We start from the raw sequence: 55,889 nt of genomic DNA on the forward strand, positions 1-55,889 counted from the left end.
GATTGTCCGCCTGAAGTTCGTTTACCGGCGATGCACCGTCATCTGACAGCGGCTGACGCAGGAGCTCATGAAAGAGACGACGACCGCCAGTGAAGCACCGGCCGCAACCGGCAGCGACCACAAGGGACACCGCCAGCGGCTGCGGGAACGATTTCGTAAAACCGGCGAGCAAGGTCTCGCCGATTATGAACTCCTGGAATTCCTGTTATTTTCCGCCCTGCCCCGCCAGGATACAAAGCCGATCGCCAAAGCACTGCTTCAGCGCTTCGGCTCCTTTCCGGCAGCCCTTGCCGCCCCCCGGGAACGGCTCAAGGAAATTCCGGGGCTGTCCGACATCAGCATAGATGCGCTTCAGGCGGTGCATGCATCGGTCATCCGCTTTCACAAGGCCGGTCTGGAAAAACGGCAGGTGCTCGACAGCTGGCAGAAGGTCATGGACTACCTGCAGGTTTCCATGGGGCTGGCCCCGGTAGAGCAGTTCAGGATCCTGTTTCTCGACAAGAAAAATGCGCTTATCGCAGATGAAGTTCAGCAGACGGGCACGGTCGATCACACCCCGGTCTATCCGCGCGAAGTGATCCGGCGTGCCCTGGAGCTTTCGGCAACGGCCCTGATCCTTGTCCACAACCACCCGTCGGGCGATCCGACCCCATCACGCGCCGACATACAGATGACCAAGAAAATCGTCGATATTGCCGGCCCACTCGGGATCGAGGTGCATGACCATATCATCGTTGGTCTGCGTACAAACGTCAGCTTCCGCAGCTTACAGCTGATTTGAGCTGTTCGAGCAACCGATAGGCCAAGTCTTGGGGCCCGTACAGCTAAGCTCTTTAAGACTGTTTGCAAAACCGGATCGGACGTTTCGAGACTTTACCCTTAATTTACTTAGAATTTGCGGCATTCCTTAACCCAGATCGACAATACTCGGGCCAAAGAAATCGGGCTCGTATATGTACAATTCGTCTAAAAACTCCGGCGGACAGATAGCAAACGCGATCATTATTCCGATGGTCGTGATCGTCATGATATCCGTTGTCGGTATTTTCGGCCTGTTGCACTGGTCTGCCCGCCTGTCGGACGAAACCGCTGTCGAATCCCAGAACAAGCTCATTTCCGGCGCTTTGCAGCTGACCCAGAATTATATGGTCAAGCAGCAGAACGGCGTCGTGATCTGGGACGAAGCCTATCACCGGGTCAATCAGATCAACCCGGACGAAGGCTGGATCTACAACAACCTGATGCACTGGCTGTTCCAGAACCACGGTTTTTCCAAGTCGATCCTGATCAACCGCGATTACGGCGTGCAATATGTCTACGCGCAGAACCACACCAACAAGTGGATGACGCAGGAGTTGCTTCAGGAACTGAAGCCCGCCGTTGCCAAGGTGCGCGCCCGCTACATCATTTCCTTCCGCCGCACACCATCCGGGCTCTACAGTTTCATTCCGCAAAGCAGCGACGCGCGCCGGTCGATTGCCGAAACCGGCCTCGTCTCCCTGGCGGGCGAACCGTATCTCTTCAGTGCCGCCGCCATCATGCCGCAGATCCAGTCGATCTCCCGAGTCCGTTTCCCGCCGTCAGTGCTGGTAAGTCTGGTACCCTTGAGGGGTGAGAAGCTGACGGAAATCTCGGAAATGTCTCGCCTTGACGGGTTTGTTCTCGCCAACAACCAGACCCAGCGCGATGGCGTCGGCAGGTTTCAGCTGAAGTCCCCGCTTGGACAGGATGTCGGCCTGATCGCCTGGCAGACAACCGAGCCCGGCAGCCAGATGATACGCCGGATCAATCCGTTCCTGGCCTTGGCGGCGTTCATGATTGCCGCCGTGGTCATCGCCGTGACCATCTTCACCCGCCAGATGACCAAACGTCTTGCACGCAGCGAAGCCAAGGCAGTCCACTCCTCGCGTCATGACGCCCTGTCAGGCCTGCCGAACCGCGCGCGGTTCCATGCACTTTTGACGGACACACTGGACGAAAGCGTCGCCAAGGGAACGAACACCGCCGTCGTCTACATCGACCTCGACCATTTCAAGGACATCAACGATACGCTTGGCCATTCCGCCGGTGACAAGGTGATCACTGCGGTCGCCCAGAGACTGCAGCGCGTCATTCCCGAAACCGGGATCGTTGCGCGCATCAGCGGCGACGAATTTGCGATGGTCATCAGGAACTGCGAAGACGATGTCTGGCTGGAATACATCCTCGACCAGGTGCAGGACGAAATCGGCCGTCCGATCATGATCGGGCGCCGTGAACTTCACGCCAGCCTCTCGATGGGCGCTGCCATTGCCCCGCGCGACGGCAACGATCCGGACGAGCTGCTGCGCAAGGCCGATATCGCGCTTTATGATGCCAAGGCAAACGGCCGGAACCGCCGTTCCTTCTTCGAACCGAACATGGAACATCACGTCCAGTCCAAGGACCGGCTGTCCCGCGAACTTCGGCTGGCACTCAAGAACGACGAATTGACACTTGCCTACCAACCGCAGTCCGACACATCGGCCAAGCGGATTGTCAGCGTTGAAGCGCTGGCCCGCTGGACCAAGGAAGACGGCACAGTCATTTCCCCGGCGCAGTTCATTCCGGTGGCCGAGGAAACCGGCCTGATCAACGAACTGGGCATCTGGGTGCTCAACAAGGCCTGCGCCAAGGCGCACGAATGGCCCGGCATCACCGTTTCGGTCAACGTTTCGCCAAACCAGTTCAAGCATCCGCGGTTCGTCGAAAAGGTGATGGCGATCCTTGCCGCCAACAACCTGCCGCCACAGCGCCTGGAAATTGAAGTCACCGAAAGTGTTTTCGCGGGCCGCAACGATTCGGTGCTGAAGGCCCTGCGCAGGCTGAAGAACCTGGGCGTGAAGGTTGCGCTCGATGACTTCGGTTCAGGTTATTCCAGCCTCAGCTACCTGCGCCGCTTCCCTTTCGACACGCTCAAGATCGACCGGGATTTCGTTTCCGACATGAACGGCAACGCCGAAGCCGAGGCCATTCTGGTATCGATCATCCAGCTCGGCAAAGCGCTTGGCATGACCATCGTTGCCGAAGGCATCGAGACGCTGGAACAGATCCGTTTCCTGCAGGCACACGACTGCAACCGAATGCAGGGCTACTACATTTCCCGGCCGCTGACGGACACCGCCCTGACCGCGTTCCTGGACGAATTTCACCGCGTCGGTACGCCCGGTTACGGTACAGACCTGAGCTACCAGGTACGCGCGGCGGAAGCTTGACGACACTTCGTACGGGCAAATGCCTGCCCGTCAGCCCTTCGATTTGTTCAGGAACGACCTGGAAACGCCACCAGGCTCAAAGGCCCAGTGACGGACGGAGCCTGGCGGCAAACGAGTGAAAGCTCGCAAAGGGCGCTGTCTCGGCCAATGTCAGCCAGTTCTGCCCTGCCCCGTCAGCCAGCTTCAGGCCAGCGTGACCGAATTCCGTACGCACCATATCCTTGAACCAGGCAACATGCTGCGCTTTGCGCTGACGTTGCAAGGCCTCACCTGACGCGATGTGCGCATGGTGGCGCGTCCAGTGGTCAACCAGATCATCAACACCGCTGAGGGTTTGCGCGGAGACTTCGCACACAGGCACCTTCCACCCCGTAGTGCTGTCGGTATCGCTCAACGACAGGGCGCCCGCGACATCCGAGGCAGCCCGACGGGCAAGCACACCCATATCTGCCTTGGTGACAGCCACGATATCCGGCAGCTCCATGATGCCGGCCTTCATGAACTGCAGACTGTCACCCGATCCGGGCTGGATACACAGAACAACCGTGTCGACAGCCTGCTTCAGGTCACCTTCCGATTGTCCGATACCAACGGTTTCAACGATCACGCAGTCGCACACGCACCGGAGAACGGCAATTGCCGCAACTGCATGATCGGAGAGGCCCCCGAGGCGATCTCGCGCCGCCATGGAGCGGACGAAGACGCCATCGTCGGATGGATCGGTTTTCAGGCGGGTTCGGTCACCCAGAAGGGCGCCACCGGTCACCGCGGAAGACGGATCAATCGCAAGCACAGCCACAGTCTGCCCTGCCGACCGGCACGCCTTGATGAGCGCGTCGGTCAGACTTGATTTTCCGACGCCGGGCGGACCGGTGAGGCCCAACACTTTCGCGGTGGCTTCACCAGCGGCCGAGTCCAGAAAAGCTGCGGTTTCGGCATCCTCCGCATGGCTTTCTAGCCGGCTGAGAACCCGCGCGAGCTGCCTCTTACCACCCGCGCGCAAGACGTCCAGCTTGGGGTAGGCATCGCTCACACCGCACTCCCCTTGGCCTCGACCGGAGTTTTCCGCCCCATTCAGCTTCCGGACTTGAACTTCAAGGCCGCCTGAGCTGCTGCGAGGCGGGCAATCGGCACACGGAACGGTGAGCAGGAGACATAGTCCAGACCGACGCCTTCGCAGAAGGAGATCGAGGCCGGATCACCGCCATGCTCCCCGCAAATGCCAAGCTTGATGTCGGGACGGGTCGAGCGGCCGCGTTCAACGCCGATCTTGATAAGCTCACCCACGCCTTCCTGATCGAGAGAGACGAACGGATCCTGCTCCAGCAGGCCGCGCGTCTGATACGTCCCCAGGAAGGAAGCCGCATCATCGCGCGAGATACCGAAGGTGGTCTGCGTCAGATCGTTGGTACCGAAGGAGAAGAACTCGGCAGACTGTGCGATTTCCGCCGCTTTCAGGGCGGCGCGCGGCAGTTCCACCATGGTGCCGATCTGGTATGTCAGTTCCGCTCCGGTTTCGCTCATCACGGCTTTTGCCATGGCCTCGATGCTCTGGCGTACGAGGTCGAGTTCTCCCTTGAGGCCGACCAGCGGAACCATGATTTCCGGAACCACCGGTGCGCCGGTTACCTTGGCAGCCTCGACAGCCGCCTCGAAGATGGCCCGGGCCTGCATTTCGGCGATCTCCGGATAGGAAACCAGCAGACGGCAGCCGCGATGGCCGAGCATCGGGTTGAATTCTTCCAGTGCCATCGCCCTGTCGCGAAGCAACTCCGGATCGGCACCCATGGCTTTTGCGACGTCCGCCAGTTCCTCTTCCGATTTCGGCAGGAATTCGTGCAGTGGCGGATCCAGCAGACGGATCGTTACCGGCAGGCCGTGCATGATTTCGAAGAGATCGGTAAAGTCCTGCCGCTGCATCGGTAAGAGTTTTGCAAGTGCTGTCCGGCGTCCGGCTTCGGTCTCGGCCAGGATCATCTCGCGCACGGCAATGATACGCTCGCCTTCGAAGAACATGTGCTCGGTGCGGCAAAGGCCGATACCTTCAGCGCCGAACTCCCGCGCAACCTTGGCGTCTTGCGGCGTTTCCGCGTTGGTGCGCACGCGCATGCGGCGCACCTTGTCGGCCCAGCCCATCAGTGTGCCGAAATCGCCGGAGAGCGTCGGCTGCAGCATCTCGACCTCACCAACCAGAACCTGTCCGGTGGCTCCATCGATGGTGATGATGTCACCTTCCTTCAACTGCCGTCCGGCAGCATTGATCACACCGTTGCGATAGTCGATCCGCAGCATCCCAGCCCCGGCGACACAGGGCTTGCCCATGCCGCGCGCCACCACGGCCGCGTGGCTTGTCATGCCGCCCCGGCTGGTCAGAATACCCTCGGCCGCATGCATGCCATGGATGTCTTCCGGGCTGGTTTCCACGCGAACAAGAATGACCTTGCGCCCTTCCGCCTTGGCTTTTTCCGCCTCGTCGGAGGAAAAGACGATGGCACCGGATGCAGCGCCGGGAGAGGCCGGCAGGCCGGTCGTGATCACATCGCGCTTTGCTTTCGGATCAATTGTCGGGTGCAGGAGCTGGTCGAGCGCAGCAGGCTCCACGCGGCCAATGGCCTCTTCCTCACCCAGCAGCCCCTCGGCTACCATGTCGACCGCGATCTTCAGCGCCGCCTTGGCGGTGCGCTTGCCCGACCGGGTCTGCAGCATCCAAAGCTTGCCCTTCTCGATCGTGAACTCCAGGTCCTGCATGTCCCTGTAGTGGGCTTCCAGCTTGGCACAATAGGTCTGGAATTCAGCAAATGCCTCCGGCATCAGCGCTTCCAGCGACGGGCTGGAAGACCCCGCCCCGATGCGGGCCTTCTCGGTGATATCCTGCGGTGTCCGGATGCCGGCAACCACGTCCTCGCCCTGTGCATTGACCAGGAACTCGCCATAAAGGGCGTTTTCGCCAGTGGAAGGGTTCCGGGTAAAGGCGACGCCGGTCGCAGAGCTCTCACCCATGTTGCCGAACACCATGGCCTGAACGTTGACGGCTGTTCCCCAGGAGGACGGAAGATCGTGCAGGCGGCGATACGTAACGGCACGCGGCACCATCCAGGAACTGAAGACCGCACCGATCGCGCCCCAGAGCTGCTCCTGCGGATCCTGCGGGAACGGCTTTTCCAGTTCTTCTTCCACCAGCGCCTTGAACTTCTCGATGATGCCCAGCCAGGCATCCGCATCGATTTCGGTATCGAGCGTCAGTTCGTTGCGTTCCTTGTACTCTTCCAGAATTTCTTCAAATTCATGGTGGTCGAGGCCCAGCACCACGTCGGAATACATCTGGATGAAGCGGCGGTAGCTGTCGTAGGCGAAACGCCTGTCTCCCGCCTCTTGCGCGATCGCTTCGACTGTCTGGTCGTTAAGGCCGAGGTTCAGGACGGTATCCATCATGCCGGGCATGGAAACACGGGCGCCGGAGCGGACGGAAACCAGCAGCGGCCGTTCCGGGTCACCAAACTTGCGGTTGGTCGCCTCGCCGACCTTCTCGAGCGCTTCGGCAACCTGTGCCGTCAAAGCGTCCGGATAGGATTTTTCATGCTCGTAGTACCAGGTGCAGACTTCCGTGGTGATGGTGAAGCCCGGTGGCACGGGCAGACCCAGGCTGCTCATTTCGGCAAGGTTTGCGCCCTTCCCACCGAGAAGATTACGCATATTCGCTGCACCTTCTGCAGCACCATTGCCGAAACTGTAGACCCACTTGGTCATCTGATACTCTCCTCGCCTAGTTCGGTCTGCGGCGTCTAGCGCGCAGCCAACTCGCATTATCATTCCGGCAGCAATCGGGCCGCACCGGCACCAGATCTTTTTGCACCGCACATTCCTGCTACGGCAACTGCTTGTCTTCAAGCCCTTTTTCAGCGAAACCGGTTATGATTGGTCGTAAGTCTTAGCATTTCCGACGTTGAGCAAAATCAAAAGGATTTAAACCCGCAGAAAGTTATCCCGGGCGCCTTGCCGGTCAGCCTTAAAGACGCCATTGTCAAAGGTAATAAGCAGTAAACCCACCAGATTCAGGGACAGAAGTGCGAACAATGATGACAAATCCGACCGGTGCCGTTTCGATCAGGGATCGCAGTCCTCTCCGCCGGAAACTGCTTGCGCTGGTCAGCGTGCTCGCCCTTCTTCCCGCTACCGCACTTGCCGAAACGAGCACCGAACCGGAAACTCTTGGCACACCGTCCGATCTGCCGTTCACGCTGTCCGGCAGCTACCTTTCCGGCCGCCTCGCCGGTTTTCAGAAAGACTACGCCCAGGCAGCGGCGTTTTACGAAGAAACCCTTGCCGCCGACCCGAGCAATACGATGTTGCTCGAACGCACCTTCCTCCTGAAGTTGGCCAACGGCGATGTCGAACAGGCCGTTGTCTACTCCAAGGAGCTGGAAAGCGCCGGTCTGCAGAATTTCCTCGCGCAGCTGACGCTCGGTGCGCAGGAGATGCTGGATGGCCGCTATGAAAAAGCCAACGAAGAACTTGAGCGGGGCCGGAACGGCCCGCTCGCGCAGCTTTCCATCGGCATCTCCCGCGCCTGGACGCTTTATGGCAGCGGCAAGATCGACGAAGCCGTCGCGATGATTGACGGACTTGAGGGACCGGACTGGTTCGAAGTGTTCAAGTCCACCCACAAGGCACATCTTCTGTTTGCCGCCGGGCGTAACCAGGAAGCACTGGAAGCCGCCGAGAGCGCCTATGCCATCGACCAGGGTGCCTTGCGCGTCGTGGACGCCTACACCCGCCTTTTGGCCGCCAACGGACGCCAGAAGGAAGCACTTGATGCGCTCGATCAATACGATGCGCAATTCCGCGGTCACCCCAAGCTTGACCAGACCCGCGAGGCTATCAGCAGCGGTGAGATCATTCCGCCGCTCGTTACTGATCCGGCAGCCGGCATGGCGGAAATCCTCTATGGCCTTGGTGCCGTAATCGGCCGCGATGGCGGTGAAGAGCTTTCCACCTCCTATCTGCAGCTTGCGCTCTACCTCGATCCGAAGGCCGAATTTGCAGCCATTGCTCTCGGCAGTGTCTTTGAGCGGATGGAGCAGCCGGAACGGGCCATCGAAGCCCTGATGATGGTGCCCGATGACAGCGTGCTGAAGCGCGAAGCCGAAATCCAGGTTGGCATGAACTACAATGCCCTGGAGATGGTGGATGAAGCCCGAAGCCATCTTGAAGAGCTGATTAAACAGGATCCCTCGGATCTTGAAGCCGTGATCGCACTTGGCAACATTCTGCGTGCACACGAAATCTACGAGGACGCCGAGGCAACCTACACCAAGGGCATCGACACCATTTCCGAACTGCAAAGTCAGCATTGGCTGATGCTTTATTTCCGCGGTATCGCCCGGGAAAGACTGGGGAAATGGGAACTTGCTGAAGCCGACTTCCGCAAGGCGCTTGAACTCAACGAGGATCAGCCACTCGTGCTCAACTATCTCGGCTATTCCCTGGTCGACCAGGGTCTGAAGCTGGATGAAGCCCTGGGCATGATCAAGAAAGCCGTCGAACTGCGGCCAACAGACGGATACATCGTCGACAGCCTTGGCTGGGTTTATTTCCGTCTTGGTCGCTACGAAGAAGCGGTGAAGGAACTCGAGCGGGCTATCGAGCTTCGCCCGGCGGATCCGGTCATCAACGATCACCTGGGCGATGCCTACTGGATGGTTGGTCGTCGCAACGAGGCAAGGTTCCAGTGGAACCACGCCCGCGACCTGGGTCCGGACGCAGAGGAATTGCCGAAAATTCTGGAAAAGATTGCCGAAGGCCTGAAGGAGGTTCCGGGAACGGATGCCGCCAAAGCCGAGACCGGCAAAAACGGCGGCTAACCGGACACACCCATGGCCCTCGCCTCAAAGTCTTCCCCCCGGGTGGAGCTGGCCCGGGCCAAGGTGAATCTGGCACTGCATATTACAGGTCAGCAGCCGGACGGCTATCATTTGCTGGATTCGCTCGTGGTCTTCCCCCAGATCGGCGACAGACTGGCAATAGAAGCTGCCGGTGAGCTCGACCTGCAAGTCGAAGGCCCGTTTGCGCGAGACCTGACGGGCCCGGTCGAAGACAACCTTATCCTGAAGGCCGTGCGCAGCTTCGCCGAAAAGGCCGGTATTGATGTTCCACAGGTTCGTCTGACACTGACCAAACGCCTGCCTGTGGCTTCCGGCATCGGTGGCGGCTCCAGCGATGCCGCTACCACCTTGCGCCTTCTGGAGGACTTCACCGGCACCTATCTAGCCGAGGAAGATCTGCACGCACTGGCGCTGACGCTTGGGGCGGATGTACCGGTTTGCCTGTTTCCAGAACCCCAGATCATGCGCGGCATCGGCGGCGACCTGAGTGCCGGTCCGGACCTTCCGCCTTGCGGTATCGTGCTTGTAAACCCGAGGGTCGGCGTATCCACTCCGGAAGTCTTCAAGTCCATGGAACAGCGGGACAACGCTCCCATGGATCTCATGCCGGAAAAGTTTGAAACGCTGGCCTCGCTGGTCGCCTATCTGGCAAGCTGCCGCAACGATCTGCAGGACCCGGCCAAGGCTCTGTGTCCTGAAATCGGTCAGGTTCTTTCCGAGCTGGAAGCCGATACCCGCATCGACCTTGCAAGGATGTCCGGCTCCGGTGCGACCTGCTTCGGCCTGTGTGAGTTGAATGCCGCCATGGACGTCGAACGTGCATTGCGCAGCAGCCATCCCGACTGGTGGATCGCCTCCGGGCCGCTCTCCTGACAAAACGCAGAGTCGGCTTTTAAAGAACAAAGAAAAAGCCGCCATTTCAAAAATGGCGGCATTTCAATTTTATCAGAAAAACAAATACTTGTAAGCGTTAGCTCACACGCGAGATGCAGAACGCAACAGCATCACCAAGCGCATCGCTGTGCGCACCGGACGGCAACGTGTCCAGGGCAGCAAGAGCCTTGTTGCCGTAGTCCTTCGCCCGCTCGACCGTTTCAGACAAGGCGTCGTATTTCTTCAAAAGCTCGATGGCCTGTTCCAGATCACCATCCTGGATTTCCTCGCCTTCCAGACAACGTCGCCAGAAGTCGCGGTCTGCATCAGTGCCACGGGCAACTGCCAACACCACCGGCAGCGTGATCTTGCCTTCGCGGAAATCATCGCCGACATCCTTGCCGAGATCTGCGGAAGAGCCACCATAGTCGAGCGCGTCGTCAACTAGCTGGAACGCATAGCCGAGTTCCATGCCGTAGGTCCGCGCGGCCCGCTTCATTTCGACTGACTGCCCGGCAATCACGGGGCCGACTTCGGCAGCAGCGGCAAACAGAGCGGCGGTCTTAGCCTCGATCACCCGCAGATAGTCTGCTTCGGTCGTGGCGATGTTCTTTGCAGCGCCAAGCTGCAGCACTTCGCCTTCGGCAATGACTGCGGATGCCGTGGAAAGGATGCGCAGCGCTTCCAGCGAACCGACATCGACCATCATCTTGAAGGCCTGTCCGAGCAGATAGTCGCCGACAAGAACACTTGCCTGGTTCCCCCAGAGCTTGCGCGCTGCAAGCTTGCCCCGACGCATGTCGCTTTCGTCCACGACATCGTCATGCAACAGCGTGGCGGTATGCATGAACTCCACGCTGGCCGCCAGCGTGACATGACCATCGCCCTGGTAGCCGAACATCTCGGCACAGGCCAGCGTCAGCATCGGCCGGAGCCGCTTGCCGCCTGAGGAAATCAGGTGTTTGGCGATTTCCGGGATCAATTCAACATTCGATCCTGCCTTCGACAGGATCAGATCGTTGACCTCGCCCATGCCGCCGGACACCAGATCAACGAGCGACTGAATGCTCGGACGGCGCGGCTGATCGTCTGTATAAGTTGCAACAACGGCCACTAATGGCACTCCCTGAATATTTGTGCGGACAATATGTTGCGAACGCCTTCGGGGCAAGCCGCCAATCCATTGACAAACTGTTGAAATGCCGCAATCAGCTGGTTTTGCTGTAAACGGGTCGGATGAGGCTTTCTGTTCGACCGCAGGACATGGACCGCTAACGCCGGGAATCTTATGGAAGAACTAGTCAGAACAAACGATCCCGTCCTGATTTCCTTTCTGGAATCGATTCTTGAAGATGCCGGCATCAAACATTTTGTCGCAGACGGCAATATGAGCATTCTGGAAGGTTCGCTGGCCATGATCCCGCGCCGCATTCTTGTCGATTCAGACCAGATCCAGATGGCGCGCAAGCTGGCGCGAGACGCCGGTCTGGAACATGAACTGCGTCCGGAAAGCGGCCGGGCCTGACATGACTTCGCCGACGGACAGCACCGAATGCACATCTCAGGGAACGACCCATGACGCCTTTCTGGGCGGCAAGGTCTATGTGCATCAGCCCAAGCGTGGCCGGCACAGGGCGGGCCTTGACGCGGTCTATCTGGCCGCGGCCCTGCCGGATGGTACCCGGGGACATGTCATCGACCTTGGCGCGGGTGTCGGCACCGCCGGGTTTTGTGCCGCGGCGCGCTTGCCGGAAATTCAGGTAACGCTGGTTGATATAGACGAGACCGTGCTCGCACTCGCCCGTCGCGGCCTTGAAGACCCCGCCAATGGCGCGTTTTCCAGCCGTGTCTCCCTTCTGGAAGCTGATATTACGGCCAAGGGAAGTGCGCGCCACGCAGCCGGTCTCACCCCCGCAATGGCGGACCATGCCATCATGAACCCGCCCTACTATGAGGCGGACCGCTTCCGGGCATCGCCCAACAGTGCTCGTGCCGGCGCGCATATGCTCGATGACCGGGGACTGGAGCCATGGGCGAAAACCGCAACGGATATTGTCAAGGAAGGCGGCAGCCTGACCGTCATCTTTCGGGCAGACGGTCTGCAGGAACTGTTGAGCGTTCTCAAGGGCCGGTTCGGCGCAATCGAAGTCATTCCGCTTCGTCCAAGGCAGGAAGCGGCAGCAACACGTGTTCTGCTGCGCGCCGTTCGCGCCAGCAAGGCCCCCTTGCGGCTGATGCCGGGGTTCGTATTGCATGAGGGGGACGGATCCGATTTCACCCCTCAGTCAAAAGCCGTCATGCGTGATGGCGAAGGACTTGGCCTCAGCGCGCGCTGATTCCTGTCCCGCTCATCTCAGTGCACCACGATTTCTCCGTCCGCGTAGCGGAAATCAACCGGCGAGATCAGAGTCTGATGCGCGACGCGAACGGAATGGATGCGACCTTCTATCTCCCGTTCCCAGAACACGAGAAACCTGGTCAATTCGGGAAATTTCGGCGCCAGGTCTTCCGTTTGCCACAGGAAACTCTGCAGCAACTTCGGATGATCAGGCAGACGGTAGAGGATTTCCGCCGTCATCAGTCCATAGCCGAGAAGGCGTTTTTCAAAGTCAGAGCTGGTTTTCATGCCAATCCTTTCTTCTGTGCAAAGAAAGATTGTCACGGAAATCTGGTTAACCAAACCCGACTTTTGGATATTTACTGTTTAAAAACAGCAATTTAGCAGCACTCGACAGGCACTGCTAACAACAGGAGCCACGGGCTGCAAAAAGCATCATTTCACTTGGATGGTGGTCAGATACCCCAGAAAGGCGTCGATGTCATCCGGCTCCAGCGCGAATTCCGGCATGTTGTCATGTGCCGTCACGATGCCTTCCGCCAATGGTTCTTCCAGGCTTTCCAGCGGATACCGGCTGGAAAGATCACGAAAGGCGGGCGCACCGGCCTGTGCACTCTGGTCGTCCCGGCCGACTGCATGGCAGGTAGCACAATGGATTTCCGCCAGCTCCCGGCCGGTCGCAACGCTCACCGGATCCGTCGGATAAGCTCCGTCAGAAGCCAGGGCGGACGATGCTGCAAACAGGATGACGGCGACACCAAAAAACGGTTTGCTGCGCGACACTCTACTTCCCTCCCTTGAATCAGTTTCGCTTTTATAGAAGGTTCGAAAACAGAAACCCATTAGGGGGAACACGGTGGCCACGAAAAATGTGCCTTCAACACCAATGTTCTCGACGCCAGTATCTCTATATAACCGGGATCACCACCCGTTCACCGGAGGAAACATGAACCAGCTGCCGGCTTCCATTGACGACACTCTCGCCCTGATGGATCAGGCGGGCTACGTGGCCGACCGGTCGCTTGCCACCGTTCTGCATCTGGCCCTGAAGATGAAACGCCCCCTGTTTCTGGAAGGCGAAGCCGGTGTCGGCAAGACGGAAATTGCCAAGGTCCTGTCGTCGACTCTCGGAAGAGACCTGATCCGCCTGCAATGCTATGAAGGCCTCGACGTCGCCTCCGCTGTCTATGAGTGGAACTACCCCGCTCAGATGGTCGAAATCCGTGTCGCGGAAGCAGCCGGCGATACTGACCACTCCGAGCTTTCCAAATCGATTTTCGACGAACGCTTCCTGATCAAGCGCCCCGTGCTGCAGGCTCTCGAACCTTCGCTGGCAGGCGCGCCGGTGTTTTTGATCGACGAACTCGACCGGGCGGATGAAGCGTTCGAAGCCTTTCTTCTGGAAGTTCTGGCCGATAACCAGGTGACGATTCCCGAGCTCGGCACCGTGAAGGCAGCAGAGCCGCCCATCGTCATCATCACCACCAACCGCACGCGTGAAATTCACGATGCCCTGAAACGCCGCTGTCTCTACCACTGGGTCGACTATCCCGATGCCGAGCGCGAACTGGAGATTGTCCGCCGCAAGGTTCCCGGTGCCGCCCAGCGCCTTGCAAGCGAAGTGGTTGCCTTCGTGCAGAAGCTGCGTGCCGACGAGGATCTTTTCAAGCAACCCGGTGTCGCCGAAACGCTGGACTGGGCGACAGCTCTTTCCGAACTCAACGAAATGGCGCTCGATCCGGACATGGCATCCGACACGCTTGGCGTTCTGTTGAAATACCAGGACGACATCGAACGCGTCCGCGGCTCCAAAGTGCGCCAGATGATCGACGACATCCGCAAAGACGCTCCGCACCAGCAATCCATGCCGGCGGTTTGAGCAGGTGACAAGACCACAAGGGGCCCATCGCACTCATCCGGGAGGCTGCAATGACACCCTCTCCTGAGTTGCGATCGCGGATCACGGACAACATCGTCTATTTCGCGCGAACGCTGCGCAAGGCGGGCGTTCCCGTCGGCCCCGCCTCCGTGGTGGATGCGGTTGCGGCCGTGGAAGTCTCCGGCATCGAAAGCCGTGAGGACCTCTACTGGACACTGCATGCGGTCTTCGTGCGCAAACGTGAACAGAAGGTGCTGTTCGACGAGGCTTTCCGGATCTACTGGCAAAGCCGTGGATTGATCGAGAAGATGCTGGCGATCCTGTCGCCGGTCGCCCCGCCCAGAGGTGAGCCTGAAAAACCGAAGGCCGGCCAGACACGGGTCTCGCAGGCGTTTCAGGCAGCGCAAGAGCGGGTCGCAGAGGAAACCGTTCCCCAGATCGAAATCGATGCAAAGTTCACTGTCTCCGGCAAGGAATTGCTGCAGACCAAGGACTTCGCCCAGATGACGTCGGATGAAATTACCGAAGCCAAGCTGGCGCTCAGGGCCATGACAATGCCTTTGGACAAGATCAGGCTTCGTCGCCTCAAGCCGGCGTCCAGAGGAAAAGTCGATCCACGCCGAACCTTGCGCGCCTCCATGCGGGCCGGTGGTGACATAATTGACCTGAAGTTCCGCAAGCCGGCGGAAAAACGGCCGCCGCTTGTCGCCCTTTGCGATATCTCCGGAAGCATGAGCCAGTACTCCAGGCTTTTGCTGCATTTCCTGCATGGTCTGACCGTGGAACGGCGGGATGTACACACATTCCTGTTTGGCACGCGTTTGACGAACGTCACGAGACAATTGCGCATGAAGGATCCTGACGAGGCCCTGGAAGCTTGCTCGTCAGGTGTCGAGGACTGGTCGGGAGGCACCCGCATCGCCTCTGCACTGCATGATTTCAACCGGCATTGGTCTCGCCGCGTCCTGTCGGGACAGCCGACCGTACTGCTGATCACCGACGGCTTGGAGCGCGATACGGACGAGGATCTTGAGCGGGAAATGGACCGGCTGCACCGCTCTTGCCGTCGACTAATCTGGCTTAATCCCCTGCTGCGCTTCGAAGGCTTCGAAGCAAAGGCAAAGGGTATCCGCGCCATGCTGCCGAATGTGGACGAATTCCGAGCGGTTCATTCACTCGACGCGGTTGCCGATCTTGTCGCTGCGTTGTCGGGTTCAGGCGGTCGCGACAGCAGTGCCAATCCGAAGCGTTGGCTGAAATCGTAAGTTTGGTAGCCCATTGCGCAGACGTGTCCAATTGACACTCAAAAGTCTGGAAGACGGTGCCTGACTGGCCTGGTTTCATGCAGGCTGGAAGCAGGTGATTTTCTGCTTCAAAATGACGGCATGAACAAATAGACCCTGCCAGCTTCGTGTTGGGGCACTAGAAGTTGACAGGGTCATTTGAGAGGTCGTTTGCAGGCCTCGGACCCACCATATATTCAATTTCATGAAACTAAATGCGACATGCTGCCTCTGCGGCAGGGTGTGCGCTGCCGCATGAACTTGACCTCGAAAACGCGATTAAACTGCGCTACACTTTTGTGGTGTAAAACAGACGTTACTTCTTGAATTTGCTGCCGCGTTATGACCAGGAACAATAATCAGGATCTCGACAAAACAGTGTACCATCAAGTGATTGGCTGTTCGCTTCTGCTCGTCATCCTGTTTGGTCTGGGACACAACGTCTATCTTTCTTCCGGCGATCCCTTTTCCGGCCCAAAGCCGTCTACTCATCCAATCACGGCACTTGGTTTTCTCATTCTGGCCGGAGCTATCTTCTTTCGCCTGCAATGGGCGCGCTCGGTCTGGCTCAGGGGTACCCTGTGCTGCCTGATGATCCTGCTCTCGGGCCTTCGTATTGCCGAGGCCCTGTTTCCGGATCAGATCACTCTATTTGCCGACAGTTGGCTGTCCCATTCACTGGAATCGATCAATATGTACGGCCGGTTCTCGATTGAAACGGCTCTCTTCCTGTTTTGCTGCTTCAGTTTCGAGCTTTCCCAGGAACGGCATACTGTCGTCAGGCTGCTCCTGGTGTCTGTGTGCCTGGCCGTATTGTCCTTCGGCTTTGCGGAAACTGTCTATGCGTTCTTTCTGTGGGGGAACGAACTGTCGATGATCACGCAATTCGGCATGTGGCTGGTGTCGGTAGACCTCCTGGTCCAGATGCGCAATCAGGCTCCTTTCCAGAGCGTGATGCAACCAGGCAGATCAAATTTCTACCGTCAGTTCACCGCGCTTGCTCTTTACCTGCTGCCCATGATCATCGGCACGGTCGTGCTTCATAAAATGCAGATTTCCCCCTCCGAGCAGGCCCCGTTCGAACTGTTCTTCGCGGGAACAAGCTGCCTGCTGCTGGGTGTCGTCCTGATGCTGGGAACCTATCTGGACCGGAAGAAACCCCCGGAAAATGCCTGGTCGGCACCGTCATCCGGACGCAATGGCAAGCGGGACAGGTAAGACTGATCTCCTCGCCAGTTACCGGCTAGCCAGCGAATGCACCTGGCTGGTTCACGGCAATGCCACCACAGGCGTGCGAACCGTTACCCTTTGAAACAGGTCCTCGATGTCGTGATTGGCCATCCGGATGCAGCCATACGAAACCGCGCGCCCGATGGAGCCCGGCCGGTTGGTGCCGTGAATGGCGTAGTTTCCGTTGGACAGCGTCATGGCGGCAACGCCCATCGGGTTGTTGGGCGCGCCACCGCGAATGACCGTCGGCAAATGCGGAAAGTCTCGACGGACTTCGTCCGACGGAGCCCAGTCGGGCTTCACGTATTTAGCCGTTATGAATGCCTGTCCGGTCCAGGATTTTTGCCGTTTGCCGACTGCAACCTTGTAGCGGATCGCCCTGTTGGCGCCGAGCACAAGATAAAGCCGCTTTTCGGAATTCTTTATCACGATTGTTCCGGCGCGAAAGCGGGCATCCGAGAAGCCCACCACTTCGGCGGCATCGGCAGACTTTGGCGGAACACTGATTGCAACAAGCATCATCAAAGGAATGAAAACGCGGAACAAGGAGACCAGACACATTACAAACTCCATGCAGTTGCGCCGAGATTACCTTGCCCCTTCCCTTGAAAGAACCGGGACAGGCCTATTTTCTTACCAAAAGGTTAATCAGCACTCCAACGTGAAGAGACAATACGGCCAGCCAACTGGTATCTGGGGGTGAGCGAATACCGGTCGAACAATCGCATCTTTGCCTGTGACAGGCGTCACCGCGTCTGACGGAGCCTCATGAGATAGTGCGTCCATGGCTCGAAGAGAGAGCCTGAGTTTAAAACTTGCGGAACATGGCCGCACCAGTTGCATCGTTGATCTTGTTCAAGGACCTGTCGAATGACCCAAACATCTGCCACGACACGCGGCTTCAAACGCCCCTTTCGAAAAACCGTCGCAACCTTCGCCTGTCTTGTCGCACTCGCCGCGGCACCTTTGCCTTCATTCGCCGGATCCCTGACTGGCACCTACCTGCTGTCACCGGCTCAACTGGCGACCGGCTTTTCTGTCCGGGTCCTCGGACGCGGCCCTGTCACGGGTGAATTCAAGACCGTATCCGGCAAGATGACACTGGACCAAAACCGCCCGGAGAAGAGCCAGGTGGTCGTGAAGGTCGACCTGAGAAGTGTTCACACGAACAACGACAAGGTTACAGGTTTTCTGAAGAGTTCGGCCATGTTTGATGTCGCCAACCACCCGGTGGCCACATTCCAGAGCACCCGGGTTCATATTACCGGCCAGAACACGGCAGAAGTCGAGGGTGTCTTGAACCTTCGCGGTAAGCAGAAACGCACCAAGCTTTCGGTGAAGATTACCGACAGCAAGGCCAACGGTCAGGTCGGGTTCGAAGTGTCAGGCGGGTTTTTCCGCAGCCTCTACGGCATGGATGCCGGTTTGCCAATCTACGCCGACAAGGTCAATCTCGAGATCAGAGGCACCGGAAAACGTAGCTGACCTACACCATTTGCCTTGTATTCCTGAGAAGCACGCGTGCCTGCAAGGGCCGCGTGCTCTTGCATTATGGGGCAGATCTAGCGGGCTTCTGGCACACCATTGCGCCACTCATAGACTATGTAGTCCGGCAGATTGCTGTCACCGTTGCCGTCGAAGGTAACATCTCCGAGCACCGTGTCGAAGGTTCCTTCCTGAAGAGCAGTCGCCACGCCTTGCAACGCCGTACCACCAGCGACCTCGACAGCCTGTGCCCAGGCCTGAATTGCGGCATAGGTCGTCAATGTGAAGCGATCCGCGGAACCTCCCGCCGCTTCCAGATCAGCAACCAGTTCCTGCGCTTCGGGGCGATCCCGGGGAATCTCCGGATAGGTCAGCAAGGTTCCATTCCCCGCCTCACCTGTTACGGACCAATAGTCTTCCGTCATCAGTGCATCACCGGCCACCAGCACCGCGCCCAACCGCTGACGGTCCATCTCCAGCTTTATCAGCCCCGCTTCCGGGTGATAACCGCCCAGGTAAACAACATCGACAGCCTGAAGCTTCAGTTGCGATACGAGGCTGCGGAAATCGTCACCGCCTGCGTCAAACCCCAGCGCCATGCTCTCGCTGGTTCCCAGCTCGTTCACGACCGCCTTGACCGCGTCGGCAAGACCTTTGCCGTAGGCTGTCTTGTCATGCAGAATTGCAATTCGTTTGTCGCCGAATTCATTCACCAGCAACTTGCCGGCCACGTCCGCCTGCCGGTCATCCCTCGGGGCGAGACGAAAAATGCCTTCGCCTTGCCGCTCATCGGTGAATTTCGGCAAGGTCGTTGCCGGTGACATCTGAACGATCCCCGCACCGGCATAGACTTCAGCGGCGGCAATAGAGCTGCTGAAACAAAGATGGCCGGCAACAAAGACAACGTCTCTGCCGATCAACTGGTTGGCCACGGCCACAGCCTGGTCCGCATCACAACCATCGTCGACGGTTTCCAGCACCAGTGTCTCGCCATTGACCCCGCCGGCCGCATTGAGATCGGCAACCGCCCTTTCAGCGCCGATACGCATTTCTTCACCGAAAGCAGCAAACTGCCCTTTCATCGGCCCGGCAACAGCGATCCGGATGTCGGCGACAGCAGGTGTCGCAACGACGCTGTAAGCCAGGAGGCCAGCACTGGCCAGAAACTGCTGAAAGGTCATTCGTCTCCCCAAGATCCGGTGATCGCCCCCTACCCCTAGCGCGGCCCGGTCCGCAGCTCAATCCGCACTTGTGGCGTAGGTGGCAAATGCGGAACACCTGCCCCATATGAATTCATGAGCTTTCCGGCCCAAGACTTCGGTTGGATGGGTTTACGAGACCTTCCGACGCGCGTTCATAAGGTGTTGACCTTGAAATATCAGAAAAACCCGTCTGCCTCGTGTCGAGCACAGCATGGTCTAGGCATCCTTTCCGTGGCCGCCTAAACTCCCGTCCGCGTCCGACAGACGAATGATTCCCGCTGAGCCGCCCAGGAGCCGACTTGATGTCCCCAACCTCTTCAGAATCCGAAGACCAGGACAGGCTTCCTCTGGAGACCGCCATTTTTCGGGAAGCCATGAGCCGGATTGCTGCAGCCGTCCACGTGGTGACCACTGACGGCCCCGGCGGCCGAATGGGGGCAACCGTTTCGGCTGCCTGTTCGGTCAGCGACGAGCCCGCCAGCATTCTGATCTGCCTGAACAGGAAAACACGCATTCATGGCGCAGTTCTCGAAAACCGCTGCTTCTGCCTCAACACGCTCAGCGACGATCACGAGGAAATTTCCGACACCTTTGCCGGGCGAGACAAGCTGGACATGCCGCAACGGTTCGAGAAAGGCGACTGGACAAGTCTGGCCACTGGCTGCCCCGCCCTCGACAGCGCGCGTCTCAGCGTCGATTGCGAAGTCTATTCAGTCACCGAAATGGGTACGCATTCGATCATCGTCGGCACCGTAACCGACCTTCGGATGACCGATCCCGGCAAATCCCTTCTCTATGTCCGCCGCGGCTACAAAAGCCTCGACACCTGACACGCAGCCGATCACACTCCTTATCGTCCACCTTCAATCGAGGACCGTCTGCCCATGGCCGGTTTACGCAACCTGATCACCGATGTCCCGGGCCTCAAGGTCGGCAATGCTTCCGATCTTGAACTGAAATCCGGTGCGACCGTGCTCGTACCGGACGAACCCGCGGTCACCTCGGTGGCCATTCACGGCGGTGCACCTGGCACCCGTGAAATCGCGCTCTTGGAGCCGGAGCAGACCGTCGAGAAGATCGACGCCATCGTGCTGGCCGGTGGATCCGCCTTCGGTCTGGATGCCGGTGCAGGTGTCCAGGGACGCCTTGCCGAACTGGGTTACGGGTTCCAGGTCGGCCCGGTCCGCGTTCCGATCGTTCCCACCGCCATCCTGTTCGACCTCCTGAACGGCGGTGACAAGAGCTGGGGACAGGCAGCGCCTTACCGGGATCTCGGCCGGTCTGCACTTGATGCAATCGGCCATGATTTTTCCCTTGGTTCCATCGGTGCCGGCACCGGAGCCACCACCGCAAATCTGAAAGGCGGCCTCGGGTCTGCCTCCCATGTACTGGAAAACGGCATCACGGTCGGCGCCATTGTCGCGGTGAACGCGCTTGGGCGAGCAACCGTGGGGGACAGCGCGCACTTCTGGGCGGCGCCGTTTGAAATCGGTGATGAGTTCGGTGGCCTGGGAATGGCGCATCCGCTGCCGCCGGACAGCATCACGGTCCGCACCAAACTTGACGGCCTCAAGGCCGGTGCCAACACCACGATCGCAGCTGTTGCGACCGATGCCATCCTGACCAAGGGCGAAGCGAAACGCCTCGCGGTCATGGCGCACGACGGTTTGGCGCGAGCTCTCTGGCCCGCCCACACACCGCTTGATGGCGATCTCGTCTTCGCCCTCTCCACGGGCCAACGCCGAATGGAAAACGGACTGGAAGACATGGTTCAGCTCGGTGCGGCAGCCGCTTCGTGCCTGGCACGTGCCATCGCCCGCGGCGTCTATAACGCGTCCCCGGCAACCGACGATCCGGTCCCAACGTGGCGAGAGCGGTTCGGAAGCTAGTCACCAGATCCGACGCGCGCCGACATGCGTAAACTGGGCAGATTTTCCTGAAGGAGGTTCTGCCCATCATGACCCGCGTTCACCGTTTTCTGCTTCTCGCCATGTTCGCCACAGGTGTCGCTGCTTCTGTTCCGGCCGACGCCAAATCCCTGGTGCTGGAAGAATTCTTCCGCGGAAAAACGGTGGGCAAGGGCGTTTTTGAAAGCAAGATCGCCGGTGTCTACCGACCATTCACCGTCACGTTGACAGGAACCTGGAACAGCAAGACCTTTACGCTCCGGCTTCGCGAGGACTTCGTCTACGAAGACGGTGAACGTGATACCAAGATCTGGTTCTTCCAGAAGGTTGCCGAAGCCCGATACATCGGCCAGAGAGCCGACGTACTGGGTCCGGCAAACGTTCGTACAGATGAAAATGGAGACCTTCGTTTCTCCTACGTCGCGAGCCTGGAGACTGAGAACGGGCCATTGCTGCTTCGTTTTGACGACACGCTGACACAGGTCGACAGAAACACGGTCAGGAACACCGCCAAGGTCATGAAGGCCGGGATTACGGTCGGTACGGTTTCGCTGACATTTAAAAGGTAAAGCTTCCAAGGCTCAGGTACGACTTGGCGCTTGATCGGGAGTGATTTCAAGCCTTTACTCTGCGGATGAAATTGTCCGTGGGGGCTTCATGATACCGATCCGGCACTTCCTGCCACATCTCCTGAACCTGATGTTTTCAATGGCTCTTGTGGTAGCGGGCCTTGCAAGCCAGTCAACCTTGGCAAGCGCGATGGGCACGGGCCTTGCCGAAACGCTTGAGAACAAACTGCTTGAACCGTTCGACGGCGACTTCGACGCCTTGCTCAAGCGTGGCTACATTCGGGTCCTGATCCCGTTTTCAAAGACCGGTTACTTCATCGACAAGGGCGTTCAGCGCGGCAGTTCGGTTGATCTCATGACCGAGTTCGACAAATACCTGGACAAGATCCACGAGAAGAAGGCGAAGGATGCAAAGCTCGTACTTGTTCCGACCCCAAGAGATCACTTGTTTTCAGATCTTGCCGCGGGCAAGGGCGACATCGCGATCGGCAATCTGACCATTACCCGCGAACGGGAAGGCCTGGTCGCCTTTTCGTCCCCTTTGCTGAAAGATGTGCACGAAGTACCGGTCACCGCCGCAGGGGTTGCCGACCTTCCCTCACCTGAAGCCCTGTCAGGTCAGACCGTTCACGTCCGCGCTTCATCTTCCTATTATCAGAGCCTCAAGGCACTTAACGATACGCTCGTCCAAAAGGGCGCCAAGCCGGTCGACATTGTGACCGCTGACGAGCACATGGAAGACGAAGATCTTCTGGAAATGGTGTCAGCCGGCGCCATTTCCATGGTGATCGTGGACCAGCACAAGGCCGAGCTCTGGCTGGAAGTTCTGGACGGCCTGAAGATGCATCCCTCGGCAGCCGTGCGCACGGATGGAGAGATTGCTATAGCCGTTCGCAACAATGCGCCGGAGCTCCTGAAGGAAGTCGATGCCTTCGCCGCCACCGTGACAAAAGGCACCCTGCTCGGCAACATCATCCTCAAGCGATATCTGAAAGAGGCCGACTACCTCCGGGACATGCGCAGCGCGGACTACAAGAACGACCTCGCCAGTCTCCAAACCATTTTTCAAAAGTACGGCGACGAGTATGAAATCGACTGGCTGTTGATCGCCGCGCAAAGCTTTCAGGAATCGCGTTTCGACCAGAAAGCCCACAGCCGCGCTGGCGCCGTTGGACTGATGCAGATCAAGCCGGCTACGGCCAAGGGCGACCCGATCAACATCAGCGGAATTGATGCAGATCCGGACAAGAACGTTCAGGCAGGCGTCAAATATCTTCGGTACCTTGCCAACCAGTATTTTGCCGGTCTTCAGACACGGGATGCCAACCAGACCTTCTTTGCGCTTGCGGCCTACAACGCCGGCCCCAGCCGGTTTGCCAAGCTGCGCGAGAAAGCCAAGCAACAGGGCTTTGACCCGGACAAGTGGTTTGACAACGTCGAATGGATCGTGGCTTCCGAAATCGGCCGGGAACCTGTCGATTACGTCGGCAACATCTACCAGTATTACGTCGTGTTCTTCAACGAACAGCAGCGTCGGCAAACGGAAGCCGCCGAGAAGGCGGCAGCCGGAAACTAGGATCTTTCGCGGGCCACATGAGGACGTTCAACGAAGGCCGTTTGAACGTCCACCATGACCGATGCAAAACGCTTCAGGCAACCTTGCGACCAAGGGCAGCGGCCCGCGCCAGCATCTTCCGCTTTGCCTCGTCGCTCGAGCCGCGGATCGGCGAGAACATATGGTAGCCTTTGGGCTTGAGACCGCAGAAATCGAGGATCTGCTTCTCGGTCTGCTTTTTGGCACCGGCACCGTATATCCAGGTGAAGTACCAGCCCGGTGTGTCGGAAGTCACCAGAACCTGCGCGGTACGGCCCTTGAGCAGTTTCTCAGGCAGAGGTTTGCCTTTCACGTATTGAAAGGACATGCCCGGCAGCAGGATCCGGTCGAACAACCCCTTCAACCTGCCCGGCAGACCGCCCCACCACAATGGGTGCGTGAGCACGAAATGTTCACACCACAGGATATCCTGCCACAGTGCTTCGAGGTCAGGCTCCAGAGGCTTCGCATCCTTGAAGGATGACACTCCGAAATCCGCGTCGAAGTCCAGGTCGGCCAGATGCCTGACCCGCACTTCGTTTCCACCCTTTTGCGCATGATTTGCATATTCCGCCGCGAGGGCGCCGCAAAACGTGTCCTTGGCTGGGTGTCCTTCCAATACCAGTACTCTTGTCATGTCCAACCTTGTGAGCTTGCAGGCGTCAAACGCCAAAATTGACCGTGGTCATTTTTTGACATTCTGCATCACATCCGTCAAGATATTTTTTGACCACGGTCATTTTAACGGAAAATCATGACACGCAAACCACAACAGCGGAGCATTGCCACAAGGGCACGGGTACTGGCTGCCGCACGCGATCTCAGTCAAAAACACGGATTGGACCTGGTTACCGCGGAAGCGGTTGCTCAGGAGGCAGGTGTCGCAAAGGGGACCGTGTTCTCGCATTTCGGCGATATGGACGGCCTATTGTCCTACGTGCTGCTGGACCGGCTGAATGCCCTGCGTGCGGCGACGTCTGACGAAGCAGCTGAACCCGACCAATTGTCCGACCCTGTCGGACTGCTGACCCGGCGCATGATGGCCCTGATCGACGTCATCACCGACAGCCCGACAATCCTGCGGCTGTTCCTGGACAATATCGGTGTAACCAAACCCAATTGCGCTGCTGAATTTGTCGAAACACTGGACGCCCTCGATGCGGAACTGGAGCATTTCCTGACGTTCTGGCAGCAGGGGGCCAGCCTGAAGCCAGACCTGAGGCAGGATCGGTCACCCAAGGAAATGGTCGATGGCCTGATTGCCTTCATGATCCATGGAGCCATCCTGGTCAAAAGCCATCAGCTGACTGACCGGGCGGAACTGGAACACCGGCTCCGCCGCCATGTCGAGGCTTTCCTGATCAGACAATGAGAGTGATCAAAGCGGGCTCGAATAGTGTTTCTGCATCTTGATCGGCAGGGTTAGCTCAACTCTTCCGGTCTTCCGGCATTTCCCCCGGCCAGAACACGACGTGGTTCTCGTAGTCTTCCAGAGCCATGCCGTCTTCGGGGATCGTCCGCCCGCGAACGGAAATGCCCGCCTGATGGACCGTTTCAGGATCTCCCGACACCAATGGATGCCACCAGTAGAGATCCTTGCCTTCCCGCACCAGCCGATAAGCACAGGTTGGCGGCAGCCAGGTCAGTGTCCTCACCTCACCCGGTGTGAGCTGAATGCAGTCCGGCACGATGGTTGCCCTGTTGTCGTAATCCTTGCAGCGGCAGCTGGTGCCATCAAGCAACGTGCAGGCAACATCCGTCCAGACGATTTCGCCAGTGTCCCAGTCCTCAAGCTTGTTGAGACAGCAGCGTGCGCAGCCGTCGCAAAGCGATTCCCACTGGGACTGCGTCATGTCTTCCAGTGTGCGGGTTTTCCAGAACGGAAGCTCGCGTGAGGTATCGTCCACAATCATGAAGTCTTGTGCGCCTTTCTTGGGCCGGAACAATCGGCGCCTATCATGCTACAGCCTGTCGGGCAACCCGGGCGAAAAAACGGGCTGTTTTTCCTCAATGAAATTGCAAGAACTTTAGGTAAACTGTTCCAATGAAAGGGGCACGTTGGCAACCAGTTTGCACGACCTCGAAAAACGGCTAGCTTGGGCCGATCCTTTTTGATCCGGAGACCTTGTTCGCGTGACGGACAAACCGCAATCAGATGATGTCGAAACCGGCAATCCGCCGGCGCAGAAGCCGCCGAAAAAGCGCAATCGTATTCGCCGCTTTTTCCTGGCGATCGATGCCCTTATCGACACGGCCCTGTGGAAGAGCGGAACAGCTATCCGCCGGATATTCGAAGGCTATGACGCCTTCTTGCGGCGGTTCCGGGCCAAGGGAATCTGGCGCGTTCTAGCCGAGCTTTCGTCTGACGGTCTGACTTACGGTCTTGCCGGTTTCATCGTGGTGCTGGCCTTCGCCCAGCCTGCCTTCGAGGCAACGCGCTATGCCGACTGGAAGACCACGGACGATTTCGCGGTGACCTTCCTGGATCGCTTCGGCAAGGAAATCGGCCGGCGCGGCATCGTTCTCAACGACAGCGTACCGCTTGAGGAAATTCCAGACTCCCTGATAAAGGCAACGCTCGCCACCGAAGATCGCCGTTTCTTCAGCCACTTCGGGATTGATTTTTTCGGCACCTTCCGGGCCATGGTCGAGAACGCACGCGCAGGCGGTGTTGTCCAGGGCGGTTCGACGCTCACCCAACAGCTGGCCAAAAACCTCTTCCTGACCAACGAGCGCAGTCTCAGCCGCAAGATCAAGGAAGCCTATCTGGCGCTGTGGCTGGAAGCGAACCTTTCCAAGCAGGAAATCCTGAAGCTCTATCTCGACCGCGCCTACATGGGCGGCGGCGTCTTCGGGGTGACGGCTGCTTCCGAATTCTATTTCAACAAGAATGTGCGTGAGCTGACGCTTGCCGAAAGTGCCATGCTGGCAGGTCTCTACAAGGCACCGACCAAATACGCCCCACACATCAACCTGCCTGCAGCCCGCGCGCGTGCCAACGAAGTCCTGTCCAACATGGTACAAGCCAGTTTCCTGACTGAAGGCCAGGTGATCGGCGCGCGCCGTAATCCGGCCCTGGCTGTCGACAGGTCTCAGGAACAGTTGCCGGAATACTTCCTCGACTGGGCGCTTGAAGAGGTCAAGAAACTTGCACGCCGGTATCCGGCACTCGCCCGCGACCGCATCGTGACCGTACGCACCACACTGGACCCGGCGCTGCAGCGCCAGGCGGATCTGGCCGTGGAAACCGTGCTTCGGGAAAACGGAAATTTGCGCGACGCTCGCGAAGCGGCGATGGTTTCGATGATCCCGGACGGAGCCGTCGTTGCCATGGTCGGTGGCAGTTCCTATGGCGAAAGCCAGTTCAATCGCGCCGTCAACGCGCTGCGCCAGCCAGGATCCTCGTTCAAGCCTTTCGTCTACATGACGGCTTTCATGAACGGCTATACCTCGGACAGCGTGGTCTCCGACCGGCCGGTCTGGATCGGTAACTGGTCGCCCAAGAACTATTCCAGAAGCTACCGGGGCGCTGTCACGCTGAAAACCGCGCTCACCAAGTCCATCAACACCATACCGGTGATCCTTTCCCTGGATTTCGGCCGGCAAAAAATCATCGATACGGCGTATCGCATGGGCCTGACCCACGAACTGGAAAACTCCGTGTCGCTGCCTATCGGTTCATCTGAAGTCTCCGTCATCGACATGGCGTCGGCCTATTCCGTTTTCGCCAATGGCGGAACCAAGGCAGCGGCCTATGCGGTTCTGGAGATCAAGAACAGCGCCGGCAAGGTTCTCTACCGGCGTGAACGCGACGAGCCGCCTGCAGTTCGTGTCCTGCCGGAGGAGAAAGTTCAGGAAATGAACGAGATCCTGGTCAATGTGGTTGAGGCCGGCACAGCCCGCCGGGCGCAGATCGATGGCGTGGTCGCAGCCGGAAAGACCGGAACCACGAACGCTTACCGCGACGCCTGGTTTGTCGGCTACACCGGCAACTTTGCCACGGCCGTCTGGTTCGGCAACGACGATTTTACCTCCACGCGGCGTGTCACCGGTGGCAGCCTTCCTGCCATGGCCTGGCAGAAATACAACGCCTTTGCCCACAATGGCATCGAGCTTGCCCGGATGCCCGGTGTCGATCCGGAAAGCCTGCCGCGACTGGCCCGAACCGCACCGGCAAGGCTGGCTACAGACACCAGCGACACTGCGCAGCCACGGGTCCTGAAACGGCGCACCCAGGATCTCCTCTTACAGATCGGTCAGGATCTGCGCCTGCTGCTTGAACAAAAGAGCGCCGATGCCGCCCCTGCTCAAGGGTCTGCCAACACCGATGTCGCGGCGGTGCAATGAGCGATACAGGATTCCGGCCCGCACATGGCGAGGCAGACTGGTATGACGAAAGGCTTCCCCGTGCCATCCGCTCGCATCGGGGAAATCCTTTTCGCACGCTCGCCACGGTGACGCTTGTCGTCGTTCTGGCCTCCTTGCTCGGCATAAGCTCCGCCTATCTGATCATCGAGCGGGAACAACCGCTCAACGCGGTCACCATCGGCCCGTGGCACGCCTATCCGAAAGCCGGCACCTCCGAAGCCGATCCCTATTCCGTGGCGATCTACACAAGAGGCGCCGTCATTCCCCTGGCATCGGGCGAAGGGCTTGCTCTGGTCGCGCGCGAAGACAGCAACGGCCACCAGCTTGATCCGACGTGTGAGTACCGTATCGCAGGCCAGACCCCGTCTGCCCGGCTCTGGACCATGACCGCGGTCGATGGCCACGGCCACCTGGTCAAGACGATGTCCGGCCGGGTGAACCTTGCAAGTGACGCCTTGCTGCGAAACGCGGACGGCACTTTCGAGATCGTCGCCGCCACCCGCCCCCACTCCGGCAACTGGTTGCCCCTGGCAAGCGATGCAAGGGCCGCGGACGGTCTGCGCTTCGTGCTCAGGGTCTATGACGCTCCGGTCACGACCGGTGCAGCCCTAGATGGCGTCAGCATGCCCACCATCGACAGGTTGGGCTGCCCATGACCCTTTCTTCACGTTTTTCCCTGTCGGTTGGCCTGCTGGCCACACTGTGTCTTGCTGCCATCATTCACATCCTGGTGGTGCTGAGCATCCCCCAGAACGTTCTGCACAGTGCCTATGACAACATCGGCAACCACGGACCGGACCGGCAGTTCAATTTGCTGCCGGATGTCCACCCCGGCGAGGAAGCCCTGCCCGATCTCGATCCGGCCATGAAGCACGCTGCCTGCCGGTTTCAGCTCGCCGACGGGCCGGTTCTTTTCGATGCCAGCATTCCGGTACCCTTCTGGTCCATAGGACTGTTCAACGCGGCTGGAGAGGCCGTCTACAGTCTCAACAACCGCACCGCAGGTGCCGAGCGCCTGTCAATGCTGGTGCTGACCACGGAACAGCTGTCGATCCTGCGGGAGAACCCGCCGGAAAACCTGGAAGACCTCATCGTCATTGAAACGGAAGAGCCGCTAAGCGGTTTTGCGTTGCTGCGGGCCTATGTGCCCCACCCGACCCGGGCGGACAGCATCGACCGCGCTCTCAGGGCCGCAAGCTGCGGCTCCATTCGCTAAGATACCCAGAAATCGTGAAAAACGGTCAGGCCGGGACGCTGTCACGCCCCGACGCCGTAACTGGTCACGATATCGGAGAAACCGCGTTCCGCAGGTGAGAAATGTCGTTGTCAGGCATACTGGTTGCAAGCGTTTGTTGCTGACCGTAGCTGGATCCGTTGCCGACCGGTGCAGCCTCATTGAGCGGTGACAGCGGACCGAGCGCCTCGAACAGATCTCCCAGAAGATCCTTGTGACGCTTCCACCGGCCGATCGATGATCTGAACATCGGCTTCCGCACCTGGAGATTGGAGAACGTCGTCACGGGACTGTCGCCGTTATAGAACTCCAGGCATTGCTCTTCCCAGTCCATGCCTGTGCACGCCAGCAGCGCCTTGCTTTCCTTTTCCTGGTTATGAACCAGGTCTTCGTAGGAAAGCGTGTGGATGCGAACCGGCAGAACCTTTTCCCAATGTTTCATCAGACCGTCATAGGCAACGAAATAACTGCCCAGTGACTTCTGTGTCATGGCGTAGTTGTGCGCGGGCGAAAGCGAATGCGACAGGAGCGAAACGCATGTGTCCGCAGGACAGCGAACGCAATGGATGAAAGCCGCTTTCGGAAACAGAAGGCTCATAAGCCAGAGCACTTCGAAATTATGCGGCATCTTGTCGGTGACACGATCTGCCCGCCGATCGATTGAACTCAGTTCCGCAAGGTACTGCCGTGCAAACTGCTTGAACTCACGCGGCCCGAGGCTCTTCAACCGGTTTTCCAGGGCAGCACTTGGCGCCCCCCGCAAACCCAGGTCCTGCTGCAGCAAGCGGAAATACGGAATTTCCGCACCGCTGGCGATGCGCGAGTGCCGGCTCACGATCTGCTCGGCCAGGGTCGTGCCTGAACGCGGCATGCCGAAAATGAAAACCGGCCGCTCCGAGGGATCCCCAAATTCCGTCCGTTCGGCGAAAAATGCCTCGTTGAACACGTCCTTCATGAAGGCGATGCGCTCTTCATGGGCTTGCTGATCGAACGACTGGTAGCGCAACCGGCGAGCGGAGCGGTAATGCTGGGCAGCGCGCGCGGTGTCTCCCAGGTCGTAGTGGATCTTGCCGGCCGCCCAATGCAGGTGAGCGTGCTCCGGCGCAGGCAGTGCGCTTGCCTGTTTCAACAGGTCATCGATCTTGGCAAGTTCAGCCGGTTCTTCCCTGTAGATGCGTGCCATCGCCAGGCAGTGAAGGGCCGAGGGCAGTTCCTTGCCCAATGCGATGGCTTTTTCGAACCAGGCGACAGCCTCGTCGATCTGGCCGACAGTGATATCGAGCTGGCCCATGCCGACAAGGGCATAACCATTTTCCGGATCGATCGCCAATGCACGCTGAAAGCTCTGTCGTGCCAGCACCGGCTGACGCTTGAGCGTGTAGAGGTCACCAAGATGGGCGTGGAAATCAGCGGCTTTAGGCGCAAGGGCCACGGCTTTTTTCAGCGATTTCAGCGCGCCGGCCAGATCGCCAGCGTTCATGAGGGCCAGACCGAGCAACTGATGCACCTGCGGGTGCTTGCCAGCCTTTCGCTCTGCCTTCCGCAGCATCTCGATAGCAAGCCCCACGTCACCGTTCTGGTAAGCAGCAATGCCCAGCGAAAAATTTGCCTGCGGATTTTTGGGGTCGAGCTTCAGTATCTCCTCAAACATGCTGAGCGCGATTCCAATGCGTCCTGCATGTTGATGGGAGAGCGCTTCTTTGACGAGAAGCGTGATGTTCGGACTCATTCGACCACCTTCAGGTTCCCGGGAGTGACTCCCCTGTAAACTAAACGGTTTAGTTCGACGCCTGAAGAACGGCAAGCCACAAAACCCCTTCAAAGACATCCTTTTGCCGGAAAAACGACCAAAATTAGGCTAAGAGCTTGTGATCACGTCTCTTTTTTCAGTGTTCACATTTTTTTGCATTGCAATAAACAAAACTTATGCGCGCATGCCCTAAAGGCAAGTCAATTTGACAAAAAGTGAAGCAGATCAAGTAAAACGAGATTTTGGCTGTTGTGGTTTCGTAAAAAAATAACGCTGAGCGGTATCGTTTAATAATTTTGAATACGCTTAGCTTACGAAATAAAATCTCATCGGTTTCTTGCAAAAGAACCCGTCCAGAAGTCTTCTCAAAGATGTTTTTTCAGACCTTGAACGATCGCGCCTCCAGCCTGTGGAAAAGCAGTACCGCCTTTACAGCCGAAAATGTATCCGCGCATCAGTAGATCTGACGTGGGCAGAATATAGCACTCAATAAAATGTCAGAATTCAGGCCTGAAATTCGGAAGCGGGCTATTTCACGACCGGCGCGCGTTCAGTTCCCCACCCGGTATAGATCCGGGACCTGCGAACAGGCTTGTCGTCCCCATAACGCTTGTCCGGATCGCAACCGGCTTCGGCAATGCGAACCTGGCCTTCCAGTTCCCGAATGGCGTTATTGACCTTCCAGACGCGATCGCGGGTCGGCGTTTCGATCTCCAGTCCGTCGAGCGCCTTCTTGTAGGCGATGATCCGATACCGCAGTGCCTGACCGACCCATTTGATCATCACCCGGTTTTCCCAGACGCGCGCCTTCGCGCCCTCATAGGTTTCCTCGGACTTCACCGGCTTGTTCTGCAGAACTCGCAGCCGTTCATCGTCAGCGGCCTTCACACGCAAAGCCACTTCGCAGAAAGGCATCACCAGCTCCGCATCGCCGGATGCGTCAGCGGCAATCTTGTCGTAGCGGGCATCGGAAGACTGGAATTTGTCTGAGCGCAGATAGATCAGATAGAGATCAGGCGGCACGCGCCCCTCAACTTCCGGAAGAACGCGTGTTCGCGACAGTTCAACCATGGTCCCACCGATCCAGTCCTTGGTCCATGGCGGACGGATCAGCGTCCAGCCGCGGTTGCGCATCAGCTTTTCGTCGTTCGTATAGTTGAACTTGGAAACCGGATCACCGCGCAGGCGCGCTGCTTCGTCGCCCGCCGCCGGCATCACCCTGTCATGAATGACGGAAGGCCTGGCACGATCAAAATCCCCTGTCGGGCGCGTACAGGCAGCAAGGCTGACGGCAATCAGCACGGCAGTGACGGCAATGGCGCCCTGCCCTGATCTGCGACCGCTCTCCGCGAGGGATGCGGTGGCGGATTGTTCCGCTTTGCCTTTGCCCATCGGGCGCTTCTCCAGGCCGCTAAAAAGAAACTTCTCCTGCGCGGCTGGAGAGGCTTGGACCGTCAGTCCTTGTCGGAGCCAGCAGGTCCGGCCGCTTTTCCGATGGTCGCGATTCGTGCGGCAAGATCAAGGTCATGGCGCTCGTACCGGACACCTGGGAAGAGGATAACTTCTCCAAAGGTCTCTCGGCTTGCCATACGGCGCTGATTGGAACGATAGCCCACACGTGCTGCGGGGCGTTGAGCTGATGTAAAGTCCAACAAGGTGCCCATCGTCTCCTCCTTCGGTTCCGATCTCCCCTGACGGCGTATTACCGGCGGGGAACGGTCAAACGGGCGACGCATTACTTCCTGCTCTTCATTAAGAAGCTGTCAGGGTTAACAGCATGCTAACGCTTTTCCTGCAATTTGAACGAAGCAAGTTCCTCCGGTGGTCCGGTCTTTCGTATTTTGTAGACGGGTGTCATGCGCCAAACCCAACATTTCAGTCAGCCTTTGCCGAATTCCGCTACTCCGGACAAATCCGCGTCCGCAAAGGGCGATGATCGTGGTGTCCTTCTGGCCGCAAGTGAGCTGTTTGCCGGACGCACTCGGCATGATGTTGAAGAAAAACGCATTTTTCTGGAGTTGGCGTCAAACTTCCTGCCTAAAACCTCACTGCCGGACAGGCGACGGATCGCAAATCTGCTGGCTGCGCATCCGGAAATTCCCGACGACCTCCTGACGCAGCTCGCATCCGACGAAGACGAACTGACGGCCTATCCGGCCCTTCGTTACAGTCCGAGGCTTTCTGTGGATCTCCTTTTGAAGGTTGCGGAGGCAGGTCCGGATTCCCTCCGCAAAGCGGTCGCCAACCGGCCATCCTTGCGCGAATCGGTGATCACGACATTGTGCGAACACGCCGGAGCCCCTGTAATCCGTATCCTTCTCGACCGGGAAGACGTCACCCTGACACAAGCTCATCAGGCAAAACTCAGTTGTCGTAGTGACATCGTTGCCACTCTTGGTTTAGAATTGGCAGGTCAGGACGCATTAAACCCGGATGGACTTATGGGACAATTCCTGCATTTACCAGCTCCGCTCAAATCGAAAGCGATCGCCGCGGCGGAGATGACCAGCCTGGTCAAACAGGCACAAACCCCTGGTTCCGCAACCGACAGACGCACGGACACCGCGCGCCTCAAATTGCGGGACGCACTGGTGAGCGAAGCCCTTTTCCAGCAGCGGTCCCGTTTTGCGGATCTCCTGGGCCAGGGGCTCGGACTGCCACAGACCACTTGCGATCTGCTGATGCATGACGACCAGGCCGAAGGTCTGACCGTTGCATTGAAAGCGCTTGGTATGTCGGCGTCCGAAGTCACGACCGTGATGATCCGCATGCTGGGTGAAAACCTGTCACTGGAAAGACTGCGCGGCCTGCTGCGCCTCCATCGCACGCTCAGCCAGGGCGCTGCCGAGGTGCTGGTCGGCCAGTGGATCCTGCATGACCAGGTCACTCAGCCCGTATCTGCACAGCTTGACTCGCAATATCAGGATGGTTCGCGCCGCGATGCCGCGACAACGGACGGACAGAAGTTTGGTTTCGTTCAAGCCGAAACCACTCGCAAGTCGAACCGTTCCTGAGAATACCCGCTCAAGCACTGTGTTGCGGGAGGGCTGAACGCCCATATTTAAATCTGCACTAAAAGCGGAAGAGGTTTGTGTCGGGCTTCGGCTCATCCTGCACCAATGGCAGGTCAATCCTGCCGTCGCGTGCTTCGATGTCCACCAGCCAATAGTCCGGATCCATTCGCGCTTCGCTTGCCAGCCGCGCGTCTATCGTTTCCCTGTCCGCCCGTTCGAAGACACTTTCGAACAAGCGCCCTTGCGGCAGACTGCTGAACATGGCTTGCGGCGCCGGGCCATAGAAGTCGAAGCTACCGTCAAGACGGTCCACACAGATAAAGACCGCACCGGCTTCGGGAGCCCCTTTCCTGGAAACAGCTGCAAAGCCGCCCTCGCCGAATACGCGTCGGACCAGTGCACTGACGAAAAACTCAGATGTAACCCGCATGCTGACCGCCTCTGCCGAACCCGCCGGCACTCCCGAAGATGGAGAAGGAAGGCCCTGCTCTACGACAGTTGCACTCACGCGGCAACTCGCCGTCCGGCAATCTAGCCGGACAGCGACCGGCCACTGACCATTTCCATGCGCTCGATGACCTTGGTGCCGGGTTCGCCCGTCAACGGCAGGCCCCTGTCAAATTCAAACCGCCGGATGGCAGCGGTGGTGTTAGCTCCCATCACGCCGTCCGCCTTCAGCGGACCGTAGCCGAGTTCGGACAACGCCTGTTGAATCTTCATCAACTTCGGATCGGACTCTACACCGGCAACGGCACTGTCGTCGGCACCGGCATCAAGGACTTCAGCGCTGTCTTGTCTTGTCGTACCCGAGAACCCGGGCTTCGGACGAGGCACGGGACCATTCACGGACGTTACGGGGCTTTCTCCCTGCATCAGCACCAGAGCAAGCAGCGCTTCCGTTGCCTCTCCGGTCTCGATCTGTCCGGCGTGACGTTCAAAACCACGGATGGCACGCTCGGTCGCCGGGCCGTTCAGTCCGTCCAGAGGGCCTTCGTACAGGCCGATCTTGCGCAGGGAAATCTGCAGGTCGAGCACAAGGGTGGAGATCTCCTGCACCTGAAGCCCGGGACTTCTGCCATCCGGTTCCGGCAGCTGCATGGTATCCGGTCGATCTCGTGTCGTGAACAGCGGCGCCGGATGCCGGCCAGGCTGCAGGCCGACCGCATTGGCCACTATCAGGCATGCCGTCAGCCCCATCACCACAGTACCACCCGCTGCGACAGGATTGTCGAGCGCCATATGACCGGCCTTCGCCATCAGGGATTCCGACGACTTTGCTTGCTGCGCCTTGGTCTGCTTTGTCGTTTTCTTTGCTCTTGCCATTGCGCCGCCTATGCCGATCTTGCCAATTGCTCGACACGGAGCACCTCGCCGGTCCGACCGGCGCTCTGCTGCGCTTGCGTCCGAAGCGGCAGGGTCACAGTCACGCTTTCCCCCTGTCCCAGAATGGTCTGAACAGTCAGGCTGCCGCCCATGCGCTCCAGAAGGGCCCTGGAAACGCCCAACACGGTTGCCGCGGCCTCGGCGCTCCAGCAAAGGCTGGACTGGCGGTTCTTCACCGAAAACACATAGTCGGTGTAGCCTGTAGCGAGATCGACACCAACGCTCACCACGGCGCCAGCCTCGGAAGTTTCCACCATATCCACCAGCAGGAAACACAGCGCCTGCCGCAGCAATTTTCTGTCGGCAGCAACCAGCGGACTGTCCTGGCCGGGTTCCATTTCCAGAGCAACACCGCGACGCACGGCCACCCTTGCGACCATGTCCATGCATTGAACGAGACAGGCTTCGACATCAACACCGGTAATCTCCGGTTCGCCGGGAGATCTGTCTTCCGGAACCAGATCCAGAGCCGCAGTGAGCGAGGCCAGGCCCCGTTCACCGTTTTGCCGCAGGGACTGCACCGCCAATTTGAGCACAGGATCGGAGGTATCACGCCCCAGGCGCTCGAGACGTTCGGATTGCGCCAGAATGTCCGACAGCGCCTGCGAAGCCTCAACGCCCGCCGTTTCAAGCATGTCCCGCGAAATTCGGTCCGCGCGTGCGCTTCCGTCTGTGGCGGATCCCGCGGTCTTGCCTGCCGACGGCTCGATGGGTTCAAGAGGACGAAGCGTCAGCAGAAGTGCCGCACCGTTTGCAGAAGACGGGCTGTTCTGCCGGCTGGCGCGCAGCTGTACTTCCAGACGCCGGTAGTCGGCCTGCCCTGCTTCTCCCGGACGACTTGCGCCAACCCTCAAACGTGCCTCGAAGGTTCTTGTGGCGCCACTCAAACGGGCTTCGGAAAGACAGGTCAGATAAAGCGGCCGGTCCGCAACGTGAAGGCGCGGAAACAGCCAGTCCTCCCCGCTTTCCACCGGCAGGTGCCCGAGCACATCCTTCACCGGGCCGCCAATGACCTTGAGGCCACCGTCAGACCCGAGTTCACAATAGATGTCGGAGACACTCTGACTGATCTGGAGGCGTCTTTCCTCCGTTGCCCTCACAACTTTTTGCGCAAGAGACCGGTCAAGCGCGATGCGGAGCGACAGCAAACCGACATAAAGCAGAGCCGCCAGCGTCGCAAACGGCGTCGCCAGCCCTGGAAATCCGGAAGCCGAAGGGACAGGCAGCGGAACAAACATCAGGGCAAGGACCAGGGCACCGCAAAGCCCCGTCACGGCGAGTGCCGTCCGCCGGCTTGCTGCGAGCGCAGCCTCCATCGGCGGCACCAGCAACCAAGCCAGCGCAAAGGACAGCGCACCGCCGGTAACCGCGCAGACGCCGGCAACAAACACCGCGAACAGGGAAGCAGAAAGACCGGCAGCCTTGGACAGCGCCCCCGACTGGGACAGATAAAGCGCCAGAGGCCATTGGCTCAGCATCCAGGCGAGCGCGAGAAGAGTGGCTGCCTGAGGCGGCCCGGCCAGCGCCAGATGCAGTGGCAGTACCACCAGAGCCGCAGCGCCGCTGACGAAACAGCTGAGCAGAAACGAACGATGCAACGGTGCAAGAAAAGGATCGGAAGCAGCTTCGGGATGAATCATTCCATCCACGCGAGCCACCCAATGCCCCCAGATATTTTGCATGTTTTTCAGAAGGTTACGCAATCTACTCTACCACACAACAATCGCGGAAACATCCGCTCGCACCTTTTGTACGGCCATTGTCGGTTGCAGCACTTAAGGAACGATAAAGGATGAATCCAAATTGCGTTTTTTTCCGAAAAACCCATTGGCCTCAATATCTTGACCGGAATTAGCTAAAATTTGAATCAATATTTCAGAAAATACGATTTAAATACCTGATTTATTTTATGAAAATTGGCTTTTCCCGCTCAACCGGGGATTCTCATGTCGCTGGTAATGTGTCCTCATAACAAGCGTGCCAACGGCACAAAGGCACGCAAGACAGAACAGACTATGGGTAGCGACATGTTCTTTCTCTTGAGGACAGCCTTTTGGCTCACCTTGGTGCTCGTCCTGATTCCCCTCGGGTCAGATCAGGAAGACACTTCGACGGAAAACATCGATCCGGTGTCGGCCTTCCTGGCGGCACAGGCAACGATGTCGGACATCGGCGGCTTTTGCGGACGCAATCCGCAGGCCTGCGAAACGGGAGGCGATGCACTGACGGCAATCGGCAGCCGCGCACGCGACGGCGCTCGGATTGTCTATGAGTTTCTCGACACGCAGATTGCCGAGAAATCGGGAAGCGAACAGCTGGTGACCGGCTCGACGCCCGTACCGAGTGCTGGCACGACGTCCGGCCAGCCTTCTGGCCAGGAACCCCAGGTTTTCGCCGGCACACCATCTTGGCAGCCGGTCTTTGATAACGTCTCTTCCAAAGAGGCAGTGCTTGGGCCGGTGCCACGGCCCAAACCACGCTCAGGCCAAAAGACCTGAGCACACTGGTCGTTCAAGATCCTACGACCTCCTGGATCAGAAAACGACCGATTGCGCCCCCGCTGGAGCGCTGCTGCACGGCAGCAACGCAAAGACGGCTTCACTTCAGCGGATTGTTCCGCTGCGCCGCAGATGGAAAGCTGCCCATTTCATCTGCGGCGTATCTTTATTCTCCCCCCTCTCTCGCACCTGCCGGCATTTGCACTTTGCCGCTCACGAGTTATATGAAGGCGGACAAGACCTTCAAAGACCGGTGCCATGACCACAACCTTGAGCGAAATCCTTGAGACGTTTGATTTTCTCGACGACTGGGAAGATCGCTACAAATACCTCATCGACCTTGGCAAGGAGATGCCTGATCTCGCCGACGCCGAAAAGACCGATGCAAACAAGGTGCGCGGTTGTGTGTCGCAGGTCTGGCTGATCACCTCCATCGACAAGACGGGCGACGGCACACCTGTGCTCAGCTTCCGGGGCGACAGCGATGCGCTTATCGTGCAAGGGCTCGTGGCCATCGTCACCTCTTTGTTCAGCGGCAAGACCGCGCAGGACATTCTTGACACCGATGTCGAAGGTATTTTTGCCAAACTGGGTCTGCAGGAGCACCTGACGCCGCAGCGCTCCAACGGTCTCAAATCGATGGTCGGACGCATCCGCAGCGACGCGCAAGGAGCTCTGGCAGCAGCCTGAGAGCCCTTCAATTTGATCACTCTGCTCTTTCGGCAAGTGCTTCAGTTGCGCTCACACCGAGCGCCATCCGCAATTAACTGAAGATCTCCATCACAAAACAAAAAAAGAGCTGCCCATGGGCAGCTCTTTTGTACTTCGACCTGGGCCGAAGGATTTACTTGGAGCGCTTGCGCTGCTGGCCGAGGCCCATCTTCTTGGCCAGTTCCGAACGGGCAGCCGCATAGTTCGGTGCAACCATCGGGTAATCGGCACCCAGGTCCCACTTCTCGCGGTACTCTTCCGGGGTCATGTTGTAGTGCGTGCGCAGGTGGCGCTTCAGCGACTTGAACTTCTTGCCGTCTTCCAGGCAGATGATGTAGTCCGGCATGACCGACTTCTTCACCGGCACAGCGGGCTTCAGCGGCTCCGGCTCCGGCTCAGTGGAAGTGCTGGCAGTTCTCTGCAGCGCGCCGTAAACTTCGTTGATCAGGCCTGGCAGATCTGTTGACGCAACGGTGTTGTTGCTCACATAGGCTGAGACGATGTCTGCCGTAAGATCAATCAGATTCGCATCCACCGGACTGTCAGTCATATTTCACCCGTTCTCTACTGATTTCAAAATTAGCTTTGTGGTTTACCTGCAAAAAATGTCTGCCGAAAGCGGAACTAGAAATTCAGTTACTTGCGGGCCCAGAAATCAAAAACGATTCTACTTTGCAGGCAATCGTCACAGCCTTATATCGCCGCTTTCGTTGAACGACAACCCCGTAATTCAAATAAAAATCGATCAGAAGCAATAAAAATCAAATTGTACAAATATTGGCTATACCTAACGCACCTATTTCGACAATGAACCGATAGTATTGTCAGGAAATCTGTCTTTCAGGACCATTGCCGCACACCATGCCTCAGCTTTTCGGCCGGACAGTTTTTGCAAGGGCATCTTCCTTGGTATCGGCACAGGGACGGTAGCCGGCTGCGTATGCAGCTTTTGCCAACAAATGAGCCGAAATTGGGGCGGTGAGCAGGAAGAATACGACTCCGGCGATTGCCCGTGTGACAACGGCCAGATCGCCAGCATGAACTGCCAGCGCAAGCAACATCACGCCCGACCCCAGAGTACCCGCCTTGGAGGCCGCATGCATTCGCATGTAAACATCTTTCAGACGGATGATACCGATCGATGCGACCAGTGCGAAGGAAGCACCGACGACCAGCATGATACCGGTGATGATTTCAACGGCAGCATTCATTGTCCCGCCTCCCTGCGCTTAATGCTCTCTTCGACTTCGTCCATGATCGTCTTGTCGCCGGCAAGGCCGCGGTTCAGGACGAAGCGTGCGAAAGCGACAGTTGCCAGGAAGCCGACGAGGCCGAGCGTAATCGCAATGTCGATGTAAAGATAAAAGCCGGTGGAAACGCCGATGGCCGCGATAAAGCCGATCCCCACCGCGACCAGCATGTCCAGGGCGACAACACGGTCCGGAAGGCTCGGTCCCTTGACCGTCCGCACGACGATGATGATGAAGGAAATCGTCAGCAGAGCCAGCGCGATCTTGACGCTGATTTCCAGGAAACCGGAAGAAAAGGTCTCAAACGGAGTCATCTGAACACCTCCAGGATCTTGCGTTCAAAACCGTTCTTGATGTCGTCGATCGTGGCTTGCGGGTCAGGCACGTCGATACAGTGCACATAAAGCGTCTTCCGGTCGTCGGAGACATCAACGGACAATGTGCCCGGCGTCAGGGTGATCAGATTGGCCAGCATCGTGATTTCGAAATCCCTGTCCACTGTCAGCGGAAACGCGATGATGCCCGGCTGCAACTTGATCTTCGGCTTGAGCACGATGATCGCAACCCGCCAGGCCGACAGCACCAGTTCATAGACGAAGAGCACAGCCAGACCGAAGCCCTTGGAGACCCGCTGGAAATAGGCGGCAGTACCGACCTGTTCCCGGATCAGGTAAAGCGCGCCGAAACTGAGCACGAAACCGAAGGCCAGATTGACTTCAGAGAAGCTGCCCGTGACAGCTCCCCAAGCCAGCATCAGAAGAATGTTGATGAGAAAGAGACTGGTCATCCCTGGCCCCCAAAGACTGAACGCAGGTAGCCGAGCGGTTCAACAATACCGCTTGCCCCTCGCGTTGAAAGCTCCAGCATCCATTCCGGCTGCAGGCCGAAATAGACAACAAGCGCAGTTAGGATGCCGAGTGGCAACCAGACTGCGGCTCCGGAAAGTTGCGCGCCGCCCTCGCCCGTCACGGCAACGGCCTGCCCGTCAGTAGTGCCTTCAGGTCCACCACGCCAGAAGGCGAAGATCCAGACCCGGCCCATCGCCATGGTTGTCAGGAACCCGCTGACAAGAATGGCAGCACCCAGCCAGGTCCGGCCGTCTGCGAAGGCCGCATCCACAAGAATGACCTTGGGCCAGAAACCGGAGAATGGTGGCAGACCCGAAACGGCAAAACCAAGTACCAGGAACACGGCTGCGAACACCGCACTCTTTTGATAGAGCCCACCCAGCTGCCTCAGGTCGTAGGAACCGCCCATCATGTTCATGATGCCCGCTGCCATATAAAGTGCCGTCATGACGATGATCGAATGGACCGCGTAGAAAATGGCACCCGAGACTGCCAGCGTCGAACCAACGGCAACACCGGCGAGCATCGACCCGATGCCGGCAATGACCACATAGCCGAGCAGCCGCCGCACTTCACTTTGCGCCAGAGCTCCGATCGCCCCTGTCAGCAGGGTGGCGATGGCAACCAGCGCGATCACATCGGCCATATAGCCGCGGGAGGCCGGCAGGATCAGAACAAAGATGCGGATCAGCGCATAAACGCCGACCTTGGTCAGAAGGCCTGCAAAGACCGCCGACACCACCACGTTGGGCGTGTGGTAGGACGCAGGTAGCCAGAAATTGACCGGGAACGCGGCCGCTTTCATGGCAAAGGCGAGGAAATAGAGCGCGGCAACCGTTGCCAGTGTGCCGGAAGCCGGATTTTCCAGGGCGGCAACCTTCATGGCAAGGTCTGCCATGTTGAGCGTGCCGAAAATTCCGTAAAGCAGACCTGTCGCGATCAGGAAAAGGTTCGTGCCGATCAGGTTCAGGACACCGTATTTGACCGCGCCGTCAAGCTGGATCCTGTCGTTGCCAAGAACCAGAAGCCCGTAGGACGAAATCAGCAGAACTTCGAACCAGACATAGAGGTTGAACACATCCCCGGTCAGGAACGCGCCGCAAACACCTGTCATCAGCAGTAGCAGGAATGGATAAAAACCATATCTGCGTCCTGTGCTGTCAACGGTGGCTGCGCCGAAAACACCCGCACAGAAGGCCACGATTGAGCCGATCAGTGACAGCGTGACACCAAGCGTATCCACTGTGAAGGCAATGCCGAACGGCGGCAGCCAGCTGCCCATCACCATGGTAATGACACCATGATCGAGCACCCGGATCAGCAGTGCAAGGTTAGCCAGCACCAGCAGTGCCAGGAAACCTATGCCGACTTTCGGCTGCAGATCGGTGTTCTTGCGCAGCATCAGGCACAGCGCACCGCCCAGGATTGTGATCAGCGAAGGCGCGACCACCAGCCAGTCACCCGCCGCAACGGGCGTAGTGACCATGGCCTGGGAAAGATCGACGGAAACGGAAGAACCGGCCATGTAGCTTAGTACCCTTGCGGCGGAGTTTGGTCGTGTTCGGGTTCGGCGATGCGCATTTCGTTGACTTCATCGGTGCCAAGTTCCTGGTAGGCCCGGAAGGCCAGCACCAGCAGGAACGCAAAGAACGAGAAGGAAATGACGATTGCCGTCAGCACCAGCGCCTGCGGCAGCGGATTGGCCGTCGCGGTTTCCGGAGCATAGAGATGTTCCGGAATGAGCGGCGGAACCTCGCGCGTCAGGCGCCCGTTGGTGAAGATGAGCATGTTCACGGCATTGCCCAGAATGGCGATACCCAGAAGAATGCGCACAAGCTGCTTGGACAGCATCAGGTAGACGGCCACGGTGAAGAACAGGCCAATCAGGATGACAACGCCGGTTTCCATCAGTCGGCCTCCCTTTCTTCAAGCGCCAGTGCAATGGAGCCGATGGCACCCACCACCACCAGGTAAACGCCAATGTCGAAGAACAACGGCGTCGACAAGGCGATCTCCACGCCGAAAACATGTACCTCCAGCCACTGGCTGGTCATGAAGGCCTGCGCCTTGAATATCGACGGGATGCCTGCCACAGCCGCCAGGAACAGTCCGAAACCGGATACCCCCATCGGGTGGAACACGATGGCGCGGCGAACGGAAGCAACACCGCAGGCGATACCAAAAATCGCCAACGCCGATGCGGCAATCAGGCCGCCGATAAATCCACCACCCGGCTCGTTATGGCCGCGCAGCAGCACAAAGATCGAAAACAGCACCATCAGCGCGGACAGATAGGGCGCAATGGTGCGGAAGATGATCGTACGCATCAGTGAGCCTCCCCAGTCTGGGCCGGTGTGGGCGGTGCGACCGTCTTCGGTTTCTCGATCGGTTTTTCAGGCTTCGTCCGCACCCGGATGAGCGCCAGAACACAAAGCCCGGCCAGAACCACCACGGCGATTTCACCCAGCGTATCAAAGCCGCGGAAGTCGACGATGATCACGTTGACGATATTCCGGCCATGGGCAATGGAGCGGCTGAACTGGGCGAAGAAGTCGGACAAGCGGCTGTCGAAGGGCTGCTGCGTGATCGCAAGCAGCGTCAGCGTCAGGCCGAGACCGACACCGATCGCGACGATCCCGGTGACAATCGCGGCAAGACCATGCCGGTGGTCACTGGGCGACAGGTTCAGTCTGGTCATGACGAGAGCAAGGATGACGACCGACAGCGTCTCCACCATGAACTGGGTGAAGGACAGATCCGGCGCGCCGAACATCATGAAGATCAAGGCGACTGCAAAGCCCTGGATGCCGAGTGACACGATGGCTGTCAGGCGGGTGTTGGCGACGAGCACTGCAATCAGACCGAAGAAGGCGATCAGCAGGATGCCCCATTCATAGAAGCGATAGTCGGGCATCTTCGGCATTGCCGGCAGGCTGTCCGTCAGGAAGCCCGGCAACAACACCGCAGCGCCCGTGAAGATGAAGGTCAGCATCATGTAGGTCTGCATCTTGCCGGACTGCAGCAGGCGCGTGATCCGCCAGGACAATCCGACAATACCGGCCACGAACTGGTCGAACCCCTTGTCCGGTCCCCAACCGATCGCTGTCAGGACGGAGCCGATCAGCCCGCGCAGGCGGTCGATCTGAGTGAACAGAGCAATCCCGAGACCGATGGTGACCAGCGACAACAGCAGCGGCGCGTTGATCGACGTCGGCAACAGATGAAGTTCGATTTGCGTCGTCTTGCCGAGAAGTGAAGACAGGGTCGGCCCGATGAACAGTTCACCAGTGGTATGCGCAATCAGGGCCAACCCTAGGCCGGTCACCGACAGGAACACCGGACCGGCGAACAGCAGAACAGGTCCCTCGTGCGCATGTTTCGGCGTTTCCACTTTCGGACCAAGGAAGGGCTTGATGGCGACCGCGGCGGCAATCACCAGCATCAAGGCATTGCCGATAACAGCAGTGATGGTGATGGGCAGACCGAGTTCCAGCCAGCCCCAGGTGCCGTAGTAGAGTACTTCCTTGGCAATGAAGCCGATGAAAGGCGGCAGGCCGGCCATGGACAGCGCCGCAAGACAGGCAGCTGCAAACGTGATCGGCATGGCCGAACGCAAGCCGCCCAGCTTCGTGATGTCACGCGTACCGGCTTCGTGATCGATCGTGCCGGCAACCATGAAGAGCGCGCCCTTGAACAGGGAGTGCGCGAGAAGATAGAGGACAGCGCCTTCGAGCGCCTTTTCCTGGCTGGTCCCGGTCAACATGACAAGGAGCCCGAGCGATGCCACGGTCGTGTAGGCAAGCATCAGCTTCAGGTCGGTCTGGCGCACCGCCAGGATCGTGCCCACCAGCAGTGTTATGCCACCGAACAGCGGCAGGACCGTTGTCCAGAGTTCTGTCCCCCCCAGCAGCGGATGCATGCGCATCAACAGATAGACGCCGGCCTTCACCATGGTTGCCGAATGCAGATAGGCGGAAACAGGTGTCGGCGCTTCCATGGCGTTGGGAAGCCAGAAATGGAACGGAAACTGAGCCGACTTGGTGAAGGCGCCGCCCAGAACCAGGAAGAAGATCGGCACGTAGAGCGTGGTATCCTTGATGATGTCCGGCGAGGCCAGCAGCACCGACATCTCGATTTCGCCCGTGGCGGAGATGATCAGGATGAAACCGGCCAGCAGGGCCAGACCGCCGCCCCCCGTGACCACGAGCGCCTGCAGCGCGGCCCGGCGGGACGCGGCGCGCAGGTGATCGAAGCCGATCAGCAGGAAAGACGTGATCGACGTCAGTTCCCAGAAGATAAACAGAGAAATCAGGTTGTTGCCGAGCACGAGGCCGAGCATCGACCCCATGAACATCAACAGGAACGAGAAGAACCGGCCCTGTTGCGGGTGGCCTTTGAGATAGCCGCCGGCATACAGGATAATGAAGGTTCCGATGCCTGAAATCAGCAAGGCGAACAACGTCGACAATCCGTCGACATAGACGGAAAAGTTCACACCATAGCTGGGCGCCCAGGCCTTTGCCGCAACGAAGCTTTCCCCTTTTGACACGGGTTCGACGAACCCTGTGAAATGCAGGAAGATCAAGGCCGGCACGATTGCAAGCAGCCAGGCCGCATTGTGCTTGAACCAGCGGGTCAGAAAAGGCGCAACCACAGCCGCAGCAAAGGGCGCGAGGACGGCATAGAGAGTGGTGTCGTCGATCAAGGCTGGCGTCATGCTGATCTTTCGTCACGGTTTTTAAAGAAACGACGGAAACGGGCCTGCTCGAATCAGCCCCGATCCGCCGGATAATAACGGTCCCGATGGGTTATGACATGTCTTAGGCAGTTGAATTTACGTGTTCAAGCGTATGTCTGTCGATTTTAGGTAAATTCACCCGCGTCACATGAGCGCTTTTGTCAGGGGTAGGACTGACAAGTGGGGATCTCACAGATTTATTCTGTGCTGAAAACGTATCACGGCCGAAACTTGAGGTATCCGCGCCCGCAATACACCCGACAACATTCACACTCGGGTCAAACCACCCTCGTCTGCACCCAAGAAAGGCAGCTTGCCACTTGATTTCAAAGCGTGAATACCGTTCAGTTTCAATTCGGGAATGCGTTGCCACGGAATTCGAGCGAGGCACAGAAGATGGTGTTGGGTAGCAATAGGGATAGGCCTTCGGGAACGGATCTGCTCCGTCCGTCCAACATCGACTTTGAAACGCTCGTCAAACTTGGCAATGAAGCCATTGTTCTGATCGGTCTGGACGGCACGCCCGCTTTCATCTCTCCTGCAACCGAGCGCATGTTCGGATGGAGTGCGGACAAACTGGTCGATCACCTGAGCGACCTGGTCTATCTGGCCAGCCCGAACACCGATGCAGATCTTCTGCACCGGATCCTTTCCGGCAGCGGCGATGCCGACGCCCCCCTTCCCCATGCCGATCTTCAGCTCCGTTCCGCCTTCGGCCCGATGGTCTGGGCGGAGGTGACCACGCATCTTCTGGAAGATGCCGCCGGCAAGCCTTACGCATTCGCGGTCTATTTCCGCAGCATTTCCAAACGCAAGGAGCTGGAAAGCCTGCTGGATGCGGCAACCCAGACGGATCCGCTCACCGGACTTCTCAACCGCCGTGCCTTCGAGGATGGCCTGAAACGGGAATGGGCAATCGCCTTGCGTGAAAAGACCCACACCAGTCTGATCAAGGTGTCTCTCGACCGTTTCGAAGCTCTGGTGGAGCGGTTCGGACCGAGCGCTGCCGAGGATTGCCTGACCAGGGTAGCCGATACCCTGAAGGAGACCGCGCGCCGTCCGGCAGATATCGCCGCTCGAACGGCAACGGCGGAATTTTCTCTCCTCCTTCCAAGAACTCACGAAATGGGCGCCGAAACTATCAGCGCGTATCTGCACGTAGCCATTCAGGACCTTGGCATTCCCAACCCGGAAAATACCGCCGGCAATGGCGTCATGACGGCCTCCGTCGGTGCGGCTTGCGCAGTCGTGGAACAGACGGGGGTCTCGGAAAGCTCGGAATTTCTCCTCGCCGCTGCCGAAAACTGCGTTTTTCAGGCGAGACAGGAAGGCGGTAACCGGGTGAAGACGTCCTTAAGCCACCTGGCTCGCTAGCCCCGGACCTTTCACGGCGACAATCAAGAGCACCTTCCAATCCACGAACGGATGAAGCACGGCCTGGCTCCGCAGGTGACGATTGACGAAACCGTTATCTGCTCCGGCTTGCAGCAACCTGTGCACGCCCCTATTTCTGGGAAAAACATCAAATAAGGAATGCCGAATGAGCGACGAAACCACCCGCCACGAAAAAGCATCTCCCCCCATCAGGAAGACCACCGCCGAATGGATGGAGCAGCTTACACCCGAGCAGTTCTATGTGACCCGCCAATCCGGCACCGAGCGCCCTTTCACCGGTCCCTACTGGGACAACAAGCTCATCGGCCGTTACGATTGCGTGTGCTGTGAAACGCCGCTGTTCATGTCGGATACAAAATTCGATTCCGGCTGCGGCTGGCCCAGCTTTTTCGAGGCAGTCGACCCGAATGCGATCCGGGAACTTGAAGACCAGTCCCATGGCATGATCCGAACCGAAATCCGTTGCAGCAGTTGCGACGCGCATTTGGGTCACGTCTTCCCGGACGGGCCACCGCCGACAGGCTTGCGCTATTGCCTCAATGGCCATGCCATGAATTTCGTTCACGGCGGCCGGCCACCCGCCAAGTCGGAATAGACCGTTCATCTGCCCGCCTCGGCTACAGCTTCGGGGCGGGCAGATCTAATGCATGCATTAAAAAGCCGTTTCAAGAACAGTTTCCAGTTTTAGATTTCAGTTACACACCCCTGATAATAATAGCATCACAAACTTCAAGAACATCGGGGTGGGACTTGTCTGTACTACGGAGTTTTGCTTGCACCTGCGTGCGCGCACTGGTTTTCGGCCTCGGCTTGGGACTTGCCGGCCAACCGGTCCTGTCTTCACCAGCCGCCGCAGAAGAGCTGGTCGCATTCACCGGATATCTGCCCCCTCTCTCCATCAATGAGCAGGAGAAGGGCATTGCAGTCGAGCTCATGGAGCTCGTTGCAGAAGAGGCCGGCCTGGATATCAAGATCCGCTTCGCCCCCTGGAGGCGCGCGCAGCTGCTGGCTGAAAACACGCCCGGTTCACTTCTCTTCACTGCTGCCTATTCCAGGAACCGCAGTGAGAAGTTCCAGTACATCGCACCCCTGCTTTATACGGAAAGCGCATTCGTAACGCTCGACCAGCCGTTGGATACCTTTGAAAAGGCTATTGAGAGCGGCAAGGTCATCGGGGTGCATCTCGGCAGCCAGCGCAGCCAGATCCTCCAGCGGTTCGGTGTTCGCAATGTTGAGGAAATACCATCAGCCGAACAGATGAGCGTCATGCTCAAAACCGGCAGGATCGATGCCTGGTACACCATGTCTGTTCGGGCCAGCTACATGTTCCGCCAGCAGGGATACGACCCGGGAAGTCTCGTCATCGGCGCTCCGGTTACCCACGGCATCCAGTGGCTGGCCGCCAACAAGGATCTCGATCCGCAGATCAGAGGCCGGCTGTCGGCTGCCGTCTCCAGGGTGTGGCGCGATCCGAGATACTGGCAGATCGTCGACCGCTATACCCACTGACGGTTCATCTCCCGATCAAGGGCCGGAAAAACGCCTCAAATCGTTATTCCGCTGCCACGGCCTCCTCGTGGCCGGACTTGGCGGACAGGATCCTGGCAATATTGACCTCGATCCAGTCAGCGAATTCTCGCACTTTCTCTGCAGCTTCCCGGCCGATCGGGGACAGGCTGTAATCGACATGCGGTGGCACGACCGGGTGGGAATACCGGTTGACGAACCCGTCGGCCTCCAAAGTCTGCAGCGTTTGCGCCAGCATCTTTTCACTGACGCCGCCGACGGTGCGGCGAAGTTCTGAAAACCGCTGATCTTTTTCCAGAAGCGCAATCAGCACCAACACGCCCCAACGGCTCGTGAGATGCCGCAGGATTTCGCGTGATGGACAGTTCTGGTTGAGCAGTTCCCCCTGCTGCATCAATTCGGACAAGGGCGCGCCGCTGTTCAGCACGCACTTGGGGGTTATTTCTGCCGTATCACTCATCCTGTTTTCCAGTTTTTTGTCCGAGATCCGATAAATCTCAAAACTAACCTTTTTGTACGTACTAACAAAAAGTAAGTGATCCGTCTACATGGGCAGCATCCGATGCATTTTCGAACGATCAACCTTCAAGGAGAAACACAATGATCGCAGTCACGGGTGCCAATGGTCAGCTGGGCCGTCTTGTCCTCAAACATCTTGCCGGCCTCACCGCCGAGCCAGTTCGCGCGCTTGTCCGCTCACCGGAAAAAGCGGGCGATCTTGCCACGGACCAGGTTTCGGTGGTGAAGGCTGATTACGATGATAGCGCCACCCTGCCGGCTGCGTTGGAAGGTGTTGAGCGACTTCTGCTGATCTCCGGATCGGAGGTCGGCAAGCGCGCACCGCAGCACAAGGCCGTCATCGATGCAGCCAAGGCAGCCGGCGTCCGTTTCATCGTCTACACCAGCCTTCTCAACGTTCCGCAGTCCAGCCTCCAGCTGGGTGTGGAACATGCCGAAACGGAACGGATGCTGCGCGAAAGCGGCATTGCCCATGCCGTGCTGCGCAACGGCTGGTACATCGAGAATTTCGGCGGCACTGTAGCGGCTGCCCTTGCCCATGGTGCCGTTGCGGGCGCAAGCGGTGACGGCAAGTTTTCCGCCGCTGGACGCGAAGATTACGCGGAAGCCGCAGCCCGCACCGTTGCCGGCAGCGACCTGAGCACGCGAGCACTGGAACTTGGCGGATCACCTGCGTTCAGTCTTGCCGACCTGGCAGCAGAGCTCTCCAGCCAGTCCGGCCGTGAGATACCTTTCAACAACCTGCCAGAAGCAACCTATGCCGGCATCCTGGTGCAGGCAGGTCTGCCGGAGGGCTTTGCAAATGTCCTCGCTGATTCCGACAGAGGCGCGTCTCAAGGCGAGCTCTTCACGACTTCCACGGCCCTGGAGGACCTGATCGGTCATCCGACCCGCTCGTTGAGTGATTTCATCTCCGAAAGTCTGAAAGCGAACGCCTGACGTCCGCTAAACATCTGCTCCGGCACGAAGGCGGCCTCTCCGCCTTCGTGCAATCATTTGAATTTGTGGTCGGTTGGTTCAAGGATATTTGTTGGTTCCCCATCGGCGAACCTGTTAGGCAGATGGTTCTGCACTTTCCCGGTACCCGATCATGTCCCTTGCCAACGCATCCGATCCATACGTCCAGGACGGGCCTTACGCCTGGTTCCGGTTGGCGATTTCGATTTTGCTGAGCACCCTTGGTGGTGCCGGCATGTGGGCGGTTGTCATCGTTCTGCCCGCCGTCCAGACGGATTTCGGGATCGATCGTGCCGGAGCGTCCCTGCCCTACACCGCGACGATGTTCGGGTTTGCTGCGGGCAACTACCTGCTTGGCCGCGTCGTCGACCGCTACGGTATTGTCATACCCGTCATAGGCTCTGCTCTATCACTCGGTGCCGGCTTCGTTCTGGCCGCCTTTGCGCCGGATGTCTGGAGCTTCTCTCTGGCGCAGGGTCTGCTGATCGGTCTGGGCACCGCGGCCACATTCGGCCCGCTGATCGCCGACATCTCACACTGGTTCCTGAAACGGCGCGGTTTTGCGGTCGCCTGCGCCGCCTGCGGAAACTATCTTGCCGGTGTGCTCTGGCCATCGCTGATCCAGTGGAGCCTTGCGACGTCCGACTGGCGCCAGACCTATATCCTCATCGGCGTCATCTGCCTTGTCGCCATGGTGCCGCTGGCCCTTTTGCTGCGCCGGCCGCCTCCGGACACATCCCTGAGCACCGGTGCGGCCACGGCCCGTTTCGGTCGCCAGGACACCGGCCTGCCGCCTGCCGTCCTGCAGGCTCTTCTCGTGGTCGCGGGTCTTGCGTGCTGCGTCGCCATGTCGATGCCACAGGTTCACATCGTCGCCTATTGCGTCGATCTGGGTTATGGCGTTGCCCCCGGAGCGGACATGATCGCACTGATGACCGGTGCCGGTGTCATCAGCCGGTTGGCATCCGGATATATTGCCGACAAGATCGGCGGCGTCATGACCCTGCTGATCGGTTCCGTGCTGCAATGTGCGGCGCTGTTCCTGTTCATTCCCTTCAACGGCCTGGCTTCGCTCTACCTCGTGTCCCTCATCTTCGGTCTGTCGCAGGGCGGCATCGTGCCCAGCTATGCCGTGATCGTGCGAGAATACCTGCCGGCCCGCGAAGCTGGACAGCGTGTCGGCCTGGTGATCATGGCGACAATTCTCGGCATGGCCCTCGGGGGCTGGCTGTCCGGCTGGATCTATGACCTCACAGGCTCCTACCAGGCCGCGTTCCTGAACGGTATCGCCTGGAACTTCCTCAACATGGCAGTGATGATCTTCATCTTCATGCGCGGCAAGATGAGGCCGACGGGCGCAGCCGCTTGAGGCTGTGGTTCCGATGAACGGCCAGAGGACGCCAGTTACTTCAGGACGCTGAAGTTGCTGGTGATCAACCAGATCTGCGACAGCAGGACAACGCTGACAAGACCGATGTGATAAGCGGACTTGCGGATCCTCGTCGCGGCCAGCACCAGCACGATCATCACGATCTGACGCACCAGATACGCGGTTCCAAGATCGTTGAAATAATCGATCCCCTTCAGCCGTGAGTCCACGATGTCGAGTACGAACATCAGGGCAAGCAAGCCGTAGATCCAGGTCTGCCTGGCGTGAAAATAATCCTTGTAGCTGGCGTATTCGCCCATCTTGTCCGGATAAAGCACTGCGGTAATAAAAAAGTAGAGTGCGGCAAAGGCGATGACGAACAGATAGCTTTCGAACGTCCAGACCTGGATGCGGCCAAGTGCGAATTCGAACCACCAGAAGTGAACGACGGACAAAAGCATGAACAACGACCACCCAAGGTGCACGCTGTAGATCTCTTCGCGTTGGGGATGTTGAACATACCGCGCGAGGCCATTGAGCAGCCGCGCAACACCCAGCCCGATCACCATGCCGATGATGATCCGGATGTGTGTGAATTCCGCAAGATTGGTGGGAAGTTTGTCCATGTGGGTCCGTTTTGGTCTCGATAAAGCAACACTATACGAATGCTGCCTGATGGAAACCGTCGAGATCTGCCACAACGAACCTTGAGCCTCGCTCTGACCAGCGACCATTCAACCAGGACCGGCTGAACGGCCGAAAGCGGTCCGTGCGAGGTACTAGTGTGCCTGACCCGTGCGGGAGCGCAGGAGGAGCACGAAGAAAATGCCGCCAATCAGCCCGGTGACAATGCCGATAGGCATATCCTCGGGGGACAGGAGCGTTCGTGCGATGATGTCCGCCCAGATCAGAAAGATTGCGCCAAGCATCATCGATGCCGGCAGAACCCGGCTATAATTGCCCCCTACCAGGAAGCGGGCAATATGCGGCACCATCAGCCCGACAAAGCCGATGATGCCTGAAAAGGCTACCATCACACCGGTGATCAGAGCTCCCAGCACAAACACCGTGAGACGGAACCGGGCAACCGGAATGCCGAGCGTCGACGCGGTTTCATCGCCGATGGTCATCGCATTGAGATCGGCAGACCGCAGCAGAAAATACGGCGCCACCAGCAGCAGAATGCCAAGCGGAAACGGCAGCTGAGCCCATTGGGCAAGACCGAGACCGCCCAGCATCCAGAAGACAACCGTATGCGTTGCCCTCGGATCGCCCAGGAAAATCAGGATATTGGCGATCGCCATGATGATGAAGGACACGGCCACACCGGCCAGCACCAGCCGGTCGGCACTGGTTGCAGATGCAAACCGCGTCACCCCGAGCACCAGAAAAGTTGCCGCCAACGCACCGGCGAATGCCATCAGCGGAACGGTCATCAGCCCCAGGAAAAGACCAGTATGCAACAGCGCAAGAATGGCGCCAGCCGCTGCACCGGACGAAATGCCGAGCAGATGCGGATCGGCCAGGGGATTGCGCGTGACGGATTGCAGGGCGGCGCCGACAACGGCCAGACCAGCACCGACAAACCCGGCCAGCAGCGCCCGCGGAAACCGGATCTCCCAGACGATAGCCTCCCGGCCCTTGGACCAGTCCACGTCGAAATAGCCGGGCACCACGCCGTTGACGAGGACCTTGAAGACAGTGCTACCCGGGATCGGCACCGCACCTGCACCGATGGCGGCTACAATGGAAACAGCCAGCACCAGCACGCCGGCCAGAAGCAATACCCCATTCCCACGCAACCGGCGCAGGCCAGCGCTTTTGGCCGTGAGCAGGCTCATGCCGGTCTATCGTTTCTGCCTGCAACGGCAGTTCGAAGCATCTTCTGCAAGGCTCACTCTCCCCAGAACGCTTCGGTGAGCTTTCCGATGGCCTTGAGGTTCCGCGGCCCCGGGGTTGCCTCGACATAGTCCAGCACGACAAAACGGTCGTTCTTGACGGCTGCAATATTGGCCAGGGCGGGATTGTGTTTCATGAAGTCGCGTTTCTGATCAGCCGTCACTTCGCCGTAGTTGACGATCACGACCATGTCCGGGTCTTTTTCCACCACGGTTTCCCAGTCGACGGTCGCCCAGCTCTTTTCAAAATCGTCCATCACGTTGACGCCGCCGGCTGCCTCGATAAGCGCTGTCGGCATGGCATATCGTCCGGCGGTGAAGGGTTTGTCCTCGCCGCTGTCGTAGACAAAGACCCGCAGCGGATCTTCACCAGCAGGCACCGTTGCCGCGATCCGGTCCAGCTCCAGCTTGTAGGCCGCAACAAGATCGTGAGCTGTGTCTTCAACACCGAAGATTTTTCCGAGGTTGAGGAGGTCGTTATAGAGATCCTGCAGAGACGCCTTCGGCTTGTCGCCGATATGAATGCAGGATTCGGTCAGCTCGTAGACCTTGATGCCGAACGGCTCCAGCGTTTCAGGCGTCACTTCACCGCCCACCTTCATGCCGTAGTTCCAGCCGGCGAAGAAGAAATCGGCGTCGGCCCCGATCAGCACTTCCTTGCTCGGATATTTCGACGCGAGTTCGGGAAGTTCGGCAACGCCCTCACGCATTTCCGCGTCCAGCGTCTTCCAGCCTGAAATGCCGGTATACCCAACCATGCGGTCGCGCAGGCCAAGTACCAGCATCATCTCGGTCAGGTTGACGTCATTCGAAACGGCTGCTTTGGGCGGCGTGTCGAAGGTCACCGTGCGGTTGCAGCTTTCCACGGTCGTTTGCGCAATTGCCGGTACAGACAGAAAGGTGAGCGCGAGGCCCAGGGCAATTTTTTTCATTTTAAGTCTCCAGAAATTCAAAGATGGAAGGTCAGGTAGCGCTCGCGGCTGGCAGACAGTTGCTCCAGTCTGACCTGTACCGAATAGGCTTGCTCAATGTTGCCGGGGGTCAGCACCGTCTCCGGCATTCCCTGGGCAACCAGTCGGCCCTCATGCAACAGCAAGACCTTGTCGCAGACACGGCTTGCCAGGTTGAGGTCGTGCAAGCTGGTGACAATGGTAATGTCCAGATCGGCAATCAGCTCGACGATCTCGAGCTGATGACGGATGTCCAGATGGTTCGTCGGCTCATCCAGCACCAGAAGCCTTGGTTCTTGCGCCAGCGCCCGGGCCACCATCACCCGTTGCCTTTCCCCTCCTGACAATGTGCCGAAGGCTCTTTTTGCATAGGACAGCAGATCCATTTTCCCGAGACAGTCATCGACGATCTCGGCGTCCCGCTTGCCTGCGCCGGCAATACCGGTTGCATGGGGACGCCGACCGAGTGTGACGATCTCGCGCACGGTCAAGGCAAAGTCGGTCGGCTGCTCCTGAAGCACGGCGGCGATCGTTTTGGCGGCCTCTCTGGCACTGATGTGCCAGAGATCCGTGCCATCCAGAAGGATTTCGCCCGTTTTCGGTTTCAGGAAGCGATAGAGCAGCCGCAACAGGGTGGATTTGCCGGCACCGTTGGCACCGGCAATTCCAAGAACCTCACCGGCAGGCAGACCGAAGCTGAGCGGATGCAGAATGGTTTTGCCCTGCCCCGTCTTCCAGCTGACCTCCCGGACAAACAGATCGACCCCTGTCATGAGAACGCCGTCCCGTCTGCTTCTGAAACGATCATCGCTGCCGGAAGCCGGCCTTGCGATGCGCTCCAGCGCTTGCCGTGGCTTTCCTCGGTCACCTCGCATCCATTTTCAATCTGGCGATACCGATTGGCGTAGTCGACCAGGTCGTCGATGTCCGTATCGTCCTCAATGTCCCCAAAGAGGTAGATCGCCTTGTCGGTGGCCTTGAATGCCAGCGTGCAAGGTCTCGAACAGCTCTCCATGTCGGCTGTTCCACTGATTTCGAATTCGTCTCCAACGACAGGCACTGCCTGTGCCATTGCACTCTTCAGCTTGCAGATCAGCCCATATCCGGGATGGCAAGTCTGCCCATTGTGACGACAGGTCGTGCAGACAAATATCTTGTGCGGATCATTGCTCATGACGCGCCTCCACGGCTTCTGCCAGTGAACCGACAGGAGGCTGCGGAAAAGCAAAGGCATTGCTTTCCTCGTTGCACTGGGCACGGCCGGATCGGGTACGTTTGGAACAATCACCATGTAATGTTATTACATTACCTATATTCTCGCTGACAACAGATTTTTGCAGCCCATCGGGAACCATCGCGCGTGCTGCGCGCGTCGCCAGCGGATCAGCCTCGGTCAGGAGGTTGGCAAGTCTTGAGAATTCAGCAGAAAATTTCCGGTTCATATCGCCCTCCGCGATTTCGCGGGGCAGTCAGGAACCGAATGTGCAACTTTGCCGGCAGGTGCCGATTGGCCATGTCACTCACTCCTCCGGGGCACCCCGCCCGGGTTAAGGTTTAAGGTGAAATGGCAGGTCTCCTGACTTGCGGGTCATTGCTTGCCTGATCCTTCCCGGGGTCTCCCCAGTGGCGCTTTCAGGTTTGCTCACCGCTCACAGTTGCGGGGGCAGTCACGGATTTGCAGCCTTTCGGGCTCGTCGCACCGTGTTCCCTTTTAATCCCGGTCCGGAGTTCGGAGTCGGGAACCATCTCTTCCTAAGTGCGCGAACGCCTGAAAAATGTCAAAGACTTTTGCGGGTCGCTGCTCTTGTCTGAAAGCACGACAGGATTGCCTGAAAGCGGAAACGCCCAGCCGCCTCGCCAGTATTGACCCTTGCCTTCAAGGCTCAAAAATCTTACCTCCGATCCATGAAACAGGATGCCCTTCCCCCGCGCGCCGCAGCGCGCCCCCTCACCCTTGAGACCCACGGCATTACCCGCCAGGACGACTTCGCCTGGCTGAGGGCGG

At 58.6% G+C, this 55,889-nt stretch carries 58 protein-coding genes and 1 riboswitch (2 of these 59 cut by a window edge); of the genes, 28 read left to right on the forward strand and 30 right to left on the reverse strand.

The genetic code is table 11. The features are described from left to right. From map to Q666_RS48835, 3 genes are all read left to right on the forward strand, one after another. Positions 1-2 carry a 2-nt sliver of a type I methionyl aminopeptidase gene (gene map, locus Q666_RS48825; protein ID WP_023001049.1) on the forward strand. The gene continues 829 nt to the left of window position 1, outside the view, so only 2 of the gene's 831 nt are visible here; the start codon falls outside the window, past its left edge; only part of the stop codon is in view: it crosses the left edge, with 2 bases visible at positions 1-2. 65 nt (positions 3-67) lie between these two features. Continuing rightward, positions 68-781 carry a DNA repair protein RadC gene (gene radC, locus Q666_RS48830; RefSeq protein WP_023001048.1) on the forward strand — a complete coding sequence of 238 codons (714 nt, stop codon included), beginning with the start codon at positions 68-70 and terminating at the stop codon, positions 779-781. Positions 782-953: 172 nt separating this feature from the next. Then, positions 954-3,233: a bifunctional diguanylate cyclase/phosphodiesterase gene (locus Q666_RS48835; protein WP_031269300.1), complete on the forward strand. Its 2,280-nt coding sequence runs from the start codon at positions 954-956 to the stop codon at positions 3,231-3,233. Positions 3,234-3,309: 76 nt separating this feature from the next. On the opposite strand, the gene Q666_RS48840 is transcribed toward Q666_RS48835, so the two are convergent. Together Q666_RS48840 and ppdK are read right to left on the reverse strand one after the other, a co-directional pair. Continuing rightward, a complete protein-coding gene (locus Q666_RS48840; RefSeq protein ID WP_023001046.1) occupies positions 3,310-4,266 on the reverse strand; it encodes an ArgK protein in 957 nt (318 codons plus the stop codon). A 41-nt stretch (positions 4,267-4,307) separates the two neighbouring features. Continuing rightward, positions 4,308-6,980, reverse strand: a complete 2,673-nt coding sequence (ppdK, locus tag Q666_RS48845; protein WP_023001045.1) for a pyruvate, phosphate dikinase — start codon at positions 6,978-6,980, stop codon at positions 4,308-4,310. A 326-nt stretch (positions 6,981-7,306) separates the two neighbouring features. On the opposite strand from ppdK, the gene Q666_RS48850 reads away from it, so the two are divergent. Next, positions 7,307-9,094 (forward strand): tetratricopeptide repeat protein, encoded by a 1,788-nt coding sequence (locus Q666_RS48850; protein ID WP_023001043.1) that lies wholly within the window; start codon positions 7,307-7,309, stop codon positions 9,092-9,094. Between the two features lie 12 nt (positions 9,095-9,106). After that, positions 9,107-9,988, forward strand: coding sequence for a 4-(cytidine 5'-diphospho)-2-C-methyl-D-erythritol kinase (locus tag Q666_RS48855; RefSeq protein WP_031269298.1), 882 nt, complete (start codon positions 9,107-9,109; stop codon positions 9,986-9,988). 97 nt (positions 9,989-10,085) lie between these two features. Here Q666_RS48855 and Q666_RS48860 read toward each other — a convergent pair whose 3' ends face one another. Continuing rightward, complete coding sequence (locus Q666_RS48860; protein WP_205838387.1) at positions 10,086-11,021, reverse strand: polyprenyl synthetase family protein; 936 nt, start codon at positions 11,019-11,021, stop codon at positions 10,086-10,088. A 255-nt stretch (positions 11,022-11,276) separates the two neighbouring features. Here Q666_RS48860 and Q666_RS48865 point away from each other — a divergent pair, with 255 nt between their 5' ends. Then, a complete protein-coding gene (locus tag Q666_RS48865) occupies positions 11,277-11,513 on the forward strand; it encodes a DUF2007 domain-containing protein (protein ID WP_023001040.1) in 237 nt (78 codons plus the stop codon). Between the two features lies 1 nt (position 11,514). Further along, complete coding sequence (locus Q666_RS48870; protein WP_023001039.1) at positions 11,515-12,324, forward strand: methyltransferase; 810 nt, start codon at positions 11,515-11,517, stop codon at positions 12,322-12,324. Positions 12,325-12,341: 17 nt separating this feature from the next. On the opposite strand, the gene Q666_RS48875 is transcribed toward Q666_RS48870, so the two are convergent. Together Q666_RS48875 and Q666_RS48880 are read right to left on the reverse strand one after the other, a co-directional pair. After that, positions 12,342-12,614: a Usg family protein gene (locus tag Q666_RS48875; protein WP_031269297.1), complete on the reverse strand. Its 273-nt coding sequence runs from the start codon at positions 12,612-12,614 to the stop codon at positions 12,342-12,344. A gap of 147 nt (positions 12,615-12,761) precedes the next feature. Further along, complete coding sequence (locus tag Q666_RS48880) at positions 12,762-13,109, reverse strand: cytochrome c (protein ID WP_023001037.1); 348 nt, start codon at positions 13,107-13,109, stop codon at positions 12,762-12,764. Positions 13,110-13,272: 163 nt separating this feature from the next. Here Q666_RS48880 and Q666_RS48885 point away from each other — a divergent pair, with 163 nt between their 5' ends. The 3 genes from Q666_RS48885 (at position 13,273) to Q666_RS48895 (ending at position 16,706) form a co-directional block, all read left to right on the forward strand. Then, positions 13,273-14,205 carry a MoxR family ATPase gene (locus tag Q666_RS48885; protein WP_023001036.1) on the forward strand — a complete coding sequence of 311 codons (933 nt, stop codon included), beginning with the start codon at positions 13,273-13,275 and terminating at the stop codon, positions 14,203-14,205. Between the two features lie 50 nt (positions 14,206-14,255). Continuing rightward, the gene (locus Q666_RS48890; RefSeq protein ID WP_031269296.1) at positions 14,256-15,470 is read left to right on the forward strand and encodes a VWA domain-containing protein; all 1,215 of its coding nucleotides are present in this window, start codon (positions 14,256-14,258) and stop codon (positions 15,468-15,470) included. A gap of 396 nt (positions 15,471-15,866) precedes the next feature. After that, positions 15,867-16,706, forward strand: coding sequence for a hypothetical protein (locus tag Q666_RS48895; protein ID WP_152533345.1), 840 nt, complete (start codon positions 15,867-15,869; stop codon positions 16,704-16,706). 51 nt (positions 16,707-16,757) lie between these two features. On the opposite strand, the gene Q666_RS48900 is transcribed toward Q666_RS48895, so the two are convergent. Next, positions 16,758-17,237, reverse strand: a complete 480-nt coding sequence (locus Q666_RS48900; RefSeq protein WP_286133815.1) for a L,D-transpeptidase — start codon at positions 17,235-17,237, stop codon at positions 16,758-16,760. Between the two features lie 351 nt (positions 17,238-17,588). Between Q666_RS48900 and Q666_RS48905 the strand changes: the two genes are divergently transcribed. Next, positions 17,589-18,203 carry a YceI family protein gene (locus tag Q666_RS48905; RefSeq protein WP_023001032.1) on the forward strand — a complete coding sequence of 205 codons (615 nt, stop codon included), beginning with the start codon at positions 17,589-17,591 and terminating at the stop codon, positions 18,201-18,203. A gap of 77 nt (positions 18,204-18,280) precedes the next feature. On the opposite strand, the gene Q666_RS48910 is transcribed toward Q666_RS48905, so the two are convergent. Then, positions 18,281-19,384, reverse strand: a complete 1,104-nt coding sequence (locus Q666_RS48910; protein WP_023001031.1) for a branched-chain amino acid ABC transporter substrate-binding protein — start codon at positions 19,382-19,384, stop codon at positions 18,281-18,283. Positions 19,385-19,707: 323 nt separating this feature from the next. Between Q666_RS48910 and Q666_RS48915 the strand changes: the two genes are divergently transcribed. From Q666_RS48915 to Q666_RS48930, 4 genes are all read left to right on the forward strand, one after another. Further along, complete coding sequence (locus Q666_RS48915; RefSeq protein WP_023001030.1) at positions 19,708-20,235, forward strand: flavin reductase; 528 nt, start codon at positions 19,708-19,710, stop codon at positions 20,233-20,235. Between the two features lie 48 nt (positions 20,236-20,283). Continuing rightward, positions 20,284-21,294 (forward strand): P1 family peptidase, encoded by a 1,011-nt coding sequence (locus Q666_RS48920; protein ID WP_189640135.1) that lies wholly within the window; start codon positions 20,284-20,286, stop codon positions 21,292-21,294. A gap of 68 nt (positions 21,295-21,362) precedes the next feature. Further along, complete coding sequence (locus Q666_RS48925) at positions 21,363-21,881, forward strand: DUF3833 family protein (protein ID WP_023001028.1); 519 nt, start codon at positions 21,363-21,365, stop codon at positions 21,879-21,881. 88 nt (positions 21,882-21,969) lie between these two features. Then, positions 21,970-23,457, forward strand: a complete 1,488-nt coding sequence (locus tag Q666_RS48930) for a transporter substrate-binding domain-containing protein (protein WP_023001027.1) — start codon at positions 21,970-21,972, stop codon at positions 23,455-23,457. 73 nt (positions 23,458-23,530) lie between these two features. Here Q666_RS48930 and Q666_RS48935 read toward each other — a convergent pair whose 3' ends face one another. Then, the gene (locus tag Q666_RS48935) at positions 23,531-24,112 is read right to left on the reverse strand and encodes an NAD(P)H-dependent oxidoreductase (RefSeq protein WP_023001026.1); all 582 of its coding nucleotides are present in this window, start codon (positions 24,110-24,112) and stop codon (positions 23,531-23,533) included. Positions 24,113-24,229: 117 nt separating this feature from the next. On the opposite strand from Q666_RS48935, the gene Q666_RS48940 reads away from it, so the two are divergent. Beyond that, entirely contained in the window at positions 24,230-24,847 is a 618-nt protein-coding gene (locus Q666_RS48940; RefSeq protein ID WP_023001025.1) for a TetR/AcrR family transcriptional regulator, read from the forward strand. Between the two features lie 55 nt (positions 24,848-24,902). On the opposite strand, the gene Q666_RS48945 is transcribed toward Q666_RS48940, so the two are convergent. After that, the gene (locus tag Q666_RS48945; protein WP_023001024.1) at positions 24,903-25,388 is read right to left on the reverse strand and encodes a YcgN family cysteine cluster protein; all 486 of its coding nucleotides are present in this window, start codon (positions 25,386-25,388) and stop codon (positions 24,903-24,905) included. A gap of 220 nt (positions 25,389-25,608) precedes the next feature. Here Q666_RS48945 and Q666_RS48950 point away from each other — a divergent pair, with 220 nt between their 5' ends. From Q666_RS48950 to Q666_RS48960, 3 genes are read left to right on the forward strand one after another with little or no spacing between them, the layout of a single operon-like run. Beyond that, positions 25,609-27,822, forward strand: coding sequence for a PBP1A family penicillin-binding protein (locus Q666_RS48950; protein ID WP_023001023.1), 2,214 nt, complete (start codon positions 25,609-25,611; stop codon positions 27,820-27,822). Beyond that, the gene (locus Q666_RS48955) at positions 27,819-28,499 is read left to right on the forward strand and encodes a DUF1214 domain-containing protein (protein ID WP_023001022.1); all 681 of its coding nucleotides are present in this window, start codon (positions 27,819-27,821) and stop codon (positions 28,497-28,499) included. Before Q666_RS48950 ends, Q666_RS48955 begins: the two co-directional genes overlap by 4 nt. After that, positions 28,496-29,059 (forward strand): N- anchored protein, encoded by a 564-nt coding sequence (locus Q666_RS48960; RefSeq protein ID WP_023001021.1) that lies wholly within the window; start codon positions 28,496-28,498, stop codon positions 29,057-29,059. The genes Q666_RS48955 and Q666_RS48960 overlap by 4 nt, the downstream gene beginning before the upstream one ends. Positions 29,060-29,123: 64 nt before the next feature. On the opposite strand, the gene Q666_RS48965 is transcribed toward Q666_RS48960, so the two are convergent. The 3 genes from Q666_RS48965 to Q666_RS0133315 form a co-directional block, all read right to left on the reverse strand. Continuing rightward, positions 29,124-30,905, reverse strand: a complete 1,782-nt coding sequence (locus Q666_RS48965; RefSeq protein WP_081713270.1) for a tetratricopeptide repeat-containing sulfotransferase family protein — start codon at positions 30,903-30,905, stop codon at positions 29,124-29,126. 450 nt (positions 30,906-31,355) lie between these two features. Beyond that, a complete protein-coding gene (locus Q666_RS48970; protein ID WP_023001019.1) occupies positions 31,356-32,219 on the reverse strand; it encodes a hypothetical protein in 864 nt (287 codons plus the stop codon). Between the two features lie 62 nt (positions 32,220-32,281). Further along, on the reverse strand, positions 32,282-32,491 hold the full coding sequence (locus Q666_RS0133315) for a hypothetical protein (RefSeq protein WP_031269292.1): 210 nt from the start codon (positions 32,489-32,491) through the stop codon (positions 32,282-32,284). 192 nt (positions 32,492-32,683) lie between these two features. Between Q666_RS0133315 and Q666_RS48975 the strand changes: the two genes are divergently transcribed. Then, complete coding sequence (locus tag Q666_RS48975; RefSeq protein ID WP_023001017.1) at positions 32,684-33,841, forward strand: DUF2336 domain-containing protein; 1,158 nt, start codon at positions 32,684-32,686, stop codon at positions 33,839-33,841. 58 nt (positions 33,842-33,899) lie between these two features. Here Q666_RS48975 and Q666_RS48980 read toward each other — a convergent pair whose 3' ends face one another. From Q666_RS48980 to Q666_RS48990, 3 genes are all read right to left on the reverse strand, one after another. Beyond that, a complete protein-coding gene (locus Q666_RS48980) occupies positions 33,900-34,271 on the reverse strand; it encodes a DUF1491 family protein (protein ID WP_031285039.1) in 372 nt (123 codons plus the stop codon). 101 nt (positions 34,272-34,372) lie between these two features. Beyond that, a complete protein-coding gene (locus Q666_RS48985) occupies positions 34,373-35,164 on the reverse strand; it encodes a peptidoglycan-binding domain-containing protein (RefSeq protein WP_023001015.1) in 792 nt (263 codons plus the stop codon). A gap of 8 nt (positions 35,165-35,172) precedes the next feature. Continuing rightward, positions 35,173-36,873 carry a HAMP domain-containing histidine kinase gene (locus Q666_RS48990; RefSeq protein WP_152533346.1) on the reverse strand — a complete coding sequence of 567 codons (1,701 nt, stop codon included), beginning with the start codon at positions 36,871-36,873 and terminating at the stop codon, positions 35,173-35,175. 297 nt (positions 36,874-37,170) lie between these two features. Here Q666_RS48990 and Q666_RS48995 point away from each other — a divergent pair, with 297 nt between their 5' ends. Both Q666_RS48995 and Q666_RS49000 read left to right on the forward strand, forming a co-directional pair. Further along, complete coding sequence (locus tag Q666_RS48995; RefSeq protein ID WP_081713271.1) at positions 37,171-37,722, forward strand: DUF5330 domain-containing protein; 552 nt, start codon at positions 37,171-37,173, stop codon at positions 37,720-37,722. 258 nt (positions 37,723-37,980) lie between these two features. Further along, entirely contained in the window at positions 37,981-38,412 is a 432-nt protein-coding gene (locus Q666_RS49000; protein ID WP_023001012.1) for a SufE family protein, read from the forward strand. A 154-nt stretch (positions 38,413-38,566) separates the two neighbouring features. Here the strand turns inward: Q666_RS49000 and Q666_RS49005 are convergent, their stop codons facing one another. From Q666_RS49005 to Q666_RS49040, 8 genes are all read right to left on the reverse strand, one after another. Continuing rightward, the gene (locus tag Q666_RS49005; protein WP_006939826.1) at positions 38,567-38,983 is read right to left on the reverse strand and encodes a MucR family transcriptional regulator; all 417 of its coding nucleotides are present in this window, start codon (positions 38,981-38,983) and stop codon (positions 38,567-38,569) included. Positions 38,984-39,299: 316 nt separating this feature from the next. Next, the gene (gene mnhG / locus Q666_RS49010; protein WP_023001011.1) at positions 39,300-39,644 is read right to left on the reverse strand and encodes a monovalent cation/H(+) antiporter subunit G; all 345 of its coding nucleotides are present in this window, start codon (positions 39,642-39,644) and stop codon (positions 39,300-39,302) included. Beyond that, on the reverse strand, positions 39,641-39,997 hold the full coding sequence (locus Q666_RS49015) for a cation:proton antiporter (RefSeq protein WP_023001010.1): 357 nt from the start codon (positions 39,995-39,997) through the stop codon (positions 39,641-39,643). Before Q666_RS49015 ends, mnhG begins: the two co-directional genes overlap by 4 nt. Next, entirely contained in the window at positions 39,994-40,470 is a 477-nt protein-coding gene (locus Q666_RS49020; RefSeq protein WP_023001009.1) for a Na+/H+ antiporter subunit E, read from the reverse strand. Before Q666_RS49020 ends, Q666_RS49015 begins: the two co-directional genes overlap by 4 nt. After that, positions 40,467-42,056, reverse strand: coding sequence for a Na+/H+ antiporter subunit D (locus Q666_RS49025; RefSeq protein WP_023001008.1), 1,590 nt, complete (start codon positions 42,054-42,056; stop codon positions 40,467-40,469). The genes Q666_RS49020 and Q666_RS49025 overlap by 4 nt, the downstream gene beginning before the upstream one ends. Before the next feature lie 5 nt (positions 42,057-42,061). After that, complete coding sequence (locus Q666_RS49030; RefSeq protein WP_023001007.1) at positions 42,062-42,439, reverse strand: Na+/H+ antiporter subunit C; 378 nt, start codon at positions 42,437-42,439, stop codon at positions 42,062-42,064. Next, complete coding sequence (locus Q666_RS49035) at positions 42,439-42,858, reverse strand: Na(+)/H(+) antiporter subunit B (protein ID WP_023001006.1); 420 nt, start codon at positions 42,856-42,858, stop codon at positions 42,439-42,441. The genes Q666_RS49030 and Q666_RS49035 overlap by 1 nt, the downstream gene beginning before the upstream one ends. Further along, positions 42,858-45,248 carry a putative monovalent cation/H+ antiporter subunit A gene (locus Q666_RS49040; RefSeq protein ID WP_023001005.1) on the reverse strand — a complete coding sequence of 797 codons (2,391 nt, stop codon included), beginning with the start codon at positions 45,246-45,248 and terminating at the stop codon, positions 42,858-42,860. The genes Q666_RS49035 and Q666_RS49040 overlap by 1 nt, the downstream gene beginning before the upstream one ends. Positions 45,249-45,665: 417 nt before the next feature. Here Q666_RS49040 and Q666_RS49045 point away from each other — a divergent pair, with 417 nt between their 5' ends. From Q666_RS49045 to Q666_RS49055, 3 genes are all read left to right on the forward strand, one after another. Further along, positions 45,666-46,643: a diguanylate cyclase gene (locus Q666_RS49045; RefSeq protein WP_023001004.1), complete on the forward strand. Its 978-nt coding sequence runs from the start codon at positions 45,666-45,668 to the stop codon at positions 46,641-46,643. 166 nt (positions 46,644-46,809) lie between these two features. Beyond that, positions 46,810-47,259, forward strand: coding sequence for a peptide-methionine (R)-S-oxide reductase MsrB (gene msrB, locus Q666_RS49050; protein WP_023001003.1), 450 nt, complete (start codon positions 46,810-46,812; stop codon positions 47,257-47,259). 155 nt (positions 47,260-47,414) lie between these two features. Then, positions 47,415-48,173, forward strand: a complete 759-nt coding sequence (locus tag Q666_RS49055; protein ID WP_208984195.1) for a transporter substrate-binding domain-containing protein — start codon at positions 47,415-47,417, stop codon at positions 48,171-48,173. A gap of 43 nt (positions 48,174-48,216) precedes the next feature. On the opposite strand, the gene Q666_RS49060 is transcribed toward Q666_RS49055, so the two are convergent. Beyond that, positions 48,217-48,651 carry a helix-turn-helix domain-containing protein gene (locus tag Q666_RS49060; RefSeq protein ID WP_023001001.1) on the reverse strand — a complete coding sequence of 145 codons (435 nt, stop codon included), beginning with the start codon at positions 48,649-48,651 and terminating at the stop codon, positions 48,217-48,219. 140 nt (positions 48,652-48,791) lie between these two features. On the opposite strand from Q666_RS49060, the gene Q666_RS49065 reads away from it, so the two are divergent. Then, entirely contained in the window at positions 48,792-49,649 is an 858-nt protein-coding gene (locus tag Q666_RS49065; RefSeq protein ID WP_023001000.1) for an SDR family oxidoreductase, read from the forward strand. 151 nt (positions 49,650-49,800) lie between these two features. After that, positions 49,801-51,036: an MFS transporter gene (locus Q666_RS49070; protein WP_023000999.1), complete on the forward strand. Its 1,236-nt coding sequence runs from the start codon at positions 49,801-49,803 to the stop codon at positions 51,034-51,036. Positions 51,037-51,071: 35 nt separating this feature from the next. Here Q666_RS49070 and Q666_RS49075 read toward each other — a convergent pair whose 3' ends face one another. The 6 genes from Q666_RS49075 to Q666_RS65920 all read right to left on the reverse strand — a co-directional run bounded on the left by Q666_RS49075 (position 51,072) and on the right by Q666_RS65920 (position 55,326). Then, on the reverse strand, positions 51,072-51,662 hold the full coding sequence (locus Q666_RS49075) for a hypothetical protein (RefSeq protein WP_023000998.1): 591 nt from the start codon (positions 51,660-51,662) through the stop codon (positions 51,072-51,074). Positions 51,663-51,815: 153 nt separating this feature from the next. Further along, a complete protein-coding gene (locus tag Q666_RS49080; protein WP_023000997.1) occupies positions 51,816-52,877 on the reverse strand; it encodes an iron ABC transporter permease in 1,062 nt (353 codons plus the stop codon). A 53-nt stretch (positions 52,878-52,930) separates the two neighbouring features. Then, positions 52,931-53,866 (reverse strand): ABC transporter substrate-binding protein, encoded by a 936-nt coding sequence (locus Q666_RS49085; protein WP_023000996.1) that lies wholly within the window; start codon positions 53,864-53,866, stop codon positions 52,931-52,933. 17 nt (positions 53,867-53,883) lie between these two features. After that, positions 53,884-54,657, reverse strand: coding sequence for an ABC transporter ATP-binding protein (locus Q666_RS49090; protein WP_023000995.1), 774 nt, complete (start codon positions 54,655-54,657; stop codon positions 53,884-53,886). After that, positions 54,654-55,058, reverse strand: coding sequence for a DUF1636 family protein (locus tag Q666_RS0133320; protein ID WP_031269287.1), 405 nt, complete (start codon positions 55,056-55,058; stop codon positions 54,654-54,656). The genes Q666_RS49090 and Q666_RS0133320 overlap by 4 nt, the downstream gene beginning before the upstream one ends. Then, complete coding sequence (locus Q666_RS65920) at positions 55,048-55,326, reverse strand: hypothetical protein (protein WP_152533347.1); 279 nt, start codon at positions 55,324-55,326, stop codon at positions 55,048-55,050. The genes Q666_RS0133320 and Q666_RS65920 overlap by 11 nt, the downstream gene beginning before the upstream one ends. A 106-nt stretch (positions 55,327-55,432) precedes the next feature. Next, a riboswitch (cobalamin riboswitch) is annotated at positions 55,433-55,646 on the reverse strand. 143 nt (positions 55,647-55,789) lie between these two features. Between Q666_RS65920 and Q666_RS49095 the strand changes: the two genes are divergently transcribed. Beyond that, positions 55,790-55,889, forward strand: partial view of a S9 family peptidase gene (locus Q666_RS49095; RefSeq protein WP_023000993.1) — the 5' portion only. Its footprint extends 1,985 nt past the window's final position; 100 of the gene's 2,085 nt are visible here — the first part of the coding sequence; the start codon lies at positions 55,790-55,792; its stop codon lies beyond the right edge, outside the window.

It is taken from the genome of Labrenzia sp. C1B70, from assembly GCF_000475395.1.
GTDB classification, from domain to species: Bacteria; Pseudomonadota; Alphaproteobacteria; order Rhizobiales; family Stappiaceae; genus Roseibium; species Roseibium algicola.

Excerpts from the sequence above, each read along its gene's own strand:
- Q666_RS49040 (WP_023001005.1), bottom strand. The coding sequence starts at position 45,248 with ATGACGCCAGCCTTGATCGACGACACCACTCTCTATGCCGTCCTCGCG.
- radC (WP_023001048.1), top strand. The coding sequence starts at position 68 with ATGAAAGAGACGACGACCGCCAGTGAAGCACCGGCCGCAACCGGCAGC.
- Q666_RS48985 (WP_023001015.1), bottom strand. The coding sequence starts at position 35,164 with ATGGCAAGAGCAAAGAAAACGACAAAGCAGACCAAGGCGCAGCAAGCA.
- Q666_RS49085 (WP_023000996.1), bottom strand. The coding sequence starts at position 53,866 with ATGAAAAAAATTGCCCTGGGCCTCGCGCTCACCTTTCTGTCTGTACCG.
- Q666_RS49080 (WP_023000997.1), bottom strand. The coding sequence starts at position 52,877 with ATGAGCCTGCTCACGGCCAAAAGCGCTGGCCTGCGCCGGTTGCGTGGG.
- Q666_RS48890 (WP_031269296.1), top strand. The coding sequence starts at position 14,256 with ATGACACCCTCTCCTGAGTTGCGATCGCGGATCACGGACAACATCGTC.
- Q666_RS49090 (WP_023000995.1), bottom strand. The coding sequence starts at position 54,657 with ATGACAGGGGTCGATCTGTTTGTCCGGGAGGTCAGCTGGAAGACGGGG.
- Q666_RS48995 (WP_081713271.1), top strand. The coding sequence starts at position 37,171 with ATGTCGCTGGTAATGTGTCCTCATAACAAGCGTGCCAACGGCACAAAG.
- Q666_RS48925 (WP_023001028.1), top strand. The coding sequence starts at position 21,363 with ATGACCCGCGTTCACCGTTTTCTGCTTCTCGCCATGTTCGCCACAGGT.
- Q666_RS48865 (WP_023001040.1), top strand. The coding sequence starts at position 11,277 with ATGGAAGAACTAGTCAGAACAAACGATCCCGTCCTGATTTCCTTTCTG.
- Q666_RS48835 (WP_031269300.1), top strand. The coding sequence starts at position 954 with ATGTACAATTCGTCTAAAAACTCCGGCGGACAGATAGCAAACGCGATC.
- Q666_RS0133315 (WP_031269292.1), bottom strand. The coding sequence starts at position 32,491 with ATGGGCACCTTGTTGGACTTTACATCAGCTCAACGCCCCGCAGCACGT.
- Q666_RS48935 (WP_023001026.1), bottom strand. The coding sequence starts at position 24,112 with ATGACAAGAGTACTGGTATTGGAAGGACACCCAGCCAAGGACACGTTT.
- Q666_RS65920 (WP_152533347.1), bottom strand. The coding sequence starts at position 55,326 with ATGAACCGGAAATTTTCTGCTGAATTCTCAAGACTTGCCAACCTCCTG.
- Q666_RS48930 (WP_023001027.1), top strand. The coding sequence starts at position 21,970 with ATGATACCGATCCGGCACTTCCTGCCACATCTCCTGAACCTGATGTTT.
- Q666_RS48860 (WP_205838387.1), bottom strand. The coding sequence starts at position 11,021 with ATGGGCGAGGTCAACGATCTGATCCTGTCGAAGGCAGGATCGAATGTT.
- Q666_RS49065 (WP_023001000.1), top strand. The coding sequence starts at position 48,792 with ATGATCGCAGTCACGGGTGCCAATGGTCAGCTGGGCCGTCTTGTCCTC.
- Q666_RS48885 (WP_023001036.1), top strand. The coding sequence starts at position 13,273 with ATGAACCAGCTGCCGGCTTCCATTGACGACACTCTCGCCCTGATGGAT.
- Q666_RS49015 (WP_023001010.1), bottom strand. The coding sequence starts at position 39,997 with ATGACTCCGTTTGAGACCTTTTCTTCCGGTTTCCTGGAAATCAGCGTC.
- Q666_RS49075 (WP_023000998.1), bottom strand. The coding sequence starts at position 51,662 with ATGGACAAACTTCCCACCAATCTTGCGGAATTCACACACATCCGGATC.
- Q666_RS48875 (WP_031269297.1), bottom strand. The coding sequence starts at position 12,614 with ATGAAAACCAGCTCTGACTTTGAAAAACGCCTTCTCGGCTATGGACTG.
- Q666_RS48975 (WP_023001017.1), top strand. The coding sequence starts at position 32,684 with ATGCGCCAAACCCAACATTTCAGTCAGCCTTTGCCGAATTCCGCTACT.
- Q666_RS48980 (WP_031285039.1), bottom strand. The coding sequence starts at position 34,271 with ATGCGGGTTACATCTGAGTTTTTCGTCAGTGCACTGGTCCGACGCGTA.
- Q666_RS48855 (WP_031269298.1), top strand. The coding sequence starts at position 9,107 with ATGGCCCTCGCCTCAAAGTCTTCCCCCCGGGTGGAGCTGGCCCGGGCC.
- msrB (WP_023001003.1), top strand. The coding sequence starts at position 46,810 with ATGAGCGACGAAACCACCCGCCACGAAAAAGCATCTCCCCCCATCAGG.
- mnhG (WP_023001011.1), bottom strand. The coding sequence starts at position 39,644 with ATGAATGCTGCCGTTGAAATCATCACCGGTATCATGCTGGTCGTCGGT.
- Q666_RS49030 (WP_023001007.1), bottom strand. The coding sequence starts at position 42,439 with ATGGAAACCGGCGTTGTCATCCTGATTGGCCTGTTCTTCACCGTGGCC.
- Q666_RS49025 (WP_023001008.1), bottom strand. The coding sequence starts at position 42,056 with ATGGCCGGTTCTTCCGTTTCCGTCGATCTTTCCCAGGCCATGGTCACT.
- ppdK (WP_023001045.1), bottom strand. The coding sequence starts at position 6,980 with ATGACCAAGTGGGTCTACAGTTTCGGCAATGGTGCTGCAGAAGGTGCA.
- Q666_RS48910 (WP_023001031.1), bottom strand. The coding sequence starts at position 19,384 with ATGACCTTTCAGCAGTTTCTGGCCAGTGCTGGCCTCCTGGCTTACAGC.
- Q666_RS49005 (WP_006939826.1), bottom strand. The coding sequence starts at position 38,983 with ATGACTGACAGTCCGGTGGATGCGAATCTGATTGATCTTACGGCAGAC.
- Q666_RS49045 (WP_023001004.1), top strand. The coding sequence starts at position 45,666 with ATGGTGTTGGGTAGCAATAGGGATAGGCCTTCGGGAACGGATCTGCTC.
- Q666_RS48960 (WP_023001021.1), top strand. The coding sequence starts at position 28,496 with ATGACCCTTTCTTCACGTTTTTCCCTGTCGGTTGGCCTGCTGGCCACA.
- Q666_RS48945 (WP_023001024.1), bottom strand. The coding sequence starts at position 25,388 with ATGATTGTGGACGATACCTCACGCGAGCTTCCGTTCTGGAAAACCCGC.
- Q666_RS48915 (WP_023001030.1), top strand. The coding sequence starts at position 19,708 with ATGTCCCCAACCTCTTCAGAATCCGAAGACCAGGACAGGCTTCCTCTG.
- Q666_RS48965 (WP_081713270.1), bottom strand. The coding sequence starts at position 30,905 with ATGTCTTTGAAGGGGTTTTGTGGCTTGCCGTTCTTCAGGCGTCGAACT.
- Q666_RS49060 (WP_023001001.1), bottom strand. The coding sequence starts at position 48,651 with ATGAGTGATACGGCAGAAATAACCCCCAAGTGCGTGCTGAACAGCGGC.
- Q666_RS0133320 (WP_031269287.1), bottom strand. The coding sequence starts at position 55,058 with ATGAGCAATGATCCGCACAAGATATTTGTCTGCACGACCTGTCGTCAC.
- Q666_RS48955 (WP_023001022.1), top strand. The coding sequence starts at position 27,819 with ATGAGCGATACAGGATTCCGGCCCGCACATGGCGAGGCAGACTGGTAT.
- Q666_RS48940 (WP_023001025.1), top strand. The coding sequence starts at position 24,230 with ATGACACGCAAACCACAACAGCGGAGCATTGCCACAAGGGCACGGGTA.
- Q666_RS48970 (WP_023001019.1), bottom strand. The coding sequence starts at position 32,219 with ATGGGCAAAGGCAAAGCGGAACAATCCGCCACCGCATCCCTCGCGGAG.
- Q666_RS48850 (WP_023001043.1), top strand. The coding sequence starts at position 7,307 with ATGATGACAAATCCGACCGGTGCCGTTTCGATCAGGGATCGCAGTCCT.
- Q666_RS48900 (WP_286133815.1), bottom strand. The coding sequence starts at position 17,237 with ATGCTTGTTGCAATCAGTGTTCCGCCAAAGTCTGCCGATGCCGCCGAA.
- Q666_RS49035 (WP_023001006.1), bottom strand. The coding sequence starts at position 42,858 with ATGCGTACGATCATCTTCCGCACCATTGCGCCCTATCTGTCCGCGCTG.
- Q666_RS48905 (WP_023001032.1), top strand. The coding sequence starts at position 17,589 with ATGACCCAAACATCTGCCACGACACGCGGCTTCAAACGCCCCTTTCGA.
- Q666_RS49020 (WP_023001009.1), bottom strand. The coding sequence starts at position 40,470 with ATGACCAGTCTCTTTCTCATCAACATTCTTCTGATGCTGGCTTGGGGA.
- Q666_RS49070 (WP_023000999.1), top strand. The coding sequence starts at position 49,801 with ATGTCCCTTGCCAACGCATCCGATCCATACGTCCAGGACGGGCCTTAC.
- Q666_RS48870 (WP_023001039.1), top strand. The coding sequence starts at position 11,515 with ATGACTTCGCCGACGGACAGCACCGAATGCACATCTCAGGGAACGACC.
- Q666_RS49000 (WP_023001012.1), top strand. The coding sequence starts at position 37,981 with ATGACCACAACCTTGAGCGAAATCCTTGAGACGTTTGATTTTCTCGAC.